This window comes from Plantactinospora sp. ZYX-F-223, assembly GCF_039649625.1.
Lineage (GTDB): Bacteria > Actinomycetota > Actinomycetes > Mycobacteriales > Micromonosporaceae > Plantactinospora.
On record NZ_JBDJAV010000002.1, the window covers coordinates 112037 to 168490 of the forward strand.

Annotated in this window: 53 protein-coding genes (1 of these 53 running past the window's edge); 27 read left to right on the forward strand and 26 right to left on the reverse strand. The window is 72.4% G+C overall.

Annotation, left to right across the window (positions count from 1 at the left end):
• Positions 1-134: 134 nt before the first annotated feature.
• From AAH979_RS02910 to AAH979_RS02965, 12 genes are all read right to left on the reverse strand, one after another.
• Complete coding sequence (locus AAH979_RS02910; RefSeq protein WP_346256408.1) at positions 135-968, reverse strand: hypothetical protein; 834 nt, start codon at positions 966-968, stop codon at positions 135-137.
• Between the two features lie 91 nt (positions 969-1059).
• Positions 1060-1656, reverse strand: coding sequence for a hypothetical protein (locus tag AAH979_RS02915; protein ID WP_346256409.1), 597 nt, complete (start codon positions 1654-1656; stop codon positions 1060-1062).
• Positions 1657-1669: 13 nt separating this feature from the next.
• Positions 1670-2707: a hypothetical protein gene (locus tag AAH979_RS02920; protein ID WP_346256410.1), complete on the reverse strand. Its 1038-nt coding sequence runs from the start codon at positions 2705-2707 to the stop codon at positions 1670-1672.
• A gap of 20 nt (positions 2708-2727) precedes the next feature.
• Entirely contained in the window at positions 2728-4014 is a 1287-nt protein-coding gene (locus AAH979_RS02925) for an MCE family protein (RefSeq protein WP_346256411.1), read from the reverse strand.
• Positions 4011-5507, reverse strand: a complete 1497-nt coding sequence (locus AAH979_RS02930) for an MCE family protein (protein ID WP_346256412.1) — start codon at positions 5505-5507, stop codon at positions 4011-4013. The genes AAH979_RS02925 and AAH979_RS02930 overlap by 4 nt, the downstream gene beginning before the upstream one ends.
• Positions 5504-6763, reverse strand: a complete 1260-nt coding sequence (locus AAH979_RS02935; protein ID WP_346256413.1) for an MCE family protein — start codon at positions 6761-6763, stop codon at positions 5504-5506. Before AAH979_RS02935 ends, AAH979_RS02930 begins: the two co-directional genes overlap by 4 nt.
• Positions 6763-7746, reverse strand: coding sequence for an MCE family protein (locus AAH979_RS02940; RefSeq protein ID WP_346256414.1), 984 nt, complete (start codon positions 7744-7746; stop codon positions 6763-6765). Before AAH979_RS02940 ends, AAH979_RS02935 begins: the two co-directional genes overlap by 1 nt.
• Positions 7743-8777 carry an MCE family protein gene (locus AAH979_RS02945; RefSeq protein WP_346256415.1) on the reverse strand — a complete coding sequence of 345 codons (1035 nt, stop codon included), beginning with the start codon at positions 8775-8777 and terminating at the stop codon, positions 7743-7745. The genes AAH979_RS02940 and AAH979_RS02945 overlap by 4 nt, the downstream gene beginning before the upstream one ends.
• Complete coding sequence (locus AAH979_RS02950; protein ID WP_346256579.1) at positions 8774-10108, reverse strand: MCE family protein; 1335 nt, start codon at positions 10106-10108, stop codon at positions 8774-8776. The genes AAH979_RS02945 and AAH979_RS02950 overlap by 4 nt, the downstream gene beginning before the upstream one ends.
• A gap of 10 nt (positions 10109-10118) precedes the next feature.
• The gene (locus AAH979_RS02955) at positions 10119-10916 is read right to left on the reverse strand and encodes an ABC transporter permease (RefSeq protein WP_346256416.1); all 798 of its coding nucleotides are present in this window, start codon (positions 10914-10916) and stop codon (positions 10119-10121) included.
• Between the two features lie 6 nt (positions 10917-10922).
• The gene (locus AAH979_RS02960; protein ID WP_346256417.1) at positions 10923-11729 is read right to left on the reverse strand and encodes an ABC transporter permease; all 807 of its coding nucleotides are present in this window, start codon (positions 11727-11729) and stop codon (positions 10923-10925) included.
• Complete coding sequence (locus AAH979_RS02965) at positions 11726-12700, reverse strand: ABC transporter ATP-binding protein (protein WP_346256418.1); 975 nt, start codon at positions 12698-12700, stop codon at positions 11726-11728. Before AAH979_RS02965 ends, AAH979_RS02960 begins: the two co-directional genes overlap by 4 nt.
• 275 nt (positions 12701-12975) lie before the next feature.
• Here AAH979_RS02965 and shbA point away from each other — a divergent pair, with 275 nt between their 5' ends.
• The 3 genes from shbA to AAH979_RS02980 all read left to right on the forward strand — a co-directional run bounded on the left by shbA (position 12976) and on the right by AAH979_RS02980 (position 15315).
• Complete coding sequence (gene shbA / locus AAH979_RS02970; protein WP_346256419.1) at positions 12976-13554, forward strand: RNA polymerase sigma factor ShbA; 579 nt, start codon at positions 12976-12978, stop codon at positions 13552-13554.
• Positions 13551-14738 carry a hypothetical protein gene (locus AAH979_RS02975; protein WP_346256420.1) on the forward strand — a complete coding sequence of 396 codons (1188 nt, stop codon included), beginning with the start codon at positions 13551-13553 and terminating at the stop codon, positions 14736-14738. The genes shbA and AAH979_RS02975 overlap by 4 nt, the downstream gene beginning before the upstream one ends.
• Before the next feature lie 148 nt (positions 14739-14886).
• Positions 14887-15315 carry a hypothetical protein gene (locus AAH979_RS02980; RefSeq protein WP_346256421.1) on the forward strand — a complete coding sequence of 143 codons (429 nt, stop codon included), beginning with the start codon at positions 14887-14889 and terminating at the stop codon, positions 15313-15315.
• A gap of 16 nt (positions 15316-15331) precedes the next feature.
• On the opposite strand, the gene AAH979_RS02985 is transcribed toward AAH979_RS02980, so the two are convergent.
• From AAH979_RS02985 to AAH979_RS02995, 3 genes are all read right to left on the reverse strand, one after another.
• Positions 15332-15730 carry a VOC family protein gene (locus AAH979_RS02985; protein WP_346256422.1) on the reverse strand — a complete coding sequence of 133 codons (399 nt, stop codon included), beginning with the start codon at positions 15728-15730 and terminating at the stop codon, positions 15332-15334.
• Positions 15731-15865: 135 nt separating this feature from the next.
• Positions 15866-16891 (reverse strand): glycoside hydrolase family 11 protein, encoded by a 1026-nt coding sequence (locus AAH979_RS02990; protein WP_346256423.1) that lies wholly within the window; start codon positions 16889-16891, stop codon positions 15866-15868.
• A 510-nt stretch (positions 16892-17401) separates the two neighbouring features.
• The gene (locus AAH979_RS02995; RefSeq protein ID WP_346256424.1) at positions 17402-17860 is read right to left on the reverse strand and encodes a carboxymuconolactone decarboxylase family protein; all 459 of its coding nucleotides are present in this window, start codon (positions 17858-17860) and stop codon (positions 17402-17404) included.
• A gap of 154 nt (positions 17861-18014) precedes the next feature.
• Between AAH979_RS02995 and AAH979_RS03000 the strand changes: the two genes are divergently transcribed.
• Positions 18015-18908, forward strand: a complete 894-nt coding sequence (locus AAH979_RS03000; RefSeq protein ID WP_346256425.1) for a sigma-70 family RNA polymerase sigma factor — start codon at positions 18015-18017, stop codon at positions 18906-18908.
• A 122-nt stretch (positions 18909-19030) separates the two neighbouring features.
• Here the strand turns inward: AAH979_RS03000 and AAH979_RS03005 are convergent, their stop codons facing one another.
• Entirely contained in the window at positions 19031-20029 is a 999-nt protein-coding gene (locus AAH979_RS03005) for an aldo/keto reductase (RefSeq protein WP_346256426.1), read from the reverse strand.
• A gap of 127 nt (positions 20030-20156) precedes the next feature.
• Between AAH979_RS03005 and AAH979_RS03010 the strand changes: the two genes are divergently transcribed.
• A complete protein-coding gene (locus tag AAH979_RS03010) occupies positions 20157-21017 on the forward strand; it encodes a helix-turn-helix transcriptional regulator (RefSeq protein WP_346256427.1) in 861 nt (286 codons plus the stop codon).
• 84 nt (positions 21018-21101) lie between these two features.
• On the opposite strand, the gene AAH979_RS03015 is transcribed toward AAH979_RS03010, so the two are convergent.
• Complete coding sequence (locus tag AAH979_RS03015; protein ID WP_346256428.1) at positions 21102-21494, reverse strand: helix-turn-helix domain-containing protein; 393 nt, start codon at positions 21492-21494, stop codon at positions 21102-21104.
• A 75-nt stretch (positions 21495-21569) separates the two neighbouring features.
• Here AAH979_RS03015 and AAH979_RS03020 point away from each other — a divergent pair, with 75 nt between their 5' ends.
• Together AAH979_RS03020 and AAH979_RS03025 are read left to right on the forward strand one after the other, a co-directional pair.
• Entirely contained in the window at positions 21570-21752 is a 183-nt protein-coding gene (locus AAH979_RS03020) for a hypothetical protein (protein ID WP_346256429.1), read from the forward strand.
• 16 nt (positions 21753-21768) lie between these two features.
• Positions 21769-22419: a DsbA family oxidoreductase gene (locus AAH979_RS03025; protein ID WP_346256430.1), complete on the forward strand. Its 651-nt coding sequence runs from the start codon at positions 21769-21771 to the stop codon at positions 22417-22419.
• Between the two features lie 270 nt (positions 22420-22689).
• Here AAH979_RS03025 and AAH979_RS03030 read toward each other — a convergent pair whose 3' ends face one another.
• Positions 22690-23010: a CU044_2847 family protein gene (locus AAH979_RS03030; protein ID WP_346256431.1), complete on the reverse strand. Its 321-nt coding sequence runs from the start codon at positions 23008-23010 to the stop codon at positions 22690-22692.
• Positions 23011-23105: 95 nt separating this feature from the next.
• Here AAH979_RS03030 and AAH979_RS03035 point away from each other — a divergent pair, with 95 nt between their 5' ends.
• The 4 genes from AAH979_RS03035 (at position 23106) to AAH979_RS03050 (ending at position 29688) form a co-directional block, all read left to right on the forward strand.
• Complete coding sequence (locus AAH979_RS03035; RefSeq protein ID WP_346256432.1) at positions 23106-27605, forward strand: trypsin-like peptidase domain-containing protein; 4500 nt, start codon at positions 23106-23108, stop codon at positions 27603-27605.
• Positions 27606-27855: 250 nt separating this feature from the next.
• Positions 27856-28398 carry a dihydrofolate reductase family protein gene (locus AAH979_RS03040; protein ID WP_346256433.1) on the forward strand — a complete coding sequence of 181 codons (543 nt, stop codon included), beginning with the start codon at positions 27856-27858 and terminating at the stop codon, positions 28396-28398.
• Between the two features lie 219 nt (positions 28399-28617).
• Positions 28618-28851 (forward strand): hypothetical protein, encoded by a 234-nt coding sequence (locus AAH979_RS03045; protein ID WP_346256580.1) that lies wholly within the window; start codon positions 28618-28620, stop codon positions 28849-28851.
• A gap of 93 nt (positions 28852-28944) precedes the next feature.
• On the forward strand, positions 28945-29688 hold the full coding sequence (locus AAH979_RS03050) for a GH25 family lysozyme (protein ID WP_346256434.1): 744 nt from the start codon (positions 28945-28947) through the stop codon (positions 29686-29688).
• A 59-nt stretch (positions 29689-29747) separates the two neighbouring features.
• Here AAH979_RS03050 and AAH979_RS03055 read toward each other — a convergent pair whose 3' ends face one another.
• Positions 29748-30401, reverse strand: coding sequence for a TetR/AcrR family transcriptional regulator C-terminal domain-containing protein (locus AAH979_RS03055; protein WP_346256435.1), 654 nt, complete (start codon positions 30399-30401; stop codon positions 29748-29750).
• A 266-nt stretch (positions 30402-30667) separates the two neighbouring features.
• On the opposite strand from AAH979_RS03055, the gene fabG reads away from it, so the two are divergent.
• The 5 genes from fabG (at position 30668) to AAH979_RS03080 (ending at position 34114) form a co-directional block, all read left to right on the forward strand.
• Positions 30668-31426: a 3-oxoacyl-ACP reductase FabG gene (gene fabG / locus AAH979_RS03060; protein ID WP_346256436.1), complete on the forward strand. Its 759-nt coding sequence runs from the start codon at positions 30668-30670 to the stop codon at positions 31424-31426.
• A 20-nt stretch (positions 31427-31446) separates the two neighbouring features.
• The gene (locus AAH979_RS03065; RefSeq protein WP_346256437.1) at positions 31447-32619 is read left to right on the forward strand and encodes an acyl-CoA dehydrogenase family protein; all 1173 of its coding nucleotides are present in this window, start codon (positions 31447-31449) and stop codon (positions 32617-32619) included.
• Positions 32616-33086: a MaoC family dehydratase gene (locus AAH979_RS03070; protein WP_346256438.1), complete on the forward strand. Its 471-nt coding sequence runs from the start codon at positions 32616-32618 to the stop codon at positions 33084-33086. The genes AAH979_RS03065 and AAH979_RS03070 overlap by 4 nt, the downstream gene beginning before the upstream one ends.
• A 69-nt stretch (positions 33087-33155) precedes the next feature.
• A complete protein-coding gene (locus AAH979_RS03075; RefSeq protein WP_346256439.1) occupies positions 33156-33485 on the forward strand; it encodes a multidrug efflux SMR transporter in 330 nt (109 codons plus the stop codon).
• 50 nt (positions 33486-33535) lie between these two features.
• Positions 33536-34114 carry a TetR family transcriptional regulator gene (locus AAH979_RS03080; protein ID WP_346256440.1) on the forward strand — a complete coding sequence of 193 codons (579 nt, stop codon included), beginning with the start codon at positions 33536-33538 and terminating at the stop codon, positions 34112-34114.
• 231 nt (positions 34115-34345) lie between these two features.
• On the opposite strand, the gene AAH979_RS03085 is transcribed toward AAH979_RS03080, so the two are convergent.
• Positions 34346-34936, reverse strand: a complete 591-nt coding sequence (locus AAH979_RS03085) for a helix-turn-helix domain-containing protein (protein WP_346256441.1) — start codon at positions 34934-34936, stop codon at positions 34346-34348.
• A 315-nt stretch (positions 34937-35251) separates the two neighbouring features.
• On the opposite strand from AAH979_RS03085, the gene AAH979_RS03090 reads away from it, so the two are divergent.
• On the forward strand, positions 35252-36739 hold the full coding sequence (locus tag AAH979_RS03090; protein WP_346256442.1) for an MFS transporter: 1488 nt from the start codon (positions 35252-35254) through the stop codon (positions 36737-36739).
• Between the two features lie 195 nt (positions 36740-36934).
• On the opposite strand, the gene AAH979_RS03095 is transcribed toward AAH979_RS03090, so the two are convergent.
• Positions 36935-37285, reverse strand: a complete 351-nt coding sequence (locus AAH979_RS03095; RefSeq protein ID WP_346256443.1) for an MmcQ/YjbR family DNA-binding protein — start codon at positions 37283-37285, stop codon at positions 36935-36937.
• A 58-nt stretch (positions 37286-37343) separates the two neighbouring features.
• Between AAH979_RS03095 and AAH979_RS03100 the strand changes: the two genes are divergently transcribed.
• Positions 37344-38687: a hypothetical protein gene (locus AAH979_RS03100; RefSeq protein WP_346256444.1), complete on the forward strand. Its 1344-nt coding sequence runs from the start codon at positions 37344-37346 to the stop codon at positions 38685-38687.
• On the opposite strand, the gene AAH979_RS03105 is transcribed toward AAH979_RS03100, so the two are convergent.
• The 3 genes from AAH979_RS03105 to AAH979_RS03115 are packed head-to-tail and all read right to left on the reverse strand — an operon-like array spanning position 38655 to position 42303.
• Positions 38655-40871, reverse strand: coding sequence for a xanthine dehydrogenase family protein molybdopterin-binding subunit (locus tag AAH979_RS03105; RefSeq protein ID WP_346256445.1), 2217 nt, complete (start codon positions 40869-40871; stop codon positions 38655-38657). The two genes, AAH979_RS03100 and AAH979_RS03105, sit on opposite strands and share 33 nt — an antisense overlap.
• Positions 40872-40873: 2 nt before the next feature.
• Entirely contained in the window at positions 40874-41845 is a 972-nt protein-coding gene (locus tag AAH979_RS03110) for a xanthine dehydrogenase family protein subunit M (protein ID WP_346256446.1), read from the reverse strand.
• Positions 41842-42303 carry a (2Fe-2S)-binding protein gene (locus AAH979_RS03115; protein ID WP_346256581.1) on the reverse strand — a complete coding sequence of 154 codons (462 nt, stop codon included), beginning with the start codon at positions 42301-42303 and terminating at the stop codon, positions 41842-41844. The genes AAH979_RS03110 and AAH979_RS03115 overlap by 4 nt, the downstream gene beginning before the upstream one ends.
• Before the next feature lie 391 nt (positions 42304-42694).
• On the opposite strand from AAH979_RS03115, the gene AAH979_RS03120 reads away from it, so the two are divergent.
• From AAH979_RS03120 to AAH979_RS03130, 3 genes are all read left to right on the forward strand, one after another.
• A complete protein-coding gene (locus tag AAH979_RS03120) occupies positions 42695-43498 on the forward strand; it encodes a hypothetical protein (RefSeq protein WP_346256447.1) in 804 nt (267 codons plus the stop codon).
• A 94-nt stretch (positions 43499-43592) separates the two neighbouring features.
• Entirely contained in the window at positions 43593-44444 is an 852-nt protein-coding gene (locus tag AAH979_RS03125; RefSeq protein WP_346256448.1) for an SAM-dependent methyltransferase, read from the forward strand.
• Positions 44445-44473: 29 nt separating this feature from the next.
• Complete coding sequence (locus AAH979_RS03130) at positions 44474-46321, forward strand: Hsp70 family protein (RefSeq protein ID WP_346256449.1); 1848 nt, start codon at positions 44474-44476, stop codon at positions 46319-46321.
• A 108-nt stretch (positions 46322-46429) separates the two neighbouring features.
• On the opposite strand, the gene AAH979_RS03135 is transcribed toward AAH979_RS03130, so the two are convergent.
• A complete protein-coding gene (locus tag AAH979_RS03135; RefSeq protein WP_346256450.1) occupies positions 46430-48805 on the reverse strand; it encodes a M64 family metallopeptidase in 2376 nt (791 codons plus the stop codon).
• A 230-nt stretch (positions 48806-49035) separates the two neighbouring features.
• Between AAH979_RS03135 and AAH979_RS03140 the strand changes: the two genes are divergently transcribed.
• Positions 49036-50070: an SAM-dependent methyltransferase gene (locus AAH979_RS03140; protein WP_346256451.1), complete on the forward strand. Its 1035-nt coding sequence runs from the start codon at positions 49036-49038 to the stop codon at positions 50068-50070.
• Between the two features lie 64 nt (positions 50071-50134).
• Here AAH979_RS03140 and AAH979_RS03145 read toward each other — a convergent pair whose 3' ends face one another.
• Positions 50135-51073 carry a peptidoglycan DD-metalloendopeptidase family protein gene (locus tag AAH979_RS03145; RefSeq protein ID WP_346256452.1) on the reverse strand — a complete coding sequence of 313 codons (939 nt, stop codon included), beginning with the start codon at positions 51071-51073 and terminating at the stop codon, positions 50135-50137.
• A 245-nt stretch (positions 51074-51318) separates the two neighbouring features.
• Between AAH979_RS03145 and AAH979_RS03150 the strand changes: the two genes are divergently transcribed.
• From AAH979_RS03150 to AAH979_RS03170, 5 genes are all read left to right on the forward strand, one after another.
• Positions 51319-52425 carry an L-dopachrome tautomerase-related protein gene (locus AAH979_RS03150; RefSeq protein WP_346256453.1) on the forward strand — a complete coding sequence of 369 codons (1107 nt, stop codon included), beginning with the start codon at positions 51319-51321 and terminating at the stop codon, positions 52423-52425.
• Positions 52426-52705: 280 nt separating this feature from the next.
• Positions 52706-52966, forward strand: coding sequence for a phosphopantetheine-binding protein (locus AAH979_RS03155; RefSeq protein WP_346256454.1), 261 nt, complete (start codon positions 52706-52708; stop codon positions 52964-52966).
• Complete coding sequence (locus AAH979_RS03160) at positions 52956-54185, forward strand: beta-ketoacyl synthase N-terminal-like domain-containing protein (RefSeq protein ID WP_346256455.1); 1230 nt, start codon at positions 52956-52958, stop codon at positions 54183-54185. Before AAH979_RS03155 ends, AAH979_RS03160 begins: the two co-directional genes overlap by 11 nt.
• Positions 54172-55392, forward strand: a complete 1221-nt coding sequence (locus AAH979_RS03165) for a beta-ketoacyl synthase N-terminal-like domain-containing protein (protein WP_346256456.1) — start codon at positions 54172-54174, stop codon at positions 55390-55392. Before AAH979_RS03160 ends, AAH979_RS03165 begins: the two co-directional genes overlap by 14 nt.
• Positions 55314-56454: the 5' portion of an AMP-binding protein gene (locus tag AAH979_RS03170; protein ID WP_346256457.1), read on the forward strand. It continues 1055 nt past the right edge of the window; only the first 1141 of its 2196 coding nucleotides appear in the window; it begins with the start codon at positions 55314-55316; the stop codon falls past the right edge of the window. Before AAH979_RS03165 ends, AAH979_RS03170 begins: the two co-directional genes overlap by 79 nt.

Consider the following 56454-nt stretch of genomic DNA (forward strand, 5'->3'; position numbering starts at 1 on the left):
CGCACGTGATCTTCCGTCATCGCGGACAGTCAACCATCCGCTGCCCGGCGGGCGAGTACCGGCACGGCCCCGCCGTCCGCCCGGTCGGGCCGGCGTCGTCCCGACACCCGCGACCGTGGCCGGGACCGGTGGAGTCAGCCGAACGGGTCCCAGTGGCTCGCGTAGCGCAGCATGGATTGGGCGAGGTGGGGATGACTGCCGGCCCACAGGTCGTCGAAGAAGAACCACTGCTGGAAGCCGAACACCTCGTCGGTGTGTATGGCGAGTTGGGCGAGGTGCGCGGAGACGAGCAGCAGCGACCGGTCCGGGTGCCGGTCGGCGCCGCCCGGCGGCAGCGCCGCCCGGCGGGCGGCCACCGGATCCGGGTCGTCGGCGCCGCCGGGCAGGTCGGGCCAGGGCTTCCAGATCGTCCGGTAGAAGCCCGGCCACTCGTTGGCCCGGCGCAACGCGGGCTCGATCGACTCGTCCGCCGGCTCCAGCAGGGCCGCCAGCACCTGCAACTCCGGCGGCCAGTCCGGATCGGGCTCTCCCGGTGCGACCAACCCGTCCCGGAGCCGGGCGGCGAGCCCCGGCAGGCGTACCCCGGGAAACACCTGGGGTGGGGTGGTGGCGATCGACGCGCCGTCGTAGAAGGTCAGCAGCGCCGCGTAGCTGGCGCCGGCACCTGCGGCGGGCGGCATCGCCGGCCGGACCGGCACCGCCGGCACGAACGCGGCGTCCGGCACCGTGACCTCGGCGGGCAGCGGCCACGACTGGAACAGGTAGGCCAGCCGGTCCGGCGCGGCCGCCGGCACCTCGTCGTCGAGGAAGAAGTACGCCAACTCGACCTCGTCGTCGTCGGTGTACGCCCGCACGGAGTGCTCGGTGACCCGGAGGTGGGTCTCCGGGTCACCCCCGAGATAGAGGTGCTCGCGCTGGACATGCTTGCTCAGCGGCCCCTCGTAGTGGGAGCGGTACACGAAATACACGCCCGCGATGTTGCAACACCGGACCGACATTTCCCGGCGGCACGAATGTTCCCGGCGTCGGGCGCCTCCCCGGGTGGCCGGCCGGCGTGGATCAGATGGCGGTGGCCCGGGCCACCTTCCACTCCCCGCCGACCCGGTGCAGTTCGAGGACCACCCGGTTCTGGTCGACCTTCTCGCCGTCGGTGTTGGCGTTGCGCCGGTACTGGTTCAGATAGACCAGCAGCTCCACCTCGGCCGACTCGGCCCGGATCACCCCGCTGGCGGAGACCTCCGCGAGCACCACCGCCTGCTCGGAGACGGCCGTCGACTTCAGCGCCGAGGTCGTCTCGGCGTACTCGTCGGCGAACGGGCCGGTCACGAAGGCGCGCCCGTTCGCCACGCTGGCGTCGAAGCTGCGGTAGTCGTAGGAGAAGATCGCCTTCGCGGCGGGACCGGCGGTGGCCAGCGCCTGGCGTACCGCGGAGTCGCGTTGCTCGGCCCGGTGGTGGGCGTACCAGGCGGTGCCGGCCACGGCGGCGGCGAGCACGGTGGCGACCGCGAGGGCGAGGTGCAGGCGGCTGCCGGCGTACCGGCGACGCCGTGCCGGGGCAGGCTCGGGGCCGCGTTCCGCGCCGTCGGCCGCCGGCTCTTCGCGGGTACGACGCCCGGGGCGCAGCCGTCGGGCGAGCGTGGCGATGGACGATCGCATCGGAGAACTCCTCTCAGCCGACGAACTGGAGCCGGGCGACCAGCCAGGTGTCGGAGTCGTCTTCCCTGGTCAGGTCGACCTGGATCCGGTAGTGCGCGGGCCGCCCGTCCGGGGCGTTCACGTTCTTGACGGTCGCGTCCATCGCCACCAGCACCACGGCGTGGCGGCGGTCGCCGGAGAGCAGGCCGGCGCGCAGCACCGTACCCCTCGACTCGACCTTGTTCTCCAGCACCGCCTCCCGCACCTTGGCCTGGCCCCGGACGAACTCCTCCTTGAACTCGCCGGTGGCGCCGGCCGTGATCCGCTGGAGGTCGCTGTCCACACTGGACGCGCTGACCGAGACGAAGTTGACGGTGGTCTGCCGCGCGGCGGCCAGGGCCTGCGCGTGGGACCGCTCGATTGCCCGGTCCTCCCACCACTGGTAGCCGAAGACACCGGCCAGGGCGAGTGCCGCACAGAGCGCGGCGACGAGCGTGATCGTCGTCCCGAGCCGCCGCCCGGGCCCGTCCCGTCCCGCCGCCGTCTCGCCGGTCGAGCCCGCCGCGCCGGTCCTGGTCGCCTTGCCGATGCGGATCGCCCTGCCGATGCGGGTCGCCCTGCTGGTGCTCGTCGCCGTGCCGGTCGTGTCCGGCTCGTCGGTGGTGGTCGCCCCGTTCGTCGCGGTCGGCTCGTCGGTCGCGGTCGCCCCGTTCGTCGCGGTCGGCTCGTCGGTCAGGTCCGGCTCGTCCGTGGAGGTCGGCTCGTCGGTCGTGGCCGTCCCGCCCGCCGCGGTCGGCTCCCCGCTGCCCGGCCTGTCGACCGGCTCCTGGTCGAGCCGTTCCAGGATCTCCCGCACGGGGTCCTTGGCGGCCGGCACCCGCCGGGTCACCGTACGCCGGGTCGCCGCCCGCCCGCCCCTGGCCGGCTGCCGCGTCCCGTCGCCCGACCGGCGTGCCCCGCCGGCCGGGCCCCGTCCCTCGGCGGGTGCCTGCGCAGGGGCGGCCGGAGTGGCCGGATCGGCCGGTGCTGTGCCCTTTACCAGTTTCAACCTGCGTTCCTCACCGCTGCGCATCGGTCGGCTCCTCGGGTCGGTCACGGCGCGAGGCCGGCGAGTAGGAGTTGTTTCCAGGACTGGTCGCCGGCGAGCTGGTACTGCCCGCCGGTCGAGCCGAAGGAGAGCGGGCCGCCGGCCGGGCCCAGCGCCAACCCGGTCGCGGGGTCGTAGCCGGCGACCGTGGCGGGGGAGACCGGCGGGACGTCCCCGGCCGGCTCGTCCGACTCCGGCAGCGCCGGCCCGCCGGGCCGGGGCGGCGCCGGGTCCGTGCCGCCCGGGCGGGGCGCCGCCGCGCTGCCCCGGACGCTGGAACCGCGGGCCGCCTCCGCCGAGGTGCAGCGGGTGGACCCGTCGTAGACGCAGGCGGGCGGGTCGGCGACGTTCACCACGAGCCCGAAGTGCACGGTGCCGTCGCCGGGGGTGACGGTGAACGCGCCGTCGACCACCAGCGGGTAGACCACCAGCAGTTGCTCGATGCCGGGCAGCCGCCGGGCGGCCACCCCGTTCACCGCGACCAGGTTGCCGAGCAGGGTGCCGATCGACGGGTCCAGGTCGCGCAGCAGGCCGACCAGTTCGCCTGCGGCGCCCGGTCCGTCGGCGAGGATCCGCCGCAGATCCGGGTCGGCCGCCCGGACCGTCTCGGCGAGCCGGGCCAGCCCGTCCGCCCAGCGACGCAGCGCGGCGGCGGACTCCTGCTGGGTACGCAGCACCGTGCGCGCGTCCCGGATCAGCGTCACGGTCTCCGGCAGCCGTACGGTCGCCTCGGCCAGCAGCGCGCCGCTCGCGTCGAGGATCCGGCGCAGTGCCGCCTCGTTGCCCTCGAAGGCGACGCCCAGTTCGTCGATCACCACCGCCAGGTCGTCCGGGTCGATGGAGCGGACCAGCGCGTCCAGATTGGCCAGCAGGGTCTCCGGGGCCAGCGGGGTGCCGGTGCGGTCCCGGGGGATCACCGAACCGTCCCGCAGGTAGGGGCCGGTGTCGCGCTCGGGGCGCAGGTCGACGTACTGCTCACCGACGGCGGAACGGTGCGAGACCACCGCCCGCAGCGCGTCGGGTACCCGGACTCCCTCGTCCAGCCGGAGGGTGACCCGGACCGCCCCGTCGTGCAGGTCGACCGCCTCGACCCGGCCGACCGGGAAACCCCGGTAGCTGACCGACGCGTTCGGGAAGATGCCCCCGGAGTCGGCGAAGTCGGCGTGCACCAGATAACCGTGGCCGAGCAGCCGGTCGCCGAGCCCGACGTAGCGGACCGCGACGTAGCTGATCCCGAGCACGCTGACCAGCAGGAACGCCAGTACCTGGAGTCGGGCGGTACGTCCGATCATCGCAGTAACCCCCCGCCGAGTACGTCGAGCAGCCCGCCGGTCCGCCCGTTCGTCGCCCCGTCCGGCGGCGGCAGCAGGCAGCCGGGGGAGAGGATGGTGCCCAGCGGCAGTTTGGTGCCGGGCGGGAAGATGGTGCCCGGCGGCACCACACCACGGGGTGGCAGCAGCCCGCCCGGCGGCAGCAGCGACCCGGGACGGAGCAGTTCACAGCCGGGCGGCAGCTCGCACTCGGGCAGCAGCGGCGGCAGCCAGTCGATCGGCAGCAGCCCGCCGATCGGCAGGCAGATCGGCGGCAGTACGCCGGGCAGCAGCGGACCGACCCCGCCCGGCCGCTCGTCGCCGCTGCCGCCGGGGCGCTGCCCGCCGCCGGTCGCACCCGGGCGGTTGCCGCTGGCGGTGCCACCGGGCCGGGTCCCGCCCTTCGACGGCGGCTTCGCCACCGGCTTGGCCGAGAAGAGGTTCGACAGGATGGTCGCGGCGTCCAGGTCGGCGGTGAGCGACAGGTTGATGTAGTCGCCGACGATCGCCCCGGTGACGTTCGGTGGGAACGGGTACGACAGCATGAAGTCGAGCGACTTCGGCAGCGCGTCGCCGGCCCGGACGAGTTGTTCGAGCGTCGGTTGCAGGGCCCGTACGCTCGCCACCAGGTCCTCCCGGCTCTCGGTGACCACCCGGGCGCCCACCCGACCCAGTTCGCCGAGGGCGGTCACCGCCTCGCTGAGCTGCTCCCGCTGCTCGGCCAGCACCGTCAGGCCGGGGTCGAGCGCGGAGAGCGCGTCACCGATCACGGCCCGCTGCCGGGCCAGCCGATCCGTCAACCGGTCCAGCGCGTCCACCGCGCGGACCAGATCCGCCTTCTGCCGGTCGAGCCCGGTCACGAAGGTGTCCAACTGGCGCAGCGCGTCCCGGGCGGCCGGCTCCCGACCCTGCAACGCGGCGGCGAGTTCCTGGTTGATCGTCTTGAGCTGGGCGAGCCCGCCGCCGTTGAGTAGCAGCCCGAGCGCGGCAAGCACCTCCTCGACCTCGGCCGACCGCTTTGTCCGGGCCAGCGGGATCACCGCGTCGTCGGCGAGCTGCCCGGCGGGTGGCTCGGTGACCGGGGCGGCCAACGCGACGTACTTCTCGCCGAGCAGACTGGTCTGCCGGACCGCGGCGGTGGCGTTGCCGGGCAGCGTCACGGTGCGGTCGATGTCGAGCCGGACCAGGGCGGTCCAGCCGCGCAGCGATATCTCCCGCACGCTGCCCACGGTGACGTCGTTGACCTTGACGGACGCCTGCGGTACCAGGTCGAGCACGTCGGTGAACTCGGCCGTGACCTGGTACGCCGGCCCGTCCGGTGCCCCGCCGGGCAGCGGCAGGTCGGCCAGGTCCGGGGTGCCGCAGCCGGTCGCCCCGACGGTCGCCGCCATCAGCGCCGCGACCGCCCGCGTCACCGTCCGCCCGCCCCCGGACCGGGTCGCCGGACGGGTCTCGGGGGAAACCGGCCGGCTCATCGGAGACCTCGCAGGATGCCGCCCAGCGTGCGGTCGAGCGACACCTCCGGTCCCGGCGCTCCCGGTGCGGGTGTGGCCGTACCGTCGCCGGTGGCCGGCGGCTGCGGCGTCGCCGGTGCGGGCTTGCCGGACGGCGGCAGGTTGAGCAGCTTGCGCAGCTCCTCCGGCAGCGGGAGTCGCTTCAGGTTCAGCGTCTCGGCCAGCTCGAAGCAGCGCTTGGGTACCTTCGGCGCCGGCAGCGCGTCGGCCAGCGTGGCGCAGACGTACGCCGCCGGGTCGTACGGGCCGAGCAGGTTGTCCCGGGTGTCCAGGGTGCCGGACCGGGCGTTGTAGGCCAGGTTCAGGTTGGAGAGCGTCAGCGGTGCCACGTCCAGGATCTTGATGAGCGCCTTCTGCTGCCGGACCAGTATGTTCGTCACGTCCGCCAGCGCGTCCACGTTGGATTTCAGGATGGCCCGGTTGTCCCGGACGAACCGGGTGACCTCGCCGAGCGCGGTCGCCAGGTTGCGCAGCGCGGCGGCCAGGTCGCCCCGCTCGGCGGCGAGCTGGGTGGCCACGTCGGCGAGCCGGGAGTTGAACGCCCGCACCTGCTGGTCGCTGCGGGCCAGTGCGGTGGTGAACCGTTGCAGGTTCGCCACCGTGCCGAACAGGTCCTGCCGCCCGTCGGCGAGGGTGTCCAGGGCCTGGGAGAGCCCGTCCAGGGTGTCGTGCAGGTTGTCGCCGTTGCCGGCCAGGTTGGCCCGGGCGGTGCCGAGCAGATCGTCCAGCGCCCCGTCGGCGTTGGCGCCGTCCGGCCCGAGCGCCCGGTTGAACTCGTCGAGCGCCCGGTAGATGTCGTCGATCTCCATCGGCGCCATCGTCCGGTCCACCGGCAGCTCGGCGCCGTCGGGCAGCCGGGCACCGCCGGAGAAGGCCGGGGTGAGCTGGACGTACCTGTCGCTGACCAGGCTCGGCGGCACGATCACCGCCGACGCGTCGGCCGGGATGTCGTGCCGGGCGTCGTAGCGCAGCTCCATCCGGATGGTACGCCCGGCCGGGGAGATCGAGACGACCTCACCGATCCGGACCCCGAGCACCCGTACGTCGGAGCCGGGGTGGATGCCGACTGCCCGGGCGAAGTGCGCGACGAGGCGACGCTGCGGGGTGCCCTGGTGCAGCACCACGAACGCGACCGCGGCGGCTACCACCACGGTCACCCCGGCGGCGAGCAGCGCCCGCCGACGGTTCGGCGGAGCGAGGAACACCGGCCGGCCCATCAGCGACCTCCCGTCGGCACGTACGGCTGGAGCAGTCCGCGAAGATAGGAGTCGAACCACCGGCCGTTGCCCAGCACGTTGGTGAACGCGTCGAGGAAGGGCCCCATCGTCTGCAACGTCCGCTCCAGGTCGTCGCGGTTGCGTTGCAGGGTGGCCACCACCCCGCGCAACTGGCGCAGCGTCGGCTCCAGCGTGGCGCGGTTGTCGGCGACCAGCCCGGAGAGCTGGGTCGACAGGTCCCGGGTGCCGACCAGCAGTTCGTGGATCGCGTCCCGCCGCCGGTGCACCTCGTCGAGCAGCAGCGTCCCGTCGGCGACCAGCCGGCGGAACTCCTCGTCCCGGTTCGCCAGCACGTCGGTGACGCTCCGGGCCCGCTCCAGCAGCTCGCGCAGCTCGGCGTCCCGGCTGGCGACCGTGCGGGAGAGCCGGGAGAGCCCGTCCAGCGAGGAACGCACGCTGCCCGGCGTGTCGGCGAAGGTCTCCGCGAGGGTGGTGAACGCGGTCGCCAACTGGGCGGTGTCGATCTCGTCGAGCGTGCCGGCCAGCCCGGTGACCGCCTGCATCACGTCGAACGGCGACGCCGTCCGGGAAAGCGGGATCTCCGCGTCCTCGGCCAGCCGGCCCGGCCCGGCCGGAGCCAGTGCCAGATACTTCTGGCCGAGCACCGTCTTGATCCGGATGGTCGCGCCGGTGTCCCGGCCGAGCCGCAGCTCGCCGTCGTCGATCCGGAACCGCACCCGGACGTACGGGGTGGTGCCGTTGCGGGCCAGGTCCACCTCGGTCACCTCGCCGACGCGTACCCCGGCGACCCGCACCTCGTTCCCCTCGGCCAGCCCGCTGGCGTCCCGGAACGCCGCCGCGTACGCCGGGTTGCCGAGTGCTGAGAGGTCGTCCAGCCGGAACGCCGTCAGCAGCAGGCCGGTCAGCACCACCAGCCCGACCGCGCCGACGGCGACGAGATTGCGCTCCCGGAACGGTTTCACCGGGCACCTCCTGATCCGGCGCAGCGGGCGGCCTGGGAACTGAACGTCGCCGGGTTGACGCCCTGCCCGCCGAGCGCCAGCCGGCCGTCGAAGTCGCAGACGAAGAGGTTGAGCCAGGAGCCGTGCGAGGCGACCCGGGTCAGCGCCTCGTACCGGTCGGGCAGCCGGCCGAGGGTGCCGTCGATCACCGCCGCGTTCCGGTTGAGGGTGCCGGCCAGTTCGCCGAGTTCGGTCACGTCGGCGGCGAGCGCCGGCCGGGCATCGGCGAGCAGCGCGGCGGTGCTGCCGGTGAGCTTGCCGAGGTTGACCAGCGCCGCACCGATCGCCTCCCGGTCGCCGGCCAGTCCCGAGACGAACTGCTGCAACGACCGGATCGTCTGGTCGAGCTCGGCGTCCCGGGAGTCGAGGGTGGCGAGCACCGAGTTGAGGTTGGTCACCACCCGTCCGATCACCGCGTCCCGGTCGGCCAGGGTGTTGGTCAGCGAGGCGGTGTGCGCCAGCAGGCTGGCCACGGTGCCGCCCTCGCCCTGTAGCACCTGGATGATCTCGTACGCCAGCTTGTTGACGTCCTCGGGCGTCAGCGCGGTGAACAGCGGCCGGAACCCGTTGAAGAGCGTGGTCAGGTCGAGGGCCGGGGTGGTCTGGCCGAGCGGGATCAGCCCGTCCGGGCGCAGCGGCGGTCCGCCGCCCGGTCCCTCGGCGAGCGCGACGTAGCGCTGGCCGATCAGGTTGCGGTACCGGATCTTCGCCCGCACGGTGGTGCTCAGCGGCACCTCCTCGGTGAGCGTCAGGGTGACCTCGGCGACGCTGTCCTGCACCACCCGGATCCTGTCGACCTGCCCCACCCGGACCCCGGCGATCCGGACGTCGTCCCCGGGCAGCAGTCCGGTGACGTCGGTGAACCGGGCCCGGTAGCTGGTGCCGCCGAAGGAGAACGAACCGAGCGCCTGCCCGAGCACCCCGGTGAGCAGCAGCGTCACCGCGGCGAACGCGACCAGCTTGACCAGCGGTCCGACCGGTACCCGTCTCATCGCGCGTTCACCACCGCTCCGCGCAGCAGCGGACCCCAGAGCAGGACCGCGATGTCGGGTACCTGCACCGGCAGGGTGTCGGTGGCGGCCCCGATGATCGGCTTGAGCAGGTTCTGTTCCTCCTCGGTGCCGGCGGATCCCATCCCCGGTGGGTTGCCGGCGGCCGGGGCATCACCGGTGCTGGTGGCGGTGCCGGCCGGCGGTTTGCCGACCGGCAGCTTGACCGGGCCGGGGCGGGAACCGCCGTGGTCGTAGCCGTCCTCGATCCGCACCTCGGGCGCCGGTGGCGTCGGGTTCGGCAGTTCCCGGCACTGCGGGCCGGTCGAGGCGCCGTACGCCGGGTCGTCCCGGCCGGGCTGGTACGCGCCGTTGTCCCGGGTGACCTCCAGGGTCACGTGCATCCGGCCGTTCCGGAACACCTCCTCGGCGCGCGGCTGCGCTCCCACCAGCCCCTGCATCAGGCACGGATATTCCGGGGCGTACGCGGCCAGCAGCTCCAGCACCGGCCGGCCCAGCTCGCCGAGCCGGATCACCTGGTCACCGTGCCGGTCCAGGAACAGCCGGCCCACGTCGGCGGCGTCGGTGGACTCGGCGAGGAAGGCCGCGAGCTGGGTCCGCTGGTCGGCGACGGTCCGCGCCGTCGGAGTGACGTCCCGGAGGATGGCCAGCAGGTCCGGCAGGGCCGCGTCGTAGGAGTCCAGCACCGCCGCGAGCCGCCGGACGTCCTCGGTGAGCGCCGGCAGCTCTTGGTTGAGTTCGCTGAGGTAGGTGTCGAGGGTCTCCAGGGTCCGGCCGAGCTGCTCGCCGCGACCGTCCAGCGCGGTGGCCAGCGCGGCGAGCGTGCTGGCCAGCTTGTCGGGGTGGATCGACTGGAGCAGCGGCAGCGCCTCGTCGAGTACCCGTTCCAGCTCGACGCCGTTGCGGCTGCGGTCCTGGCTGATCACCGCACCCGCCCGCAGCGGACCGGCGGTGGAGCCGGCCGGGGGGACCAGCGCCACGTACCGCTCGCCGAAGAGGGTCTTCGGCAGCAGCCGGGCGGTGACGTCGGCTGGTATCTGCCCGATCCGGTCCGGGTCGAGCGCCAGCCGCAACCGGGCCTGTGCCCCGTCGCTGTCGACCTCGCGTACCTCGCCGATCGGCACACCGCGCAGCTTCACCTCGGCACCGGGGTTGAGCTGCATCCCGGTCTGGGCGGTGTGCAGGGTCACCCAGGCGACCGGGGTGAAGACCTTGCGGTACTGCAACACGGCCAGCGACAGCGCCGCGCCGAGCAGCACGACGAAGACGAGACCGAGGACGCGCCGGCCCAGCGGCGACCCGCGATGCTCCATGCTCACCTGTTCACCCCGCGATCCGTACGGTGGTGGTCGCGCCCCAGATGGCCAGCGACAGGAAGAAGTCGACGATGTTGATCGCCACGATGGCGGTACGCACGGCGCGGCCGACCGCCATCCCGACCCCGGCCGGCCCGCCACTGGCGTGGTAGCCGTAGTGGCAGTGCACCAGCACGACGATGACGCTGAACACCAGCACCTTGCCGAACGACCAGAGCACGTCCACCGGGGGCAGGAAGAGGTGGAAGTAGTAGTCGTAGGTGCCCGCCGACTGTCCGAAGTAGAAGACCGCGATGCCTCTGGTGGCCAGATAGCTGGAGAGCAGGCCGATCACGTACAGCGGGATGACCGCGACGAAGCCGGCGATCATCCGGGTGGTGACCAGGAACGGCAGCGAGGAGACGCCCATCACCTCCAGGGCGTCGACCTCCTCGGAGATCCGCATCGCGCCGAGCTGGGCGGTGAAGCCGGAGCCGACCGTCGCCGACAGCGCCAGCCCGGCGACCAGCGGGGCGATCTCCCGGGTGTTGAAGTAGGCCGAGATGAAGCCGGTGAACGCGCTGCTGCCGAGCTGGTCCAGCGCCTGGTAGCCCTGGAGCCCCACCTCGGTGCCGGTGAAGAAGGTCAGGAAGCAGATCACCCCGACGGTGCCACCGGCGACCGCGAGCGCGCCGCGACCGAAGCTGATCTCGGCGAGCAGCCGCACCACCTCCCGGCGGTAGCGGTGCAGGGCCCGGGGGGTCCAGGCGAACGCCCGCAGGTAGAACGCGAGCTGGCCGCCGAGGTTGTCCAGGGTACGCAGCATCGGCCCTCACATCCCCCGCTGCGGCACGAGCTGGAAGTAGACCGCGGTGATCACGAAGTTCAGCGCGAAGAGCAGCATGAAGGTGAGTACGACGCTCTGGTTGACCGCGTCGCCGACCCCCTTCGGCCCGCCCCGCGCCGTCATCCCGTGGTACGACGCCACCAGCGCGGCCACCGCACCGAACAGCACCGCTTTCACCTCGCCGACGGCCAGGTCGGAGAGTTGCCCCAGCGCCTGGAAACTGGCCAAATACGCTCCCGGGGTGCCGCCCTGCATCACCACGTTGAAGAAGTAGCCGCCGGCCACCCCGACGACGCTGACCAGCCCGTTGAGCAGCGCCGCGACGAGTGCGGCGGCGACGATCCGGGGCGCGACGAGCCGGTGCACCGGGTCGATGCCGAGCACCTCCATCGCGTCCAGCTCCTCGCGGATCTTCCGGGCACCGAGGTCGGCGCAGATCGCCGAGCCGCCCGCCCCGGCGATGATCAACGCGGTCACGATGGGGCTCGCCTCGCGTACCACGGCCAGTACCGAGGTGGCGCCGGTGAACGACTGGGCGCCGAGCTGGCGTACCAGGGAACCGAGCTGTAGTGCGATCACCGCACCGAACGGGATCGCCACCAACGCGGCCGGCAGGATCGACACCGAGCTGATGAACCAGGTCTGCTGCACGAACTCGCGGACCTGGAACGGCCGCCGGAACAGCCCGCGCAGCGCGTCGAGGCAGAAGGCGAAGAAGTAGCCGGGGCCGCGCAGCCCGGCCGCCACCCGGGTCGGGCCGCCGGCCTGGCCGGTGCCGGTCGGCGCGCTCATCGCAGCGCCTCGGTCGGCTGCCACACGCTGCCCTGCACGCCCCGGAACGAGCCGGCCGGGGGTGTGACACCGTGCTCCTCGCACCACCGACCCGGCGGCTGCTCGGCGGCGCGGGGCCGCCCGTCGGAGGGGGCGAGTTGCAGCGGGATCGGCGGCAGCGGCGGCAGCTCCGCCCCGGCCTCGGCCTCGGCCCGCAGCTCGTCGGAGTCCTTCTCCTCGGCCATCCCGATCGGGCCGATCCGCTGCGCGTTGAGGAACTGCCGGACCACCGGCTCGGTGCTGCTGAGCAACATCTCGCGCGGCCCGAACATGGCCAGGTGACCGTGGTAGATCAGCCCGATGTTGTCCGGCACCGTGCGGGCGGTGTTGATGTCGTGCGTGACGATCAGGAACGTCGCACCGGTCTGCTGGTTGAGGTCGATGATGAGCTGGTTCAGGTACGCGGTGCGGACCGGGTCGAGCCCGGAGTCCGGCTCGTCGAAGAGGATGATCTGCGGGTCCAGCACCAGCGCCCGGGCCAGCCCGGCCCGCTTGCGCATGCCGCCGGAGATCTCGCCCGGCAGCTTCCGCTCCGCGCCGAGCAGCCCGACCATCTCCAGCTTCTCGTGCACCACCGCCCGGATCTGCGACTCCGACTTGCGGGTGTGCTCGCGCAGCGGAAAGGCGACGTTGTCGTAGATGTTCATCGAGCCGAACAGCGCGCCGTCCTGGAACAGCACGCCGAAGAGCTTGCGGACCTCGCAGAGGGCGCGTTCGGAGAGCCGGGGGAGGTCCTGACCCTCGATCCAGATCGCCCCACGGTCCGGCTTCAGCAGCCCGACCAGCGTCTTGAGGAAGACCGACTTGCCGGTGCCGGAGGGGCCGAGCAGCACCGAGATCTCGCCCGCCGGCAGGGTCAGACTGACGTCGGACCAGACCGGTTGCCCGCCGAAGGACTTCGTCAGCCCCTCGACCCGTACCTCGACGCCCATCCGCACACCCGCCCGCCGCAGCTTCCGGTGGACCGTCCGTCCACCGCCGTCTCTGGTGGACATCGTCCGGGCCGCGCCGCGCGTAACAGCGATGGCCGGTAATTCTTCGACCACTTTCCGTGGGTACGCCGGTGAGCCGCCGGCGCGACGTCCGAGAACCGCACCCCGCCGGTGGTGCTATCCGGCGGCTCCCGCTACGGTGCGGTTAACCCGCCGGTAACTCCAGGCGTGGTGCCGGACGAAGGTGTGGGCCCGACGAAGGTGCGACCGCATACATGACCGCAGCACCCGAGACAGAACTTGTCGCGCGCGCGGCTCGACGCGACCCCGAGGCGACGGCGGCACTGCTCACCGAGGTCCGTCCCGGCCTGGTCCGGTACTGCCGGGCCCGGCTCGGCCGGATCGGCGGCGCGTACGCCACCGCCGACGACGTGGCCCAGGAGGTCTGCCTGGCGGTGCTCCGGGCGCTGCCCCGCTACCGGGACCAGGGCAGGCCGTTCTCCGCGTTCCTCTACACCATCGCCGCGCACAAGGTTGCCGACGCGCAGCGGGCCGCCATCCGCGACTCGGCCGTCACCACCGGCGGTCCGCTGCCGGACGAGCCGGACGCCGAACCCGGCCCCGAACAGCGGGCCGTCGCCACCGACCTCGCCCGCCGGCTCTCCGCGCTGCTGGCCCGGCTGCCCGAGGTGCACCGGGAGATCGTCCTGCTCCGGGTGGCGGTCGGCCTCACCGCCGATGAGGTCGGTCTGATCGTGGGAATGTCGGCCGCCGCCGTCCGGGTGACCCAGTCCCGCGCCCTGGCCCGGCTCCGCGCGCTGGCCGGCACCGCCCTGGACGAGGTCGCCGCATGAGTACGCTACGAAGCGGTGCAGAGCGAGACGACGGTACGGACGAGCGCGGCGGCGCCGTGCCGGGGCGGGATGTGACGTTGACCGGCCGGGACGGCGAGTCTGGATGGAGTGCCGAGCGGGCAGCGGCGCGCCGGTCCTCGGCCCAGCCGCACCAGCTCACCGACCCGGACCTCGACCTCGACCTCCATCCGTCGGCCGGTCCCGATCCGTCGGACGATCCCGATCTGACGGCCGATCCCGATCCGGCGGTGGTCGCGGCGGACGACCTGCTGCTCGACACGTGGGGACGGGGAGCGTCGGCGGTCGGCGACGACCCGCTGGCCGGGCTGCTCACCGCCTGGCGCGCGGAACTCGACGCCGATCTGCCGGCGTTCGACCTCGACACCGCGTTCGCGCTGACCACGCCTCAGCCGGCCGGACAGGGCCCGGACGGCATCCGCCCGCCCCGTACCGCAGTCCCGGTCCGCCGACCCGGTCCCGGTGCTTCGGCGAGCCGGCCGCCGGCCGGACGTCGCCCCGGTGCCGGCCCGGCCGGCTCCGCGCGGGAAGCCGCCGTGCGACCGGGGCCGTCCCGCCCACCGGTGCGCCCCGGCCCGCTCGTCCGCCGGCTCGTGCTGTCCAGCGTGGTCGGTGTCGTCGTGACCGCCCTGCTCGGGCTCGGCGTCAACCACGCGGGGCCGACCAGCCCGCTCTGGCCGGTCGCGTCGGCGGTCTATCCGGACCGGTCCGCGGTCCGCGCCGCCGAGCACACCATCCAACTCGCCCGGGAGGCGGTGGCGGAGCGCCGCTACGCCGAGGCGCGCGCGGAACTGGACCGCGCGGCCGTGCAGGTGACCGAGATCCGCGACTCGGCGGAGGCCGGGCGGCTGCGTACCGAGATCGAGCGGGTCCGGCTCGGACTGCCCGGATCGGCGGACCGGTCCGAGGCGCCCAGCGGCGAGGGTTCGACTCCGGTCCGACCGGTGCCACCGACACCGGGTGCGGGGCGTACCCCGGCTCCGGCGCGTACCCCTGGCGATGCGGCACCGCCGACGGTGCGGTCCGGTCCGGCGCAGCCGCCACCGGCGAGCCCGTCGCGCCGGGAGGTACTGCCGCTGCCGGTACCCCTGCTGCCGTCGCTGCTGCCGTCCGGGCTGCCGCTGCTGCCCAGCGGTGGCTGCGTGCTGCTCTGCCCACCCGACTGACCCGGCCCCCGGGGTGACCACGCCCTGCCCGGACAAGCTCGCCGAGCGGCCACTCGCGGCACAAGGGATCGATGGCCGGCGGTAGTCTGACGGGCAGTGGCGGGATCGCCGCCCGACGCATCCGACCGACCTAGCCCGGAGGATGACGATGGACCAGGCAACGTCGCTGCCCTCGCGGGTCCGGCCCGGCATCCGATGGTTGCTGGCCGCGCTCCTGCTCGCGGTGGCGGCCGGTGCCCTGCTGCTGTTCCTGCCGGTCACAACCGTCCTGGAGGCCACCCGCGACAGCGGGGCCGCTAGCCCGATGATGGTGGTTCGCGAGGTGCGGCAGCCCCTCGTGCAGGCGCAGGGGTGGGGCGTGGCGCTGCTGTTGCTGGTCCCGGTGCTGCTCTGCGCGATGCCGCTGCTCGGCACCGGGGCCGCCCGGCTACCGGTGACGGTCGCCGCCGTGGTGCTGCTCGGGCTGGGCGTCCTGGTGAGCCTCGCCTCGCTCGGGCTCTTCTACCTGCCCAGCCTGGTGTTGCTGGTGGTCGCCGCCGTACGGATGTCCGCCGGGACCGGCAGGCCGACGAGCTGAGGCGGTGCTGCGGGGCTCAGCCGGCGCGCTCTTCGACGCAGAAGACGTTGCCCTCGGTGTCGGCAAGTACGACGTACCGGAGGCGGGTCCCCGGTGGCTCCGGGCCATCGTCAGTGGGGTAGTACGGCCAGTCGACCCGCCGCGCGCCGAGCGTGACGAGTCGGTCGACCTCCTCGTCCAGGTCGCGATCGTCGACCTGGAGGTCGAGGTGGATCCGGGGGAACCGTTCGGCGGGGCTCTCGCTGACGTCCATCGCGATGGCGCTGCCGGAGACGCCGGGCGGAGGCGCGAGGACGATCCAGTCGTCACCCTCGTATCGCGGCGGCCGGCGTACGTAGCCGAGGGCCTGCCGCCAGAACTCCCCGGCGCGCTTGTCGTCGATCACCCCCAGCGAGATCTGGCTGATCCTCGTCATGCCGGGGAGCCTAACCGGAACAGCAGTGTGGCGCGGCGGCCGATGGCCGCCGCGCCACAGGGGCGGTGCTCCGGTGTTCGGGTCAGTCCGCGCCCCCGGACACCGGCGGCACCGTACCCCACCCCACACCCAGGGTCAGCCGGTCGAGCAGCTCGCGGTTGGTGTGGTGTTGTTGCCGTTCTTGTAGAGCGTGATACCGAAGTTGTTGCCGTTGCCGTTCGGGCGCGCCGTGAGGGTGCCGCTGGTGCCGCTGATCGAGGCGTTCCAGCTGTTCTGCAGGCTCTGGCCGCTACTCGTGTTAATGGTGACGACCCAGTTGCTGGCACCGCTGACCGAGAAGGTCGTGTTGAACCGGTCGCTCCAGTCCTCGGCCCGGCTCACGCTGACCGTGCAGCCGCCGCTACCGGGCGGCGGGGTGGTCGGGTTGGGGTTCGGGTTGCCCCCGCCGCCTTCCCGGACGGTGATGTCGGAGCTTCCCTGGCTCTGGTAGCCCTCGGTGGCCATGACCTGGTAGGCCCAGCTGGTGCCGAGGTTCAGGCCGGCGCGGGCCCAGGCGTCCATGTGGTTGCCGAAGGTGATCGTGCCACTGCTGCGCTTCTGCTGCCGGACGCTCCAGAACTGGTAGAACGTGGCGGTGCCGTCGATCGACGGCTGGTTGACCCGCTGGCTGCGGAGGATGTCGTAGGTGCCACCATCGGTGGTTACCGTGCCCATCCGGGTGGCGCCGCTGCTCGGGTTGTAGCTGCCGAAGTTCTCCACGACGTAGTACTCGATGAGCGGGTTCCGCGTCCATCCGTACAGGGCGAGGTAGGTGTTGTTGTTGCCCGGGTTGTAGGTGCCCGAGTAGCTGACCGTCCGCCGGCTACCGCTGGACCAGCCCTTGCCGCCGACCCAGTTGTTGGTGCTCCTGCTCCACGAGCTGGAGTACCGGCCGTTCTCGCGCAGCACCATGCAGGCGTCGCCACTGTCCTTCCAGAACGAGAAGTAGAACCCGTTGTGCGTGCCGGTGCTGTTCGAGCAGACCTGCCGGTCGGCCTCGGCGTGCGCGCTGGGGGCCAGCGCCGTGCCGCTGACCGCCAGCGCCACGGCGCAGGCGGCACCGAAGAGCAGCCGGATGCGGCGCTTTCTCGGTCTGGTGGGGGCGTGGTGCGTGTCGTTCATCTAGCTGCTTCCTCCTCGTGGTGGCTGGCGGGGGCCAGCGGCGCGGTACGACCCGGCAGGGTTGTCAGCCCCCGGCAACGGGCACCGGGCGCCAGCGTCGTACGGCGCGGTGGTGGTGGGCCGGTCGTCGCGCGGTCGACAACCGGAGGAGCGGAACGTGGTGGTAAGCCATCGACAGTGGTGAAGGTCTGCCGATGGCGACAGTATTGGTCGGGTTCCGGTCACATGTCAACGCTTCCCGGAAATATTGCGGAAACCATCGGCTGGTAGCGATTCGCTCCGAGGTTGTTTCAGCAGGTCAGTGTGTCGGCTGACCGGTCGGGACAGCGGCTCGTCGGCCGGAATGACAATCGGGTACCCGAGATCCGGAGGGGCGTGACCGAAAGTTACGGAGAACTTCCGGACCATGTCGCGGTCGGACGGGGGCGGGAGCGGGCTCGGGGAGGAACTCGCGGGTGGCGGCCGGGCCGCCACCCGCGAGTGCTGGTCAGCTCTGGACGACGTGCGCGGTCAGCCCCAGTTCTGCGGGGCCTGCTGCCGGGTGGTGACGTTGATCCGGTTGAAGAAGTTGGTGGTGGCGATCCAGAGCACGAGAGCCGCCAGCTCCCGCTCGTTGAAGTGCTTGGCCGCCTCGTCCCAGATCTCGTCCGGCACGGCGTCGGCCCGGTCGGCCATCCGGGTGGCCGCCTCGGCGAGGGCCAGCGCCGCACGCTCGGCGTCGGTGAAGTACGGCGTCTCCCGCCAGACCGCCACCGCGAAGAGCCGTTCGTCGGTCTCGCCGTTCTTCTTCGCGGCCCGGGCGCCGCTGTCCACGCACGGGCCGCACCCGTTGATCTGGCTGGCCCGCAGGTGTACGAGCTCCAGCGTCGACGCCGGCAGGCCGACCGAGTGGCTCTCCTTGTAGAGCAGGTTGACCGCCTTGACCGCCTCCGGCAGGAGCGCGGCGGGGTTGTTGATCCGTGCCTGCATGACTGTCTCCCTTACGATCTTGATGCTGGCCGGTGCCGCTGTCACACCGGCCCGTTCTGGTCCGTCGCTGTGTTGACGAACCCGGGGAGCGAGCCGTGACAAACGTGGCATGGCTCACAATGCGGGCAAGGAACGGCGAAGTGAGGGCTCTACCGTGACTGACAAGGACCTGCTGGCCGAACGGTTCGAGGCGAACCGGCCGCAGTTGCGCGCCGTGGCGTACCGGATGCTCGGGTCGTCGGCCGAGGCGGACGACGCGGTCCAGGAGGCGTGGCTGCGGCTGAGCCGGACCGACACCACCGGAGTCGACAACCTCGGCGCCTGGCTGACCACCGTGGTCGGCCGGATCTGCCTGGACATGCTCCGGTCCCGTGGCTCCCGCCGCGAGGACCCGCTGGACACCCGTACCGTCGAACCGGTCGCCACCTCCGACCAGGCCGACCCGGAGCGGGAGGCGATGCTGGCCGACTCGGTCGGCCTGGCGCTGCTGGTCGTGCTGGAAACCCTCACCCCCGCCGAACGGCTCGCCTTCGTCCTGCACGACCTGTTCGCGGTCTCCTACGACGAGATCGCCCCGATCGTCGGGCGCAGCCCCGCCGCGTCCCGGCAGCTCGCCAGCCGGGCCCGCCGGCGGGTCCAGGCGGATGCCGCCACCCCGGAGGCGGACCTGCCGCGCCAGCGGGAGATCGTCGACGCCTTCCTCACCGCCGCGCGCGGCGGCGAGGTCAGCACCCTGCTCACCCTGCTCGACCCGGACGTGGTCATGCGGGCCGACAGCGCCGCCGCCCGGCTGGGCGGTCCCGCGGAACTGCGCGGCGCGCAGAACATCGCCGGCTTCTTCGCCGGCCGGGCCGATGCCGCGCGGACGGCCGTCGTCGATGGCGCTCCGGGCGCCGTGGTGGTGCTGCGGGGCAAGATCCGGTTCGCCCTCAGCTTCATCGTCCGCGACGGCCGGATCATCGGCATCGACGTGGTCGCCGACTCGGAGCAGTTGCACGCACTGGACATCACGACGACCGGCGTCGAGTTCGGCGGATCTGACCGGTAACTCACGCCGGTTCAGCACCGGTTGCTCTGCGAGCGTGGCGGGGGGCGCCGGCTGGCGGCCCGGCGGGACCGCACCGGAGCGGGCCCGCCGGAGCCGGACTCAGTTCCCCACGCCAGCCGGACTCAGTTCCCCACGCCGAGGCTGGACATGAACGCGGGCGGGTACCGGTCGCCGCGCGCCGCGCCCAGCGGCACCGCCTTGTCGATCTCGGCGAGGTCGTCCGCGCTGAGGCTCAGCTCCATCGCGGGCAGCGCCTCGGCCAGCCGCTCGCGGGTACGGGCGCCGGCCAGCGGCACGATGTCTCCGCCCTGTGCGGCCACCCAGGCAATGGCCAACTGGGCGACGGTGCAGCCCAACGCCCCGGCGATCCGCCGCAGCGCCTCGACCAGGGCGAGGTTGTGTTCCACGTTTCCGCTGGAGAACCGCGGGCTGAAGCCGCGCAGGTCGCCGGGACCGGCGACGTGGCCGGGACTCCAGTGCCCGGAGATGAGGCCGCGGCCGAGGACGCCGTACGCGGTCAGGCCGATGCCCAGCTCCCGCAGCGTCGGCAGGATCTCCGCCTCCACCGCGCGGGACAGCAGCGAGTACTCGATCTGGAGGTCGGCGATCGGGTGCACGGCGTGCGCCCGGCGGATCGTCGCGGCGTCCACCTCGGAGAGTCCGACGTACCGCACGTAACCGGCGTCGATCATCTCCTTGATCGCGCCGACCGTCTCCTCGATCGGCACCGCCGGGTCCAGCCGGGCCGGGCGGTAGATGTCGACGTGGTCCGTGCCCAGCCGGGTCAGCGAGTAGGCCAGGAAGTTCCTCACCGCCTCGGGCCGGTTGTCCGGCCCGCCGAACGCATGGCCCGGGCCCCGCAACTGGCCGAACTTGACGCTCAGCCGGTAGCTGTCCCGGTCCCGGCCGCGCAGCGCCTCGGCAAGCAGCAACTCGTTGTGGCCCATGGCGTAGAAGTCGCCGGTGTCGATCAACGTGACGCCGGCCTCCAGCGCGGCGTGCACCGTGGCGATGCTCTCCGCGCGGTCTGCCGGACCGTACGCCCCGCCCGACATGCCCATCGCACCCAGGCCCAGCGCGGAAACGGCGGGTCCGGTACTGCCCAGGGTTCGTGTCTGCATCGCGTTCTCCTTCGTCGTCGATGTCCTCACCCACCCTGCGCCCGGAGCCGGCCGCGCGGGAGCGGAGCGTTCATCGTGGGAGCGCGGGTCCCTGGATCGGATCGCCGGCCGCGAGGAGCATGGGGTCATGCAGCGTGACCAACTCGCCGACTTCCTGCGCCGCCGCCGCGAGGCGATCCGCCCGGCCGAGGTCGGCCTCGCCGACGGCCCCCGCCGCCGCACCGCCGGGCTGCGCCGGGAAGAGGTGGCGATGCTCGCCGGCATGTCGGTCGACTACGTCGTACGCCTGGAGCAGGGCCGCAGCAGCCAGCCCTCGACCCAACTGCTCGGCGCGCTGGCCCGGGCCCTGCGCTTCTCCGACGACGAGCGCGACCACCTGTTCCACCTGGCCGGTCACCGGCCCCCGCCCGCCGACGGGGTGGCCCGGCTGGCCCGCGCCGGCCTGCTGCGCATGCTCGACCTGCTCGGCGACACCCCGGCCCTGGTCCTCTCCGACCTGGGGGAGGTGCTGGCCCAGAACCGGGCCGCCGTGCTGCTGACCGGAGACCACACCGCCTTCTCCGGTGACCGTCGCTACGCCGTGTACCGCTGGTTCACCGACCCGGCCACCCGGGCCGTCCACCCACCGGAGGAGCGCGAGTACCACGGCCGTCAGATCGTGGCCGACCTGCGTGCGGCGGCCGGCCGCCGATCCGGCGACCCCACCGTCACCGGGCTGGTCGAGCAGCTCCAGGCCGCGAGCGCCGACTTCCGCCGGCTCTGGGCCGAGCACGAGGTGGCGGTCCGGCGCGTCGACCGCAAGACCATCGTGCATCCCCGGGTGGGTCGGCTGCTGATGGACTGCGAGACCCTGGTCACTCCCGACCAGGGCCAGCAGTTGCTGGTGCTCACCCCGGCCGACGCCGAGGCCCGCGAACGGCTGGAACTGCTACGGGTGGTCGGCATCGAGGAGTTTCCCACCGGGACCACCGGAGCGTCCGTACGGTGAAGCGGTCGACCGGACCAGGTGCCGGCGGCAGCCGGGCGGCTCAGCCCGAACCGCCGGCCGCGTCGGAGTGACCCGTCCGGCCGCTCAGGACGGTCCGGCGGCAGCCTCGTCGTGCCGGCGCCGCGCGGCGCGGATGTCGTCGCGGTGTGCGCTGGCCCACTCGTCGAGCGCGACCAGCGGCACCAGCAGGGTACGGCCGAGTTCGGTCAGCGCGTAGTCGACCCGGGGCGGGACGCTGGCGTGCACCGTACGGCTGACCAGGCCGTCCCGGACCAGCGCGCGCAGCGTCAGTGTCAGCATGCGCTGGCTGATGCCGTCGACGGCCCGGTGCAGCTCGGTGAAGCGGTGGGTACCCCGGCCGAGCAGCACCACGACCAGCACGCTCCACTTGTCGCCCACCCGGTCCAGCACCTCCCGGACCGGACAGTCGCCGTCGGCGTCCGGGGTGAAGGGCACACGGGTGTGCGTAGCCGACATGGAAGTGCCTCCTTACCGCTGGCATGATACTGACGCACAATTAGGTTACTAACAAGGAGTAACTAGGGAGCCCTGATGAGTCTGACCAGGTCGGAGGCGGAATTGGCGGCAGCCGGGCCGGCTGCCCGGCCGGCCGTCGAACCGGACGTACCAGGTGACGAGCCGACAAAGCCGGCACCGCTTCCGGCGGTCCCGGGCCTGGTGATGCTCGCCGCTGGCGAGGACGCCCCGGTGTGCTCGGACGGAACCTGCCGGTAGAACGAGGAGAAGATCAGTGCAACTCGAAGTGTGGTCCGACATCGTCTGCCCGTGGTGCTACCTCGGGAAGCGGCGGCTGGATACGGCACTCGGGCAGTTCGCGCACGCCGACGAGGTCGAGGTCGTCTGGCGCAGCTTCCAGCTCGACCCGTCGTACCCGAAGGGGCAGCCCCGGCCGGTGCCGGAGGCCCTGCGGTCCAAGCTCGGCGCCTCGGCCGCCCAGGTCGCCGCGATGCAGGGGCACGTGACCTCGCTCGCCGCCGAGGAGGGGTTGGACTACCACCTCGACCAGTCGATCATGGCCAACACCTTCGACGCGCACCGGCTGACCCACCTGGCCCGGGAGTACGGGCTCGGCACCGAACTGCACGAGCGGCTGATGCGGGCCAACCTGATCGAGGCGGAGAACGTCGACGACGCCGAAACCCTGGTCCGGCTCGCCACCGAGGTCGGCGTACCGGCCGAGGCGGCCCGCCGGGTACTGGCCGGCGACGAGTACGCGGCGGACGTCGACGCCGACATCGCACAGGCCCGGGCGTTCGGCGCGAACGGCGTGCCGTTCTTCGTGCTGGACCGGAAGTACGGCATCTCCGGCGCGCAGCCGACCGAGGCGTTCCTCTCCGCGCTGCGCACCGCCTACCAGGACTCGGCGACCGGCGCCCGCTGATCCGAGCGTCCACTGTGCATATCGGGTCCGGTCGGCGGTGTCGGCCGGACCCGGCGCGGGGAGTCGACTAGGGTCACCCGGCATGGGCGCTATCAAGCCGTGGCATCTCCTGACCCTCGTCTGCTGCCTCGTGCCGCTGGCCGTCGTGGTGGCCGGCGCGGCCTGGTACGCCATGCGACGCCGTTGACGGCGGGCGACGCGGCGTCGTCGACCGCTTTCCGAGCCTGGCATGGCGGTTGGTGCCGGGGTCCCGGGTCACCGACGCGACCCTCAGGGCGCGGGCTCGGGAGCGTTGTCCTCCCACTCCAGGTGGACCACGAGGTTCGCTTCGGCGGTCGCCTTGGTGAGGACCGCGACCAACGGGCCGGTCTCGGCGGAGAGCTTGATGCCGAACTGGACGCCGTAGCGGCGTGGAGGCTCCGGCAGATTGTCCCGGACGGCGCTGGCCACGAACCGGCTGATGCGGGAGATCTCCGCTCCGATCTCGGTCAGCCTGCCAAAGCGTTCCGCCCCGACGTCGCCGTCGGAGTTGACTGCTACCTCGGCGAAGATCTGTCCTCCATCGAGCTGGCCGATGGGTACGATCGTCACGCGATCGATGTCCTTGGGCATGGTTCGCCTCCGGGGCCTGGCCGGCGACCATAGAGTTCCCGCACTGTCGCCAGCGGAGATTCCGAGGGAGCGCCATGGCTGCACTGGCCTCGTCACCGGCGGAACTGGCGCGCTGGGCGGTGGTCTCGATCTGGTCGGCGGACGACTTTCTGGGCAGTGGATTCTTCCTCGAAGACCGGATCGTTGTCACCTGTGCCCATGTGGTGTCGGGGGTTCAGGGACAGTTGACCGTGCGGTGGCGGGAGCATCACCTGTCGGCTGTCGTCGTGGTGCTCGATCCGCCGGAGCGGGGGAGGGGGCGGTTCTACGCCCATCCGGATCTCGCCTTCATCGTGCTTTCCCGGGCTCCGGACCACCCGGTGGTCCGACTGGGCGACTCGATCTCGACGCCAAACCACCTGACAGCGTACGGCTTCAGCCGGGCAACCCCGCACGAACAGGTCGCCGAGGACACTCTCAAACTGGAACTCGCCGGGCGATCCGGTCAGTTCCTGCGGGTGAAGAACGACGAGATCGTCGACGGGCTCAGCGGCGCTCCGGCGCTCGACGAAACCACCGGGCAGGTCTACGGGGTGGTGAAGGCGTCCCGCGACAAGCGGGACAGCCGAGGAGGCTGGATCGTCCAGGCCACCGATCTGGCGTTGGCCCGGCAGCGGCATGCCGCACTCCTCGGCCGGCCGGCCCGGCCAACCGTCCCGACGTTCCGACCCGCACCGGGGACCGGGCTGTACGCCCTGCTCACGGCCCAGGTGGCAGCCAGCGAGTCGCCGCCGTACCGGGTCGTCACCGGACCGGTGCCTCGGCTCTCTGACGTCTACGTCCGGCAATGGACGCAACCCCGGTTGCACCATGGTGGACTGACCCCGCAGGCCGAGTGGACCGAGCATGGGGCCGAGCGGATCGAAGACGTCGTGCGCCGGCACCGGCACCTGCTCCTCGTGGGCGGTCCTGGCACCGGGAAGTCGGCGCTGCTCCAGCACCTGGTGCACCAGACGAGCGCCTGGTGGTTGAATGCCGACCGTTCCACGGACGCGCCGTTCGGCGCCGTCCTGACCATCCGGCTACCGGCGGCGGCGTTGGGTACCGCCCGCCCCTGGCTGCACACCATCGCCGAGGCAGCGCGCCAGCACCTCGGGCCCTACCTCGACCGGGATCTTCCGGACGCCGTGTTCGATCCCGAATCCGTGCCCGGTGTGCAGTGGCTGCTGCTCGTCGATGGGTTGGACGAGGTCGTCGACGTCGAGAAGCGGCAGCGGCTGATCGCGTTACTGTCACGCCGGGTCGCCGAGTACGGCGACCGCTGGCGCTTCCTGATCACGACCCGTCCACTGATGCGAAGCGACTTCGACGGGCTGCGCCACGACGTCGACCGGATCGGGGATCAGGCCCGGCTCGGTGAATATCAACTACGGCCGTTCGACGCGGACGACGTCCGGCTGTTCGCCCGACGCTGGTTCGGAATCCGTACGCCCGAGGCCGCCGCCGCCAACTCCGCCGCCTTCCTCGCGGAGGTGCACCGTCGCCGTCTGCGTGGACTGGTCCGGGTGCCGCTGTTGGCGACGATCGCGGCAGCGGTCTTCGAGCGTCAGCCGGATGTGGAACTCCCCGCCAGCCGCGCCGCGCTCTATGGACGCTTCGTACACAATCTGATGTTCGCCCGGGAGCGCCGCGCGACGGTGCGGGACGCCTTGCTCGACGAGGCGACGCTGATCGGCGCGGCGGCACGTGAACCCATCGCCCGCTTCTTCGAGGAGACAGAACGCTGCCTGGAGGACGTTGCCGCCGCGGTGGTCGACGGCGACCACGACGAGGTGTTGGGCTACGCGCTGGCGTGGCTGGCGGTGCGTGCGGCGGCCGACGAGACGGACGGGGTGACCGAGGCCGTACGCACGGCGATGCTCAGCACCGGCCTGATCATGCCGGCCGGGACTCGACTGATGTTCACCCACCGGGGCTTCGCCGAATACCTGGCGGCCGGCCAGATCGTCCGTCGTGGCCTGCGTCGTCGTTGGTGGCTCCGCCGGGTCGGTCGAACCGGTGCAGACAACCGCACCAGTTTCTCGCTCGCCCGCTGGGCAGAGCAGGGACACGACGTGTCGGACCTGTTGACGCCACTTCTTGCGCTGCGTTGGCGGATTCACCCGATGGATCCACTACGACCTCGGCTGGTGAGCCCGCGACTGCTGGCCTTCTGCGCGTTGCTGAACGACGGGCTGCGCCTGACGCCAGACGGCACCAGGAAGGTGACCGCGCGGCTCCATCGGACGTTACGCACCATGCATGTCTGGCACGAGGGGGCCGGCGCGGCGTTGCGGTACGTCCTTTCCACGCTGTTGTTCGTATCTGGAGACCCCGAGCAGATCTCCGGACTGGCCCGGGATCGTCGAGCGAACCCGTTGGTGCGGATCGCGGCCGCCGAAGTTCTCGCAGGTATCGGGAGCGTCAGCGCTGTGCGGGAGGCGGTGAACCTTCTGGCGGACCTCGGCCTCGACCGGTCCACCAGCATCGAGCTTCGGCAGTGGGCCGGTTACATACTGGGCACGATCGACGACGAGGAGGCGCTTCCGGCGGGGATACGCACCCTCTCGCTGTCCATTCGCACCACTGTGATGGCGCACGAGATGTACCGGGCCGCTCATCTGCTCGACCTGCTCGCCGCCCCGGAAGAGCCCGACTTCGCGCTCCTGGAGCGGGCCCTCAGTCCGATCGGCCCGGTGGGGGTGCGTCGGTTGGCGCTCGACGTGCTGACCGAGCGAATCAACAGCACCGACGCCGAGCGGGCGTTGGTCGATCGGCACCCCAGCTACGTAGTCGAGCCCGAATTCGATCCTGCCTGGTCCGGTGACCAGGTTGTCCGGTCGATCCTCGGCGCTCCCGGAAACCCCGTTCCGGAGCGTCTTCTCGCCGGCGCGATACTGCTGTGGCGGCGGAACCCGGCACGAGCCGAGGAACTGCTCGATCCCGACCTCATCGACCCCGAGGCAGGTTGGGCCCGCCGGCTGTCCTTCGCCCGCCTTCTGGCGCGGTCGGGCGTCGACGCCTTGGCGGCGCACCTGCTGCGTAGCTTGGCCGATGATCCGACGGTGATACCGGTCAACCGCGTGGCCACCCTCAACCTCCTGCACCGGCAGGCCGTGCCCTGGGCCGCCGACATGGCTCGCAGGTGGGCGCGGACCGGCCCGCTTGAACTGCGGTTGGCCGCGCTCGCGCTACTGCCCCGGATCGGCAACGCCGATGCCGGCCTGGAGATCGCGCGGGCCTGGCTGCACGAGGAGGGGGTTGACGGCTCGACCCGCATCCGGATCGCCCGGACACTGGCTCGCGAGTTCGGTCGCCGACGTGAGGCTCACGCAGTACTCCGTAGGGAGGCCCGCAACCGGGACCGTACTCTCCGGCACCGGATCATCGCGAGCGTCAGCGCGCTCGCGCTCGACCTCGATGGCCGCGGCATCCGGATTCCGCCGTCGCTGCCGCCGGTCGATCGACCAGTGTCCCGGCAAGGGCCCGATGCCACGTCCGCGAAGCCGACTGGCCAGTCGACGCCGGTTGATGCCCAGGATCTGGTCAGGCGCCACGCCCGACGGATCCGTCTCTTCCTTCCTCCGCCGGACAGCCAGGCTGGTGACCTCCACGACTCCACAGGGCTCGCCGGTCTGATCGGCGCTGACGCAGCGAGCCGCGTCCAGGCGGCACTGACCGGCACATCCGATCCTGATCGAGCCCTGCGGCGGCTGCTGCGGAAGCGGATTCCGGCTGCCTGCCGCTGGTGGCATCGGCTGGTGACCGAGGCACAGGAGGGTACGCCGCCGGAACGCCTCGCCGCAGTCGCGCTGGCCCAGGCGCTACTGCCCGAGGCGGCTGCCCAGAGCCGCCAGATCCGCCGGAGTCAGTGGTTGAGACGGCTACGCCGGGCCGCACAGCCGATGGTCCTGGCCGTGGGAAGCGCAACGGACGCGGGCTCGTTGCTGATCCGCGCGTACCTCGCCATCGCGATCGGCGGGCTCATCGGAGCGCGCTTCGCCGGACAGGACCCGTCGGACCAGGTGGCTCGGCTGGTCGACCTGCAAACTCAGCTCGCCGCGCCGGTCGTGGCCGTGGTCGCCTGGCTCGCGATCCTGCCCGGAGACCACGGTCGGAGTCTCCGCCGGGGCCGAACGCTCTCCTGGCACGCGGGCCTACTGATCGCAGGTGCCGTCTGGAGCGGATGGCACCTGGATCTTCCGGCTGTGATCGAAGACCTTCCGGTGGCGATCGACATGCCGACGTGGCTTCTGCGCGAAGGGAACCTGGCTCTCGCGGCGCTCGTCGAAGTCTCGTTCCCGCCGCGCACCGCCATGATCGGCTTGACCGTACTCGTCCTCGGTGTGTGGCTGGCCCGGCGCGGGCTGGGCGACAGTTGGCGATACCTGCCGGGGCGGCGTATGCGGCGGCTGCTCTTCGTCGGGAAGTTGGGGCTGCTGGTCGCCGCTGCGGTGTGGCTTTCCGGCGTGCCGCCGGCAACAGTCGTCGCGCGGGTGCTCGACGCGGCAGGCACGGCGGCCGAACTGATCCGGACCTTCGCCGTACTTCTTTGACCGGTGACAGCCAGGCACCCTAGTGCGGTGACCACAGACGATCACCGGGTTGGTCACGCAGCCCGGGACTGGGACGCCCCCACGTGTCGTTCACTCCGTACCCGGGCACGTTCCCGACGCTGCGCGACCAGCACATCCGGATGCCAGTTGTTCGCGTTGGGCCACCGCAGATACGCGTGCAACTCCCGCCGTCGCCCTCCCCACCGGCCTATGATTCGGCCCCGGGCCCCAAAATCCTTGGAGAAGACGCATGAGCGATGTGAGCATCGGCACCGGCAGAGTGGTCGTGAACAGGGCGATGTCGCTGGACGGGTTCATCGCCGGTCCTGGCCACGCGATGGACTGGATCTTCGAGTACCTGACTGCGGATACGGTCCCGGAGGTTATGGCGGCCACGGGTGCCATGCTCATCGGCCGGGGCACGTACGAGGTCGCCAAGCGTATGGCCGACCAGGACACCCCCTACGACGGGGGAGCACAGTTCGTCCTCACCCACGAGCCTCCCGCCGAGCCGGACCCTACCGTCACGTTCCTCACCTGTGACATCGAGGAAGCCGTTGCCACGGCACGCAGCGCCGCGGGCGGCAAGAACCTGGAGATCCTCGGTGCTGACGTGGCCGCCCAGTGCCTGCAGCGCGGGCTCGTCGACGAGATCCTGGTGTATGTCCTACCGGTGCTGCTCGGCGACGGTGTCCGCTTCTCGCCCCCAAGCCTCGACAGGATCGACCTGGAACCTTTCAGCAACACCCAGTCGGGCGCCGTCACAATGCTCCGCTTCCGCGTGCGAAAGTAGGCGCAGCCCTCCAGCAGTTGACACCAGCACGCAGCGGACACCTGACGTCTAGCGCTCTGACCAGGAACGTTGACGGTGTTGGTCAGGCCGCCGCCCGTGCCGGGGTCTGACCCCATCGGTGTTGGCGTTCGGAGCGGATCCGGGCGCGTTCGCGTCGTTGGGCGGCCAGGACGTCGGGGTGGCGGGCGTTGGCGTTGCGCCCCGGCACCCCGGTACGTCATCCACCTTCCCGCGACCAGCGCCGACCTGGCCGGGGCGGTCGACCTGGCGTACGCGCTCGCCCGGTCGCTCGGCTTCCTGCCGCAGATCGAGGCGGGAGAGGGGGAGGCCACGGTCCGTGCGGAGGACGCGCCGCACGTACGCCATCGGGTCTGCTGCGACCTGCCCGGTGGCCGGCGCTGCGCGCTGCGGGCCGGCCACGACGGACGCTGTGCCGAAGAGTCGCCGGACTGATGGCGAAAATTAACTTCGTAACCACTTGTGATCATAGACAGATATCTCCAAACATGGGCGTCGATACCCTCCACACCCCCATCGGGAGGATCGATGAGCACCTCCGGAAGCCGGGCCACCCGCCCGAGACACCTGCTCAGCTCCGTGCTCACCGTGGCCGCGCTGGTCGCCGCCACGCTCGCGGTCACCGCCACCCCCGCACAGGCGGCGACGACCCCCGGCATCGACGTGTCGCACTACCAGGGTGCGATCAACTGGACCAGCGTGCGCAACGCCGGCATCCAGTGGGCCTACATCAAGGCCACCGAGGGCACGACCTTCAAGGACTCGCGGTTCAACACCAACTATCCGGCCGCGCACGGTGCCGGAGTGATCCGGGGCGCCTACCACTTCGCCCGCCCGGCCGCGTCCAGCGGCGCTGCCCAGGCGAACTACTTCGCCAGCAACGGCGGCGCCTGGTCGCGGGACAACCTCACCCTGCCCGGGGCACTCGACCTGGAGGCGGGCTGCCACGGCCTGTCCCAGAGCGGCATGGTCGCCTGGATCCGGGACTTCCTGAACACCTACCGGGCGCGTACCGGCCGGCACGCCGTCATCTACACCACGACGAGCTGGTGGAGCAGTTGCACCGGCAACTACTCCGGCTTCGCCAGCACCAGTCCGCTGTGGATCGCCCGCTGGGCGAGCGCGCCGGGCGCCCTGCCCGCCGGCTGGGGTTTCTACACCATGTGGCAGTACACCTCGACCGGCAGCGTGCCGGGCATCTCCGGCGCGGTGGACCGGGACTGGTTCAACGGCGCCCGGGACCGGCTGCTGGCCCTGGCCAACAACACCTGAGAGACACCTGGCGCGGTGTCACCGGCGCGGCAAACCCCCGGCCGCTACGGTGACACCGGTCAGCTTGCCGGCAACGGTGGCAGCGGGCCGACGATCCGCTCGTAGGTCCGGGCCAGCCCGTCGATCAGCGCGTCCAGACCGAGCGCGAAGGCGCCCTCGTCCACGCTCTGCTGGTGCTCCGCGAGCCGGTGCGCCTGGCCGAGATGCGGATAGTGCGCGGCGTAGAGCTGCGGGTCCTCGACGAAGCCCCGGGCGAACGACCCGAGCGCCGAACCGGCGACGAAGTAGCGCATCAGCGCGCCGATGTGGGTGGCCCGGGCCGGCGGCCAGCCCGCCCTGACCAGCCCGCCGTAGACGGCGTCCGCCATGGCCAGCGCCGCCGGCCGCCGCCCCGGCCCCTGGGCCAGGTACGGGACGATGTTGCTGTGCGCGGCCAGCGCCTGCCGGTAGGAGTGCCCCCACAGCCGCAGTGCGTCCCGCCAGTCGTGAGTGGCGAAGTAGGAGACGTCCACCTTCGCCGTGATGGCGTCGGCCACCGCGTCGAGGATCTCGTCCTTGGTGGCGAAGTGGTTGTAGAGGGACGGGCCGCGTACGCCGAGTTCGGTGGCCAGGCGGCGGGTGGAGAGCGCCTCCAGCCCTTCGGCGTCGATGAGTGCGGCGGCGGCGTCGACGATCCGCTGCCGGCTCAACAGGGCCTGGCGGGGTCGCGGCATCCTCGGTTCGCCCTCCTTCTCGATGGCCCGGATCCGCTCGCGGGCCGGACGCGTCCGGTTGTCTCTGATCTGCCGGCGGTCCGGACCCGTCCGGCGTCCGGGCCGGTTGGGGACTGGCGCGGACGGTCGGGGACTGGCGCGGAAAAACTTCCAGCGCTAGTTTAACGGGCAACGGCCGGGACACCGCCGGCCCGGGTGCCGGAAGGCGGCGCTTCGCGCGGAGACGCCCCTCCAGGTCACCCGAATCCACCAGCGAGGAGTGCAACGTGGGTAGATTCGCCGATCGGATCGCCGTCGTCACCGGTGCGGCCCAGGGGATCGGGGCGGCCACCGCGCGGCGGTTGGCCGCCGAGGGGGCTACCGTGGCCGTCGTCGACCTGGCCGCCGAGCGGGCGCGGCAGACCGCCGACGAGATCGTCCAGGCCGGCGGAAAGGCCACCGGGTACGGCTGCGACGTCACCGACGGCGCGGCGGTGTCGGCCACCTTCGACGAGATCGTCGCGGCGTACGGCCGGCTCGACGTGCTGGTGAACAACGCCGGGATCACCCGGGACAACCTGCTGTTCAAGATGCCGGCCGCCGAGTGGGATGCGGTGATCACCACCAACCTGACCAGCATGTTCCACTGCTGTCAGGCGGCGCAGCGGCACATGGTACCGGCCAAGTACGGCAGGATCGTCAACCTGAGCAGCCGCTCCGCCCTCGGCAACCGGGGCCAGGTCAACTACGCGGCGGCCAAGGCCGGGGTGCAGGGGCTGACCGCCACCCTCGCGATCGAACTTGGTCCCTTCAACATCACCGTCAACGCCGTCGCGCCCGGCTACATCGCCACCGCGATGACCGCAGCCACCGCCGAGCGGGTCGGTGCCACCCCCGCCGAGCACCAGAAGTACGCGGCCGAGCAGACCCCGCTGCGCCGGGTCGGCCAGCCGGAGGAGGTCGCCGCGGTGATCGCGTTCCTGGCCAGCGACGACGCCTCCTACGTCAGCGGCCAGACGCTCTATGTCAACGGTGGTGCGCGCTAACCCGAGGGGAGGACGACACCATGGACTTCTCGCTCGGTGACGAGGAGCGGGCGATCCGGGACACCGCCCGGGCCTTCATCCGCAACGAGGTGATGCCGCTGGAGTCGGAGGTGCTGCGCCGGGAGCGGGCCCACCAGCCCGGGCTGCGCCGTGACGAGCTGCGGGAACTCCAGCGCAAGGCGAAGGCGTTCGGTTTCTGGGGGCTGGACACCCCGGAGGACTACGGCGGGATGGCCCTGCCCGCCGTCACCCAGTCGCTGATCTGGACCGAGATCGGGCGCAGCTTCGTACCGTTCCGGTTCGGCGGCGAGGCGGACAGCATCCTCTTCGAGGCCGACGCGGCGCAGCGCGAGGAGTTCCTGATCCCGACCATCGAGGGTGACCGGATCTCCTGCTTCGCCATCACCGAACCGGGCGCCGGCTCGGACGTGGCCAACATCCGGCTACGGGCCCGGCGCGACGGCGACGACTGGGTGCTGAACGGGGAGAAGACCTTCATCACCAACGGCAACGACGCCGACTTCGCCATCGTCGTCGCGGTGACCGACCCGGACCGCAGGGTGCACGACGGCGGCGCGACCGCGTTCCTGGTGGACCGGGCGATGGGCTGGAAGTCCGAACCCATCCAGACGATGGGGGAGGGCGGGCCGGCGTCGCTGGTCTTCGACGACGTACGCGTGCCGCACCGCAACATCCTCGGCGAGCTGGGCCAGGGCTTCACCCTCGGCATGCGCTGGATCGGCAAGGGGCGTTACATCATCCCGTCGCACGCGCTGGGCATCGCCGAACGCGCCCTGGGGATGGCGATCGAGTACGCCAACACCCGGCAGACCTTCGGCAAGCCGATCGGCGCCAACCAGGCGATCCAGTGGATGATCGCGGACTCGGAGACCGAGCTGGAGGCGGCCCGCTGGCTGGTGCTCCGGGCTGCCTGGACGGTCGACACCGGCCGCGATCCCCGGCACGCCAGCTCGATGGCGAAGCTCTACGGCGCGGGCATGGTCAACCGGGTGGTCGACCGGGTGATGCAGATCCACGGCGGCATGGGCTACACCCGGGAGCTGCCGATCGAGCGCTGGTATCGGCAGGTCCGGCTGCTGCGCATCTTCGAGGGCACGGACGAGATGCAACGACTGATCATCTCGCGGGACCTGCTCCGCGGTTACACCAAGCTCGGAGGGCACCTGGAATGAGGACTTTCGCCTCGCTGACGGAACTCGCCGGAGCGGTCGGCGAGCAGCTCGGCCCCGGCCCGTGGCACCGGATCGAGCAGGACCGGGTGAACGCGTTCGCCGACGCGACCGGCGACCACCAGTGGATCCACGTCGACCCGGAGCGCGCGGCCGCCGGCCCGTACGGGACGACGGTCGCGCACGGCTTCCTCACCCTCTCCCTGCTGCCGGTGCTGGTACACGACCTCTACCGGGTCGAGGGGATCCGGCTTGCGATCAACTACGGGCTGAACCGGGTGCGGTTCCCCGCGCCGCTGCGTACCGGTGAGGCGGTCCGGGTCAGCGCCGAGCTGCTCCAGGTCGATCCGGTGCCCGGCGGCGGGGTGCAGGTGGTCACCCGGGTCACCGTCGAGCCGGAGCGGGGCGGCAAGCCGTGCTGCGTCGCCGAGACTGTCACCCGGCTCTACGCCGAGGAGGAGCCGGGCTGATCCGTCTGCCTCCGAACGGTCTTGTACAGTCGTACTAGTACTTCTGTACAAGACCGGTCGGAGGGTGTCGTGGTGGCGTACCTGTTCCTGTTCGCGGCGATCGGTGCCGAGGTCTTCGCCACCAGTACCCTCAAGGCGACACACGGGTTCACCCGGCTCTGGCCGACGGTGGCCTGCCTCGCCGGCTATCTGGTCTCCTTCGCGGCGCTCTCCCAGGCGGTCCGGCAGGTGCCGGTCGGCGTCGCCTACGCCATCTGGTCCGGCCTCGGTACGGCGGCGATCGTCGCGATCGGCGCCACCTTCCTCGGCGAGCCGGTCACCCTGACCAAGATCGCCGGGATCGGCCTGATCGTCGCCGGGGTCGTGGTGCTCAACCTGGGTGGGGGAGTGGCACATTGACCGGCCGGCGGTCGAGGTCGCCGGACCCGAAGGCCACTTCCGGGTCCGGCATGGGTGGGAGTGGCACATCGACCGGACGGCGCCCTCAGCGCGGCCGCGACCCGGAGGCGCGCCGGGCGGCGCTGGCCGCCGCCGCGATCGAGGTGATCGCCGAGCTGGGCATCGCCCGGACCACCCATCGGGCCGTCGCGGCCCGGGCCGGCCTGCCGCTGGGCGCCACCACCTACTATTTCCCGACCCTGGACGACCTGGTCGCGGCCGGTCTGGCCCTGGCCACCGAGGCGCTCCGCGCGGACCTGCGCTCCTGGGCCGGCCGACTCGACGCCGCCGAGGACCTTCCGGACGCCCTGCTCGGGCTGGTCGAGGAGTACCTGACCGACCGGCAGCGGGTCCGGCTGGAGTACGACCTCTACCTTGCGGCGGCCCGTGATCCCGCGCTGCGCCCGCTCGCCGAGGCCTGGCTGCACGGCTTTCGCGACCTGCTGGAACCGAGGCTCGGCCGGGATGTGACCCGGGCCGTGGTCGCGCTGCTGGACGGAGCGATGCTCCAGGCTCTGGTCACCGACACCGACCTCGACGGCCCGGCCCTGACCGCCGCGATCCGCCGCCTCGCCACCCCTCGATCCTGACCTGTTGTCCAGAGCCGGTCGGCCGGCCGTCGGCCGGACCACCTTCGCCCGGCGGTCCTCGGCCGCCTCCGATCGGTTCACACCCGCCCGGCTGTGCGGACGCCGTCCCCCGCCCCGCCCCCGTGCCCGGCGTGTCAAGATTCTCGGCGAACTGTGGTTCGCTGCGCACCTCAACTTGCCGAGGATCTTGGGCGGCCCGCGCACGCAGTCCGGGACGGGCCCGGCAGTCCGCTATTGGCCCGGGGTACTGGATCCGGGGGCGCGCAGGCCGTCGAGGGCGATCCCGAGTACCCGGTCCAACTGCCCCGGGTCGGCGTACTGGACCTTGGTGATGCCGCTGAGCAGCCGCACCGTGTCGTCGAAGCTCACGTCCGCCCGGGCGACCCCGGCGGCCTGGGCCCGGGCCAGCAGCGGCTCGCCGGCCGTGTAGATCTCGACCCGGCAGCTCTGGAAGAACTCCGAGTCGTGGGACAGTTCCTCGGCGAGCGCCCGTTTCGTCACCGTGTATCCGACAAACCGGCGCAGCCAGCCGGCGAGCGCCTCCCAGGGCGGCTGGTCGGCCAGTTCGGCGGCGGTGCGGCCGAGTGCTTCGACCTCGTCCAGGTAGAGGCTCTCGAAGAGGTCGCGCCGGGTGGGGAAGTGCCGGTAGAGGGTGCCGATGCCGACTCCCGCCCGCCGGGCCACCTCCTCCAGCGAGCCGGCCGCGCCGTGCTCGGCGAACACCTCCTGGGCGGCCGAGACCAGAGCCTCGTAGTTCCGCCGCGCATCCGCCCGCTTGGGACGGCGGGTGAGGTTGGCGGACGCCGAACCGGAGCTGGTCATGGCAGGCGTCACCCCGTTCCGGTTGCAAGCGGAGGCATCCCTCCGCTACGTTTATGCGGAGGCACCCCTCCGGAACTCTGAATACCGGAGCCGTGCCTCCGCATACCGTACCTCGGGTGGGCCCGGCAGCGCGATCGACCGGAACGACGCGCGTAGCCGGGGCGAACCGGACCGTCCGCCCGACGCGGACGGCCGGGACCGGACCGCCCAGGCGACCGGAATCGTCGAGTACCGGCCGGAGTGCGCCCGATCGGCCAAGTCCGGCCAGCGAGGCCCGACCGGACCCCGCAGCACCAACACTTTGGAGATCCATCCGTGACCCGGTTCATCCGTCCCGCCTCCCGGCGGGCGACCTTCGCCGTCCTCGCCGCCGGTGCCGGCTTCTTCGCGATGTTGCAGTCGCTGATCAGTCCGGTACTGCCGACGATCCAGCACGACCTGCACACCTCGCCCAACACCGTCACCTGGGTGCTGACCGCGTACCTGCTGTCGGCGTCGATCTTCACGCCGATCCTGGGCCGGATCGGCGACATGGTCGGCAAGGAACGCATGCTGGTCGCCTCGCTGGTCGCCATCGCCGCCGGCTCGCTGGTGGCCGCGCTCGCCCCGAACATCGGCGTACTGCTGCTGGCCCGGGTGGTGCAGGGTGTCGGCGGCGCCGTCTTTCCGCTCTCGTTCGGGATCATCCGGGACGAGTTCCCGGCCAGCCGGATGTCCTCGGCGATCGGCGCGATGTCGGCGATCATCGCCGTCGGCGGCGGACTCGGCGTGGTGGCGGCCGGACCGATCGTCAGCGCGCTCGACTACCGCTGGCTGTTCTGGATTCCGCTGATCGTCGTCTCGGCGACCGCGCTGGCGGCGTACCTGTTCGTGCCCCGGTCGCCGGTCCGGACCGCCGGCCGGATCAACTGGCCCGGCACCGTACTCCTGGCGGGCTGGCTGGTCGCGCTCCTGCTCGGGGTCAGCAAGGCGCCCGCCTGGGGCTGGGGCTCCGGCCGGGTACTCGGCCTGCTGGCCCTGGGCGTCGCCGGCGTGGTCGGCTGGATCGTGGTGGAGAGCCGCTCGGCCAACCCGCTGATCGACATGCGGATGATGCGCCACCCCGGCGTCTGGACGACCAACCTGGTGGCGCTGCTCTACGGCGCGGCCATGTTCGCCATCTACGCCTTCCTGCCGCAGTTCGTGCAGGCGCCGACGAGCGCCGGCTACGGCTTCGGCGCCAGCATCACCACCGCCGGCCTGCTGATGCTGCCGATGCTGGTCACCATGTTCGTGGCCGGGCTGGTCAGCGGGCGGCTGGAGCCGAGGTTCAGCGCCAGGGCCCAGCTCGCCACCGGCACCGCGCTCAGTACGCTCTCCGGCGCCTGCCTGGTGTTCGCCCACGACGCGCGCTGGCAGATCGGGTTCGCCGCCGGGCTCTTCGGCCTCGGCATCGGCCTGGCCTTCTCCTCGATGACCAACCTGGTGGTCCGGAACGTCCCGGCCAGCCAGACCGGGGCCGCGACCGGGATGAACGCCAACATCCGCACCATCGGCGGCGCGATCGGTGCGGCGGTGATGAGCAGCGTCGTCACCGCCAACCCGCAGCCGAGCGGGCTGCCCCGGGAGGCCGGCTTCACGCACGGCTTCGCGATGCTGACCGTGCTCTCCCTGGCCGCGATGGTGGCGGCGCTGCTGGTGCCCTCCGGTCGCCGGGCCGTGCGCGAACTCCGCCGGTCCGAACCCGACCAGCCGGTCCGGGCCGACAGCCCGGTCCCCGCTGGGGTAGTCGGGCCGGCGCTGCCGGCGCCCGCGAACGGCTGACCCGGTGCCCGCCGGGCCGGCACTGCCCGCGCCAACCAACGGCTGACCCGGATCGGCCCGCCCGACGGCCTCCCGCTGCGGCGGTCGGGCCGTCGGGCGGTCGTCAGGTCGTGGGACGGTCGTCAGGTCGTGGGACGGTCGTCAGGTCGTCAGGTCGTCAGGTCGTCGGGCGGTCGTCAGGTCGTCGGGCGGTCGTCAGGTCGTCGGGCGGTCGCGTTTCGGCAGCTTGGCGACGACCGCGGAATAGGAGGCGTCGACCGCCTCCCGCAACTCGTCGTCGGGGATTCCGGCGCCGAGCCGCAGGGTGTTCCAGCCGGAACGGCCGATGTAGGCCATCACCGAGGCGTCCTCCGGAAACCGGTGCAGCCACTCGTCGGCCACGTCCCGGTTCGGTCCGCACTTCACGCCGACGATGGACCGCGACTCCTGGCCGAGGAAGGCGAAGATCTTCGGCCCCACCTTGATCACCACGTCGCCCTCCCACGGTTCGTCCTGCCAGGCGCCCGGCTTGGCCAGGCAGTAGGCGAGCATCTCGGCCCAGGTCACCAGCGTCCTCCCTGCGGATCGGTCGTCCTATCTTGACAGACGACCTAGCCTCGGCGGGGTGTTCGGAAGATCGACGACGGCGCGCCGGGTGCTGCGCTGGTCGTACCTGTTGCTCGCCGTCGTGATCACGGCCGGCGCGGTGAGCGGGGCGGTCCGGCTGGTCGTGCCGGCCACCGCCGGTCCCGCCGCCGACCCGCCCGGAGTACGCCGCCAGCTCGCCTTCCTCCGCGCCGAGCTGACCGGCGGCGCGGGGGAGGCGGCACAGCAGCTCTTCCCCGAGGGCTACTTCTTCCTGCACACCCTCTACGGGCTGAGCTGGGTCGAACTCGGCCTGCGCCAGCCCGAGGCGGAGCGGGGCACCGCCCTGCGGGAGGCCCGCTGGGCACTGGACCGGCTCGACTCACCGGCCGGCCGCGCGCCGTTCAGCCCCGACCTCACCCCGTCGTACGGCGTCTTCTACCGGGGCTGGACCAACTGGCTGCGCGGCGGCGTGCTGAGCCTGCAACCGGGGGCGGCACGGGATCCGGCCGAGCTGGCCAGGATCACCGACGACTCCGTCGCGCTCGGGGCGGCCTTCGACGCGTCGGCGTCGCCCTACCTGCCGGCGTACCCGGACCAGGCCTGGCCGGTCGACTCCACCGTGGCGGTCGCCTCGCTGCGGCTGCACGACACCCTGCTGCCCGCCCGGTTCGGCGGCACCGTCGACCGGTGGCTGGCCGGGGTACGCCAACGGCTCGACCCGGCCACCGGGCTGCTGCCGCACCGGGTCGACCCGGCGACCGGGGCACCCGCCGAGGGTGCCCGGGCCACCTCGCAGAGCATGATCCTGCGGTTCCTGGTCGACGTGGACCCGGGCTTCGCCCGCGAGCAGTACCTCGGCTTCCGGGACCGGTTCGTGGCCACGCCGCTCGGGCTCGGCCCGGCCGTCCGGGAGTATCCGGCCGGCACCTCCGGCCCGGGTGACGTCGACTCCGGCCCGCTGCTGCTCGGGGTCAGCCTCTCGGCGACCGTGGTGACGCTGGGCGCGGCACAGGTCCAGGGCGACGCCGCGCTGGCCGGCGCGCTGGCGAACTATGGTGAGCTGGCCGGGGTACCCCTGGAGACCCCGTGGTCCAAGCGGTACGCCTTCGGCGCGGTGCCGATCGGCGACGCCTTCCTGGCCTGGTCGAAGACGGCCCGGCCGTGGGTGGCGGAGCCGCCCGCCGGGATGCCGGCGCAGACCTCCGGTTGGTGGCGGCTGCCGCTGCTCACCCTGCTGGTGCTGCTCGGCACCGCCCCCTGGCTGCCGGTGCTGCTCGTCCGGCGGCGCCGACCGGCACCGTCCCCGGTCGGCGGGCACGCGCGGCCGCCCTCGGTCGAGGCGCCGTCCTCAGTCGAGCAGCTTGTCCAGGGTGATCGGTAGCTCGCGGATCCGCCGCCCGGTGGCGTTGTGGACGGCGTTGCCGATCGCGGCGGCGACCCCGACCGTGCCGAGTTCGCCGATGCCGCGCGCGCCCAGCGGGTTGAACAGCAGATCCGGGTGGTCGAGAAAGTGCACGTCGATCGGGGGGATGTCGGCGTTCACCGGCAGCAGGTAGTCGGCGAAGTTGCCGTTGGCGATCCGGCCGGTCTCCGGCTCGACGGCGGCGCCCTCCAGCAGCGCCTGGCCGATGCCGAAGATGACGCCACCGATGATCTGGCTGCGGGCGGTCTTGGCGTTGATGATCGCCCCGCCGTCGATCACCGTGGTCATCCGGCTCAGCCGGGGCTCGCCGGTCCACCGGTTGACCCGGACCTCACAGAAGTGCGCGCCGAACGAGGTGAAGGCGTGCTGCCGGTGCTCCGGGCCGGGTGCCGCGGTGCCGGTCGCCTCGACGCCGGCCGAGGAGACCGCGCGCAGCAGCTCCGGAAAGCCGATCCGCCGGTCCGGGGTCACGAGTTCGCCCCGGTCGTACCGGACGTCGGCGGCCGGCACCCCGGCAAGCGGCGACCGCTCGTCGGTCACCGCGAGTGTGATCAGCGCGGTCTTCGCGGCCTCGGCGGCGGCGGCCACCGCCGGGCCGGTACTCGCGGTGGCACCCGAGCCGAACGCGCCGATGTTGGCGGCCAGCGTGGAGTCGCCGAGGTCGCTGCGGATCCGGGTGACCGGCAGGCCGAGCGCCTCCGCGCCGAGCACGGCCAGCACGGTCCACATCCCGGTGCCGAGGTCGGCGGTGGCGCTGGAGACCGAGACGTCGCCGTCGGGCAGGAACCGTACCTTCACCGAGGCCGGAAACCGCTCGCCGGGATAGTTGGCGGTGGCCATCCCCATCCCGACCAGCCACTCGCCCTGCACGACGGCGCCTGGGGTCGGGTTGCGGCGGGCCCAGCCGAACCGCTGGGCGCCGACCCGGTAGCACTCGTCCAGGTGCTTGCTGGACCACGGCACGTTCCGCCCCGGATAGACCGTGGCGTAGTTGCGCAGCCGCAGCTCGACCGGGTCCAACCGCAGTTCGGCGGCGAGTTCGTCGAGCGCGCTCTCCAGGGCGAACGAGCCGGACTCCTGGCCGGGCGCCCGCATCCAGGTCGGCGGCGGCACGTCCAGCGTGACGATCTTCTGCTCCAGGTGCAGGTTCTCGGTCTGGTAGAGATAGCGCGAGGTGGTGTGCGCCGAACTCTCGAAGATGCCGCCCGAGGCGGACTGGCTGGCCCAGACCTGGTGCTTGACCGCGACCAGGGTGCCGTCCCGGCGGGCGCCCAGGCGCACCGTCTGGCGTACGGCGGAACGGTTTCCGCTGATCGTGAAGGTCTGCTCCCGGGTCAGCACCACCTTGACCGGCCGGCCCAGCGTACGCGCGGCAGCGGCGGCGAGCAGCGGATGCGCCCAGGTGGCGATCTTGTTGCCGAAGCCGCCCCCGACGTGCGGGCTGACCACCCGCACCTTCGCCGCCTCGACGCCGAGCGCCGCGGCCATCGCGCCGACGGTCAGCGACGCGCTCTGCGTGCCGGTGTAGAGGGTGAGCGCCCCGTCCTGCCAGGCGGCGACGCAGGCGTGCGGCTCCATCGCGCTGTGGTGCTTGCCCGGCTGCTGGTAGGTGCCGGAGACGGTCACCTCGCTGGCTGCCAGCGCGTCGTCGATCGAGCCGACCCCGTCGGCCAGGAACTCCAACCGGGCGGGCTCGCCCATCATCGGGCCGGGATCGGTGGCCCCCGGGATGCCGTCGGTGAAGGAGACCGCCGCCGGCCGGAGCTCGTAGTCGGCCCGGACCAGCGCGGCGGCGTCCCGGGCCTGCTCGAACGTCTCCGCCACCACCAGCCCGATCGCCTGGCCGTGATAGCGCACCTCGGTGTCCTGCAACGGCAGCCAACTGTGTCCGACGCTGAACGGCGTGCCGCTGCCGAGCAGCGCCAGCGAGCGGAACGGCGTGTAGACCGCCAGTACGCCGGGGGAGGCTTCGGCGGCGGCGACGTCCATCGCCCGGATGGTGCCCCGGGCGACCGTACTGAGCAGCAGGTAGCCGTGCGCGACCCGCTCGACGGGCTGGTCGGCGGCGTACCGGGCCGCACCGGTGACCTTGAGCCGGCCGTCGACCCGGTTGACCGAGACCGTCCGTGCAGCGCCGCTCATCGTCAACCCACCAGATTCGTCAGGGCGCGCACGATGGTGCGCCGGACCAGCGTCGTCTTGAACCGGTTGTGCGCCAGTGGGCGGGCCGCCTCGACCGCCAGCGCGGCGGCCGCGTCGAACACCTCCGGCCGGGGAGCCTTGCCACGCAGCGCGTCCTCCACCGCCGGCAGCCGCCAGGGCCGGGTGCCGACCCCGCCGACCGCCACCCGTACGTCCCGGACCAGGCCACCGCGCAGGTCCAGCGCCACCGCCGCCGAGGCGAGGGCGAACTCGTACGACTGCCGGTCCCGGATCTTCAGGTACGCCGACCGGGTGGCCCAGGGCAGCGGCGGCACGGTGATCCGGGTGACCAGTTCGCCCGGGCGCAGGTCGTGCTCCCGGTCCGGGGTGTCCCCGGGCAGCAGGTAGAAGTCGGCGAGCCGGACGTCCCGGGTACCGCCCCGGCCGACCAGCCGGACCCGCGCGTCCAGCGCGACCAGGGCGACGGCCAGGTCGCTGGGGTGGGTGGCGACGCAGGAGTCGCTGGTGCCGAGGATGGCGTGGCCGCGGTTCTCGCCGTCGACCGCGGGGCAGCCGGAGCCGGGCCGGCGCTTGTTGCAGCCGGTGCTGGTGTCCCGGAAGTAGCCGCAGCGGACCCGTTGCAGCAGGTTGCCGCCGATGCTCGCCATGTTGCGCAACTGCGGCGAGGCGCTGCGCAGCAGGGCTTGGGCGATCACCGGATATCCGCCGGCCACCAGCGGATGTCCGGCGACGTCGCTCATCCGTTCCAGCGCACCGACGTGCAGCCCTTCCCGGTCGGCCGAGACGCCGCGCAGCGGCAGCCGGTTGATGTCCACCACCTGGCGCGGGGTCATCACCTCCAGCTTCATCAGGTCCACCAGCGTGGTCCCGCCGGCCAGGTAGGCCGTGCCGGCCCCGCCGCCCGCGACGGCCTGCGACACGCTCTGCGCGGTGCGGTAGTCGAAGGGCCTCATCGGTCCGCCCCGCTCCGCCGGGCCGTCCGGACGGCGGCCACGATGTTCTCGTACGCCCCGCAGCGGCAGATGTTGCCGGACATGTGCTCGCGGATCTCGTCGTCCGAGCCGGTGTGCCCCTCGTCGAGCAGGGCCACCGCCGACATGATCTGCCCGGAGGTGCAGAACCCGCACTGGAAGGCGTCGCAGTCGATGAACGCCTGCTGCACCGGGTGCAGCCGGTCGCCGTCGGCCAGTCCTTCCACGGTGGTGATCCGGTGCCCGGCGGTGGCCGCCGCCAGGGTCAGGCAGGAGAGCACCCGCCGGCCGTCGACGTGCACCGTGCAGGCGCCGCACTGGCCCCGGTCGCAGCCCTTCTTGGAACCGGTCAGCCCGAGCCGCTCGCGCAGCGCGTCCAGCAGGGTGACCCGGGAGTCGATCCGCAGCCGCTCGGTGCGGCCGTTGACCGCCAGCGTGATCTCGACGGTCGCCGCGCCGGCCGCCTCCGGTGCCGGTGCCGCCCCGGCCGGCTCCGCCAGCCCGCTGTCGACCGCCGGCCCGGCCGCCGCGCCGACGGCCAGCCCGGCCGACGTGACCGCCGTCCGGTGCAGCACATCGCGCCGGGACACCCCTGAGGGTAGGACGTCGACGGGGGGCGAGTCCGATCCGGACCCACTGTTCATCACACACCTCCGGACGTGCCACCGGCCGGTGCGGGGCGCGTACGCGTACGCGGGGTGCGGTGGGGCACCGGACCACGGCCGGGGCCCTCCAGTAAACCAAAGATGATCGTCAATGTCGATGGACCCGGTGGGGTGTCGGATGCCCCCGGGTGGCGCCACCCATCGATATCTGTCATGCTCTTGCGCCATGGTCGGGCTGACGAAACGGTTCCCCCTCATCCTCCTCACCGCCGCTGCGGTACTCGCCAGCGGCGGCGCCGCGCAGGCCGGCGCCGGCCAGGCCGGGCCCGATGGCCGGCCCGGCGGCTGCGGTCCCCGCACGCTGCTGTTCTGCGAGGATTTCGAACGGCTGCCCACCGGCGGTGCCGCCTCGCTGGCCTGGGGCATCGACACCAAGGACGGGATCCTGACGGTCGAGCGGCAGCGGCATGACAAGGTGCTGCGGGTGCACACCGAGGGCAACGGCCGGGCCTTCCTCAAGGTGGACGACTTCGCCGCGCCGGGCAACAGCTTCTACGGCCGGATCCGGTTGAAGGTGGACGCCTTCCCGACCGCGCCCGACTGGGCCCACTTCACCCTGGTCGAGGCGACCGGCCCGGGCAGCGCCGAGGTGGTCCGGCCGATCGGCGGCCAGTGGGCGCCATCGCTGGGCGGGTCGTACTGGGGCGTCGGCGCCGACGGTGGCCCGACCGGCGACTGGACCAACTGGCGGGAGTCCGCGCCCACCGTCGAGGACCGGTGGCAGTGCTTCGAGTGGCAGTGGGATGCCACCGACAACCGGGTCGCGGTCTGGATCGACGGCGTCGCCCAGCCCGAGATGACGGTCAGCACCACCGAACACGGCGGCAACCCCGTCGACTTCGTCCTGCCCCGCGCCGACACGGTGAAGATCGGCTGGCAGCTCTACCAGGGCGGCCCCACCCCGGACCACTTCGACCTCTGGATCGACGACATCGCCCTCGCCCCGCACCGGGTGGGCTGTGGCCGCTGAGCGACCCGCGTTCGGGTCAACGCTCGCAAAGGGAGGGTCGACGGAGCCGCTACGCTGGTAATCCGTCCCCCTCGATCCGTACGGAGCTGATCTCGTGACCGCGCCAAACGACGGAGGCTACCCCGCCTTTCCGATCGACGTCCCGACCTCGGCCCGGATGTACGACTATTCCCTCGGCGGCAAGGACAACTTCCCGGTGGACCGGGCGGCCGTGCAGTTCGTCAACTCGCAGTACCCGGCCAGCCTGGACGTGACCCGGGAGAACCGGCTCTTCCTCTACCGGGCGGTCCGGTTCCTCGCCCGCGACCTGGGCATCAGGCAGTTCCTCGACCTGGGCAGCGGGTTGCCGACCCAGGCGAACGTGCACCAGGTGGCGCAGCAGTTCCAGCCCGGGGCCCGGGTGGTCTACGTCGACGTCGACCCGATCGTGCTGGCGCACGGGCGCGCGCTGCTGGCCGACGACGAGACGACCCGGGTGATCGCCGCCGACGTCACCGAGCCGGAGCGGATTCTCGCCGACTCCGACGTCCGCAAGATGATCGACTTCTCCCGGCCGGTCGCGGTGCTGCTGCTCTCGGTCACCCACTCCATCGTCGACGACGACAAGGTCCGCCACCTGCTCGCGGTGATGCGTGAGGCGATGGCCCCGGAGAGCTACCTGGGCTACTCGCAGCTCGCCGGCACCGACCGGGCCGGAGTGGACGCCGGCAACGCGATGGTGAAGAAGATGGGCATCCCCTGGAAGAACCGCATGGTCGACGAGGTGGCGGAGTTCGTCCGCGACTTCGAGCCGGTCGAGCCGGGGCTGGTCGACGTCAAGACCTGGCGCCCCGACCCGACCCAGCCGCCGCTCGCACCGGTCGACGAGGCGCTCCGGCCGTACCTGGGCAGGGGAGCGGAGGAGACCCGGTTCTACGAGTACGGTGGCGTGCTGCGCCGGCCCTGAGCCTGCCGGGTCTCGTAGACTCCGGTGCCGTGACGGGCCTCAGCTTCGCGCTTTCTGTCGACTACGGGACCTCACACACGGTCGGGATGCTGCGGTGGCCGGACGGCCGGGTCCGGCCGTTGGTGTTCGACGGCTCCCCGCTGCTCTCCTCCGCCGTCTTCGCCACATCCGACGGCCGGATACTCGTCGGGCGGGACGCCGAGCGCAGTGCGCGGGTCGACCCGGCCCGCTACGAACCGAATCCGAAGCGGATGGTCGACGCGGGTGAACTGCTGCTCGGCGAGCGGGCGTACCCGATCGCCGAGCTGGTCGCGGCCGGGTTGCGGCGGGTCTACGCCGAGGCGGTCCGCGCGGCCGGGCAGGCGCCGGCAACGGTGACGATCACCCACCCCGCGACCTGGGGACCGGCCCGACGACAGGTGCTGCACTCGGCCGCCGCCCTCGCCGGGCTGCCCCGGGTCGGGCTGGTGGACGAGCCGTCCGCCGCCGCCGCGTACTTCGTCCGGGTGCTCGGGCGGCAACTCGCGCCGGGGCAGGCCATCATGGTCTTCGACCTGGGCGCCGGCACCTTCGACGTGAGCGTCGTACGCCGGACGCCCGGCTCCTTCGAGACGGTGGCGACCGACGGCATGGACGCGTTCGGCGGAGTGGACCTCGACGCGATCGTGGTGGAGCGGATCGGCGCGGCCGTGGCGGCGAGCGATCCGGAACGATGGCGCCGGCTGACCGTTCCGGCCGGACCGGAGGACCTCCGCGACTTCCGGCTCTTCTGGGACGACGCCAAGGCGGCCAAGGAGATGCTCTCCCGCCAGCCGACGGCCTCGGTGCACCTCCCCATCCTCAACCGGGACGTGCACGTTACCCGGGAGGAGTTCGAGCAGGCGGCCCGACCGGTGCTGACCCGGGCGGTCCGGTTGGCCGTGCAGACCCTGGACAACTACCACCGGGATCACCGGGAGCGGGTCTGCGCCGTCTTCCTGGTCGGTGGGTCGACCCGGATCCCACTGGTGGCGACGCTGCTGCACCAGCACTCGGAGATGGCGCCGGTCGCGATCGAGCAGCCCGAGTTCGTGGTGGCCGAGGGCGGGCTGCACCTGCCGGCGACGGCGATCAGGGAGCCGGTCGGCGTCGCCGGTCACGCCGAGGCGCCGAATCCGCACGCCGGCTCCGCGGCCCCGCCCGGCGCGCCCGCCCCGCTCGCCGGCGTGCCCCCGACTCCGCCCTGGGCGTCCGCGCCGGTGCCGGGCCCGCGGTCCGGCGCGTCCGCGCCGCCGTGGGGTGCCGCCGGCCGTACCGGACCCCGGCGGCGCCGTCGTGCCGTGGTGGCCGGGGCGGTGGCCGTGCTGGCGCTGGCCGCCGTCGGCGGTGTGATCTGGTGGCGGACCGATTCCCCCGCCCGGGCCTTCGGCGACGACAGCGACCTGCGCGAGTTCGCGGGGAGATTCATCGCCGCGGCCGACAGGTGCGAGCGGTCGGGCGACGCGACGCGGCACCGGGACGAGACCGGGCTGGAGATGCCGGACGACAACTTCAGAGCCGTCGTACGGTGTCAGGGCAACGACTGGATCGGATACTTCTACAACTCCGGCGCCCCCCGTGAGCTGCCGAACCACTCGCCGGACGACCACCGGACCCAGATCTCCGACGGCGTCATCGACCGGTACAGCGGAGTGATCGAACTCTCCGGCGAGGTGAGCCACCAGGCCAGAAGCGGGCCGCTGCAGGCGTACGTGGAGTTCAGGGCCGCCGGCGACCGGCCCGGCATCTACTGGGAGCCCACCGACCGCTACACCTACCGGCTCGGCGCCGCGGTGCTCAACCTGGACCCGGCGGCCGGGATCGAGCCGCTGCGGGAAATCTGGCGCGACCACGCCTGACGGCGTCTCCCCGCCGGACGGCCGGACGGCGTGCCCGCCGGACGGCCGGGCCGATGGTGGTACCCCGAGGCACCCACCACCGGCCCGGGGCCGGTCAGCCGGTCACCGTCACCACCCGGTGCACTCGCCCGAGGCGTGGCCACGGACCTCGTTGCGTACCCCGAAGTCGGCCACCCGCCCGTTGCCGGTGCAGGAGAGCAGGCCGCTGATCCGGTTGCCGGCCATGGCCAGCCCGTGCTCACCACCGGCGTTGCCGGCGAGCCGGACCGCGCCGCCGAACGTGCTGCCCACGCTCGCCACGGTGCCGGTGCTGCCGCTGATCTGGACCGCGCCGCTGACCGTCGCGCCGAAGATCTGCACCGCGACCGCCCGGTCGGTGCTGATCCCGCCGGAGATCTCACCGCCCGAGACGATCAGCGAGGCACCGGGGCGTACGGTGATCCGGCCGGCCACCCGAGCGTTTTTGAGGCAGGTCACCCCGGAGGCGACGGTCAGGTCGCCGGCCCGGGCACCGGAGATCGTCCGGGTGCAGGCCGGCGAGGAACCCGGCAGCACGGTGGCCCGGAACTCGTCCGCCGAGCCGATGTTGCCGGCCGCGTCGATCGCCCGGTGCTCGACGGTGTGCGTGCCGTAGCCCGGTTCGGTCTCCTCGAAGACCGCCTTGGAGAGCCCGCCCGAGCCGAGGTTGCCGTAGACCAGCGACTTCACCACCGTGCCGGTGGGGGTGAACAGGAACGGCGTACCGGCCGGGGCGTCCGGCCAGCCGAAGTAGTTGAACCAGCCGTCCCGGTCGAGCCGGAACTCCCCGACGGTGAACCCCGGCCGGTCGTCGGTCGGCTCCAGCCCCATGGTGAACCGCTCGAAGTAGACGTGGTGCGGGGTGCCGCCCGGCAGCGTGGTGACCGGCGTCGAGAGGGTCGCCGTGGTACCCGCCTCGAGGTTGTCGACCGTCCAGGTGCGGGTCTCCGAGTCCCCGCCGGGAGCGGCCGGATCGGTCACCGTCGCGGTGAGCCGGTAGCTGCCCGGAGCCAGTCGCAGCGCACCCAGGTCGAGGTTGCGGCTGTTGTGCGGGTTCGGCAACACCGTGCCGTCCAGCCGCCAGGTCACGTCCAGTACCCGGTCGACCGGGTGGGTCGTCTCGACGTACACCACGTCCTGGCCGCCGACCGCGCGCTCGTCGGTCTGGGTCGAGGCGGTGAACGCCACGTCCACCTCCGACGGCGGGCTCGGCTCGGCGCCGACCGTCCACTGCCGGCTCTGGGTCAGCGCCGGCCCGTTGCGGATCGCCGGGTCCCGGACGAACTCGGTGGGATCCGACACCGTCACCCGTACGACGTCGCCGGGCCGGACGTCCAGGTCGGCGAGTTCCAGGTTGCGGCTGTTGTGGGTGTCCGGCACCGCGACCCCGTTGACCGCCCAGCGCACGTCCAGTTCGTGGTAGACCGGATGCTGGGTCTCCACCCAGAGCACGTCGGTGCGCCCGACCGGTTGGTCGGTGGGGGTGGCGGAGAGCGCCATCGCGTTGGTGTTGCGGCGGCCGGAGATCCGCTGCGTCATGATCTCCCGGCTGACCTGGTCGTAGTAGAAGCCGATCCAGCGCATGATGGAGTGCTCGCTGGGCCGCCAGACGCCCGAGGTGGCGTACATGCCGCTCTCGTACCGGCCGATCGTGCCGCCGGACTCGCTCTCCTCGCCGAGCCAGCGCCACCACTTCGCCTGCTGCTCGATCATCTGCTGCTCGGTCAGCCGGGTGTGGTGCCGCGAGTTCGGCTCGGCGCAGTCGTCGGTGCAGTACGGCCCGCCCGGGTCGGGGCGGTTGGAGTACGGGTACTCGTCCTGGAGCTGTCCCAGCGAGTGGCCCAGCTCGTGCGGGCTGATCAGTGGCCCCTGCGGGGCGCCGCCGGAGGTGGTCGCGTTGGTGCCGCCGATCCCGCCGTACGTGTCGGTGTTGGCGATCGCCAGGATCTGCCGGTTGCTGGCGGTCACCCCGAGCGGCGCGACGAGCTGCTGGAGATAGCGGTTGAGCGCCTGGGTGCCGTACGGCTGGAAGGTGATGCCCCGGGCGAGCGGGTTGGTGCAGCCGTCCGCGTAGTGCAGGCCGAGCGGGGTGACCCGGTCCGGGTCCGGCGGATCGTCGTCCGGGTCGCAGCGGATGCCGGACTCACCGGAGACGATCTCGATCACGTAGACGTTGAAGTAGTTCCGGTAGCTGCGGTACGGCTCGATGCTCCACTGCACGTTCATGTGCCGGTCCACGTCGGCGTGGAACTTCGGCAGCTCGGCCGCGGTGTAGCCGTCGCCGAGCAGGATCAGGTTGAGCCGCTCGCTGGCCGGGCCGGTGACCTGGAGCGGGACGAGCCGGGCGCTGCCCACCTCGGGCTCGGCGGCGGCCCGGCTGGGCTGGGCCAGCCCCACCAGCCCGGCCACCAGGCAGAGCGAGGCGAGGGTGGCGAGTTTCCGTCTTCTCGACGCGGTCAATCTCATCGACGTCACCTGCCGGACTCGGGGGTGGTCGGCTCCGGGAACGGGCCCGGAACGGAACAGTCGGCATAGATCATCGGGGAAGGCTAACCCGGTGCGCGGGGGCCGGTCATCCATCAACTGCCGCAAGTATCCGCCGCCGTACCGACACCCCGGCTGACCTCGACGGAGGCGGCTGCGGAGCGCCGACTAGCATCTACCGGTCGCAAGCGCGCGAATTGCCGGAAGGACAGATGAGCCAGTACGCGTTGTTGATTTCTCCGTCGTCGAACCGCGTCTACGCGGACGCCTCGGTGACGCTGACCCGGGCCGAGCTGGCGGTGTTCGACCGGGCCGTGCTCGGCGGCCGGCTGCACGACATCGCCGAGACCGTGCTCGGTGGCGTCCGCTACGTCACCTTCACCGCCGACCAGCTCGACGGACGCGACGTCGCGTACCTGGCCAACCTGTCGTCGATCTACGTGTTGTTCGAGGTCACCGGCGGACTGCTCCGGCCGGTCGAGCTGCGCCCGCTGGACCGGTTCGACGACGACCTGCTGACGATCCCGAAGTATCCGGGCAAGACCAACGAGCAGTTCACCAAGCTGCTGCTCAACGTGACGCTGCTCGCCTCGGACTTCGCCCCGCAGATGCTGGACCGGAAGTTCCGGGTGCTCGACCCGCTCTGCGGCCGGGGCACCACCCTCAACCAGGCGCTGATGTACGGGTACGACGCCGCCGGGGTGGATCGCGACCAGAAGGACTTCGAGGCGTACTCGACGTACATCCAGACCTGGTTGAAGCGCAAGCGGGTGAAGCACCGGGCCGAGTCCGGGCCGGTGCGCCGGAACCGGCAGGTGGTGGCCCGACGGTTGCAGGTCGACCTTGCCGCCGACAAGGAGTCCTACCGGGCGGGCCAGACCCAGCGGCTGGACGTGGTGCAGGTGGACACCGTCCGGAGTGCGGAGTTCTTCCGGCCCGGCACCCAGGACCTACTGGTGGCGGACGCCCCGTACGGCGTACAGCACGGCAGCCGCAGCGCCGGGCACGGGCTGGCGCGCAGCCCGCTCGCCCTGCTCGCCGAGGCGGTGCCGGTCTGGGTCGACCTGCTCCGGCCCGGTGGGGCGCTCGGCATCGCCTGGAACACCCAGGTGGCCCGCCGGGACGAGGCAGCCCGGGTCCTCGCCGACGCCGGCCTGGAGGTGCTGGCGGACGGCCCGTACCTGGAGTTCGCCCACCGGGTCGACCAGGCGATCGTCCGCGACATCCTGGTCGCCCGCAAACGCTGAGGGGTGTGCTGGTCAGGAAGGGCCCCCGCCACGAAGACGACGAGCGGGGGCCGTTCCGGGCAGCTCAGTAGCTGCAACCGCTGGTGGGCAGGCTGCTGGCGGCGGGCGGGGTGACGCCGTCGTAGAGGGCGAGCAGGAAGTTCTGCGGGCAGCGGCGGGTGCTGCCGGTCCGGATGCCGAAGTGCAGGTGCGGGCCGGTCGAGTTGCCGGTGTTGCCGGTCGAGCCGATCCGCTGCCCGGCCGTGACGGTGGCACCGGACGCCACCGACCAGGCGGAGAAGTGGCAGTACGTGTAGATCGCCCCGTCGGTGCCGGTCAGGTTGATGCCCTGGCCGCAACTGCTGTCGTTGATCCGGACCACGGTGCCGGCCCGGACGGCGTACGCGGCCGTGCCGGTCGGCACCGGCAGGTCGATCGCCGGATAGTCGTGGTGCGGGTCGTCGTACTCGGTGCGCGGCAGCGCGGTGCGGGGCAGCGGCAGGGAGAAGCTGGTGCCGCCACCGGTGGCGGTGGTGATCCGGACCGCGTCGGCGACCACGTAACCGGTGCCGCTGGTCCACCGGCTGACCCCGACCGCGTTGTAGTCGCCGGCGGCGAGCGAGAAGGTGCCGAGGCTGACCCACTGGCCACCGTTGGTCCGCTGGTTGACCGGGACGCTCTGGTTGCCGCTGGTGGTGGCGACGACGAACGGGGTGGCGTTGTTGTAGCCGGGGTCGGCCGGGTAGAAGACCTCCACCAGGTAACTGCCGGCGCTGGGCACGTTGACCTTGAACCAGGCCACGTCGCTGGCGGTGGTGTCCGGGGTGGCGTACCGGTAGTCGGGGCCCTGCCGGTCGGCGGACCAGGTGGACGTACCCCAGTTGGCGCTGGCGGTGAAGCGGTCGGCGGTGGCGTTGTCGACCGTCACCGTCGCGGCGCTGGCGGGAGTGGCCGTCAGCAGGATCGGGGCGGCGAGTGCGACCGCGGTGAGGATGGCCAGGCTACGTGCGTATCCGGTCTTCATCGAAGGGCCCTTCGGCGCAGGCGAGGCGGAAAGTTGAAGGTATTTAACCAATCGCGAGCGCTGTTGGAAAGAGTTCTACATCGATGTGCGACTGTGCCTTCACGTGCGGGTCAGGGTGAGGCGGGATATCGGCGGCAAATCCGGCTATTCAGGTATTCTGCGCCGTTGTTCGGCTTACAGTGGCGTGGTGGCCGAGCCGGTCGCGGACTCGGCCGCTCTTATGTGGGCGGGCCACGGGGGGCCGGATGAGCGACGAACTGACCAGCGAAGAGCCGCTCGGCCGGCTGGAGACCGTGCACACCTTCTCCGGCGCCATGCCCACCGGGGTCACCGTCTCCCGGCAGGGAAGGATCTTCGTCAACTTCCCGCGCTGGGGAGACCAGGTCGACGCCACCGTCGCCGAGCTGCGGGACGGGGCCTGCGTGCCCTATCCGGACCAGGACTGGAACAACCCGGCCGGCGACGACGACGCCGGCGCCTTCGTCTCGGTGCAGAGCGTCGTCGTCGATCCGACCGACCGGCTCTGGGTGCTCGACACCGGCAGCCCCCAGTTCCAGCCGACCCGCACCGGCGGTCCCAAACTGGTCTGCGTCGACCTCGACACCGATCTGGTCACCCAGACCATCGTGTTCCCCGCCGACGTGGCGCTGCCCACCTCGTACCTCAACGACGTCCGGTTCGACCTGCGCCGCCGCTCGGCCGGGGTCGCCTTCCTCACCGACTCGTCCAACTCCGGTCCGAACGGGATCGTCGTGGTGGACCTGGCCAGCGGGACGGCCTGGCGGCGGCTGAACGACCATCCCTCCACCAAGGCCGAACCGCTGGCCACGTTCCGGCCGCTGGTCGAGGGGCGGCCGTTCCTGGTCTGCCCGCCCGACGGACCGCCGAGCCCGGTCTCGATGGGCTCCGACGGGATCGCGATCTCGGCCGACGGCAGCCGCCTCTACTACTGCCCGCTCGCCTCCCGCCGGCTCTACAGCGTCTCGACCGACGCGCTGGTCGACCGCTCCCTGGACGACGCCGAGGTGGCGGCGACGGTCCGGGACGAGGGCGACAAGGGGTCCGGCTCCGACGGGCTGGAGAGCGACGACGCGGGCCGGGTCTACCTCACCGCGTACGAGCAGAACGCCGTCCTGCGCCGGCACCCGGACGGCCGGTTCGAGACGTTGCTACGCGATCCGCGCCTGCTCTGGCCGGACACCATGTCCGTCGGCGCCGACGGATATCTCTACGTCACCGCCAACCAACTCCACCGGCAGGCCGACTACTCCGGCGGGGTGGACCGCCGACGCCGCCCGTACGCCCTGTTCCGGGTCGGTATCGACGCCGGCCCGGTGGCGCTGCTGCCCTGATCGGCAGGGTATTCGATCACCTACCAGTGATCAACGACAATGTCGGCACCGGAACCGACCATCGTCCGACAAGGAAAGATCGTCCGGTGGGGATACGGGGTCTTTCGTTCCGGAGCAACCTGATCGGGCTATGGTAACGAGCTATTCGGTCGGCGCGAACAAGCTCTTTGGTCGCATCTCAAGCGATTCCCGCGTCGTTTCCTTCCTGGAAAACTTCACTGTGAGCCCACCCGCAAGTTCCACGAAACGTGGCGAGCGGTGATCGGGAAGGGAGCCGGACTTGGCACAGCGAGACAGCGTGTCGGCCGCCGTCCTGCGGGACCTGGCGGCGGAGATCTTCGAGGTCAGCCCGGACGAGGTCACCGAGGGAGCGGCCTTCTACGAAGACCTCGGGATCGACTCCGTGCAGAAGGTCGAATTCGTCGTCCGGATCGAGCGGCAGCTCGGCGTACGGCTGACCGACGAGGAGGCGGCCGGACTCCAGGACTTCGGCGACACCCTCGCCGTACTCCGGGATCGGGGCATCTCCGTTGGGCCGTGACCGGACCCGGGACGGCCGCCCGGCCGTGGTGGTCTCCGGAGTCGGCGCGGTCTCGGCCGCCGGCCTCGGCGCGGACGCGCTCTGGACGGCGGTGACCGGACGGCGGGTGCTGACCGGCCCGGTGACCCGGTTCGACATGTCCCGCTATCCGGCCCGCTGCGGTGCGGAGGTGCCGGCCGGCGCGGTCGCGGACCTCGACGCGATGGTGCCCGGCCACGAGTCCCTGGCCGCCCGGTTCCTCGCGGTCGCCGCGCTGGAGGCGCTCCGGCACGGCGGAGTGCCGGAACGGAGCCGGGCGCACCGGTTGGGCGTCTTCGCCGGCACCGTGATGGCCACCCGGCCGATCCTGGACCGGGGGATCGGGAGCGGCCGGCTGGACGTGCCGGGTCGGGCCTGGGCCCGGCCGGACGCGCTGCTGGACACGCTTCGCCAGGTGGTCACCGTCACCGGCCCGACGGTGCTGTTCGCGCCCGGCTGCGCGGCCGGGAACAGTGCGATCGCCGCCGGCGCCCGGGCGGTCGCGACCGGCGAGGTCGACGTCGCGGTCTGCGGCGGCGTCTCCGAACTGTCGCTGGAGATCCTCGCCATGTTCACCTCGCTGCGCGCTCTCGCGGTCGACACCGTGCGGCCGTTCGACGTCAACCGGCGGGGCACCATCCCCGGCGAGGGCGCCGGGGTGCTGATCCTGGAACGCGCCGACCGGGTCGCGGCCCGGGGCGGGCGGCCGCTGGCCCGGCTACTCGGCTGCGCCGCCGCGGCCGACGCGCACAACCCGACCCAACCGCACCCGGACGGCAACGGCCTGGTGTCGACCATCCACGGCTGCCTCGACCGCGCCCGGCTGACCAGCGACGACGTCGACTGGGTCTGCGCGCACGGCACGGGCACCCAGGCCAGTGACGGCATCGAGGCGCGGGCGGTGGCCAAGGCGCTGGCCGGGCGCCGCCGGCCGGTGGTCTCCTCGGTGAAGGGGCAGTTCGGGCACGCCGAGGGTGCCGCCGCCGCCCTGGAGGCGATCATCGCGGTGCAGGCGCTCGCCGCCGACCTGGTGCCGGGCAACGTCACGCTGGTCGAACCCGACCCGGCCTGCGGCGGCATCGACCTGGTCGAGCCGGCCGGCCGGCGTGCCCCGGTCGGGACGGTGCTGAGCCAGGCGTTCGGTTTCGGCGGCGGGGTCTCGACCGTACTGCTCGGAAAGGACGATCGTGCCGCCGGTTGAGGAACGTCTGGCCGTACGCGGCCTGGGGCTGCGGCTGCCCGGCGTGGCCGACGTGGCGGAGCTGGCCCGACTGGTCGACGGGGCACCCGTGCCGCCCGCGCCGGTACGCCGCTTCGCGGCCCCGGACACCGACCTCGGCCCGCTCGACCGGCGTACGCACGCCCCGGTCGCGCCCCGGATCCCGGCCGCCGTCGCCGGCCGGGGACTGCGGGCCCTGCCCCCCGAGTCCCTGCTCGCGTTGGCCGCGGCGGCCGACGCCGGTACGGCCCCGCCCGACGAGCCGCCCGACCCGTGGCTCGCGACGTCACTGGTCGACCCCGTCCAGGCCGGTCCGGCCGCGGTGCTCTGGGCCAGTTCGAGTGCGGGGCTGGCCGAGTACGCCACCATCTGCGTCGAGGCCGCCACCCTGGACCCGGGGCTGACCAGCCCGATCATCGGTCCCGCCTCGGCGTTCAACGGCCCGGCCGCGACCGTCTCCATCCGGCTCGGGCTCGACGGCCCGAACGAGACGATCACCGGCGGTACGGTGGCCGGGCTGAGCGCACTGGTCGAGGCGGCCCGGCTGCTCGCCGCCGGCGAGGCGGCCCGTGCCCTGGTCGGCGGCTCGGCGACGGTTAGCCGGTGGAGCCTGGGTGGACTCGCCGACGGGTTCGACGCGGCCGAGGGCGCGGCCTGCCTCGCGGTGTCGCCGGGCCGGGACGGTGAGCCGGGCATCCGGCTCGGACGGTTCCGCCGGACCAGCCTCGACCGGTCCGACCTGGCGGCCCAGTGCCGCGCCCTGGTCCGCGCCGCCCGCCCCGCGGGATCGGGCAGTGCGGCCGGAGCGCCCGCCGGTGCACTGCCCGGCCGCCGCGGGCCCGAGCGTGACGCGCCGGGCGGCGGTCCACCGGCCGGACCGGTCGGCACGATCGTCTCCACCGTCGACACCGAGCTGGTCGAGGCACTCGCCGACGGTGCCGCCCGGCCGGTCTGGCACCTGGAAGCGTCGCTCGGCGACTTCGGGGCGGCCGGTGGCCTGCTGGCGGCGGCCTGTGCCGTCGCGTACTGCGCCAGCGCCCCGGCGCCGACGAGCCTGCTCGCGCTGGCGATCGAACCGTCCGGCAACGCAGCCATCCTGGAGGTCTCATCATGGGGAGCGCCAACCTCGTCGAGCGGCTGGTGGGGCGAGCGCTCGCGTCCGGTCGGGGCGAGCGGCTCGCGTACCTGACCGGCGCGGGCGAGCGGCTCGGCTACGCGGAGCTGTACCGCGCCGTGCGCGGCTACGCGGCGCGGCTGGCCGAGGCCGGGATCGGCCCCGGCACCCGGGGCCTGGTGGTGGCCGACGACGACCTGCCGACCGCGGTGGCGATCCTGGCACTGTGGTGGCGGGGTGCCGTCGCGGTGCCGGTGAGCCCGATGCTGACCGGGGCGGAACTCGGCTTCATCGCCGAGGACTGCCGGGCCGGGTTCCTGCACGCCGACGAGGCAGGCGGCGCGCGGGCGGACCAGGCCGGCCTCGGGCTGCCCCGGGGCGGCCCGGAGTGGCTGGACCCCGGCGCACCACCGTCACCGCCGCCGGTCAGCCAGTCGCCGTCCGAGCTGCTGCTGATCCAGTACACCTCGGGCAGCACCGGCAAGCCGAAAGGGGTACTGCACAACGGGGTCGGGGTGACCGGGGTGCTGGACGGCTTCGGCCGCATCCTCGACCTGCGCCCCGACGACCTGGTGCTCTCCACCGCCAAGCTCTCCTTCGGGTACGGCTTCGGCAATTCGCTGCTCTTTCCGCTCGCCGCCGGTGCCGGGGTACTGCTCAACCAGGGACCGCCGGACGTCTACCGGCTGGCCGCGACGATCGCCCGGTACCGCCCGACCGTGCTCTGCGCGGTGCCCCGGGTCTACGCCGCGCTGCTCGACCGGGCCGGGCAGGGCGACCCGACGGACCCGACCGGCGTACCCGACCTCGGCTGCCTGCGCCTCGCCGTGTCGGCGGGGGAGCACCTGCCGGCATCGCTCTGCGCCGACTTCACCGGCACCTTCGGGGTGCCGTTGGTCAACGGGCTGGGCGCGACCGAGGTACTGCACATCGTGCTGGCCACCCGGGGCAGCCAGCCCGGCTCGACCGGCACGCCGGTGCCGGGCACGACGGTGACCGTCCGGGACGACGCCGGCCGGGTCGTGCCGGACGGGACGGAGGGGCGGCTGCACGTGGCGGGCCCCTCGGTGGCCGCCGGATATCTGGACCGTCCCGAGTCGGCGGCGCGCACCTTCGCCGACGGCGGGGCCTACACCG

Excerpts from the sequence above, each read along its gene's own strand:
- AAH979_RS02915 (WP_346256409.1), bottom strand. The coding sequence starts at position 1,656 with ATGCGATCGTCCATCGCCACGCTCGCCCGACGGCTGCGCCCCGGGCGT.
- AAH979_RS02920 (WP_346256410.1), bottom strand. The coding sequence starts at position 2,707 with ATGCGCAGCGGTGAGGAACGCAGGTTGAAACTGGTAAAGGGCACAGCA.
- AAH979_RS02925 (WP_346256411.1), bottom strand. The coding sequence starts at position 4,014 with ATGATCGGACGTACCGCCCGACTCCAGGTACTGGCGTTCCTGCTGGTC.
- AAH979_RS02930 (WP_346256412.1), bottom strand. The coding sequence starts at position 5,507 with ATGAGCCGGCCGGTTTCCCCCGAGACCCGTCCGGCGACCCGGTCCGGG.
- AAH979_RS02935 (WP_346256413.1), bottom strand. The coding sequence starts at position 6,763 with ATGGGCCGGCCGGTGTTCCTCGCTCCGCCGAACCGTCGGCGGGCGCTG.
- AAH979_RS02945 (WP_346256415.1), bottom strand. The coding sequence starts at position 8,777 with ATGAGACGGGTACCGGTCGGACCGCTGGTCAAGCTGGTCGCGTTCGCC.
- AAH979_RS02950 (WP_346256579.1), bottom strand. The coding sequence starts at position 10,108 with ATGGAGCATCGCGGGTCGCCGCTGGGCCGGCGCGTCCTCGGTCTCGTC.
- AAH979_RS02955 (WP_346256416.1), bottom strand. The coding sequence starts at position 10,916 with ATGCTGCGTACCCTGGACAACCTCGGCGGCCAGCTCGCGTTCTACCTG.
- AAH979_RS02960 (WP_346256417.1), bottom strand. The coding sequence starts at position 11,729 with ATGAGCGCGCCGACCGGCACCGGCCAGGCCGGCGGCCCGACCCGGGTG.
- AAH979_RS02965 (WP_346256418.1), bottom strand. The coding sequence starts at position 12,700 with ATGGGCGTCGAGGTACGGGTCGAGGGGCTGACGAAGTCCTTCGGCGGG.
- shbA (WP_346256419.1), top strand. The coding sequence starts at position 12,976 with ATGACCGCAGCACCCGAGACAGAACTTGTCGCGCGCGCGGCTCGACGC.
- AAH979_RS02975 (WP_346256420.1), top strand. The coding sequence starts at position 13,551 with ATGAGTACGCTACGAAGCGGTGCAGAGCGAGACGACGGTACGGACGAG.
- AAH979_RS02980 (WP_346256421.1), top strand. The coding sequence starts at position 14,887 with ATGGACCAGGCAACGTCGCTGCCCTCGCGGGTCCGGCCCGGCATCCGA.
- AAH979_RS02985 (WP_346256422.1), bottom strand. The coding sequence starts at position 15,730 with ATGACGAGGATCAGCCAGATCTCGCTGGGGGTGATCGACGACAAGCGC.
- AAH979_RS02990 (WP_346256423.1), bottom strand. The coding sequence starts at position 16,891 with ATGAACGACACGCACCACGCCCCCACCAGACCGAGAAAGCGCCGCATC.
- AAH979_RS02995 (WP_346256424.1), bottom strand. The coding sequence starts at position 17,860 with ATGCAGGCACGGATCAACAACCCCGCCGCGCTCCTGCCGGAGGCGGTC.
- AAH979_RS03005 (WP_346256426.1), bottom strand. The coding sequence starts at position 20,029 with ATGCAGACACGAACCCTGGGCAGTACCGGACCCGCCGTTTCCGCGCTG.
- AAH979_RS03010 (WP_346256427.1), top strand. The coding sequence starts at position 20,157 with ATGCAGCGTGACCAACTCGCCGACTTCCTGCGCCGCCGCCGCGAGGCG.
- AAH979_RS03015 (WP_346256428.1), bottom strand. The coding sequence starts at position 21,494 with ATGTCGGCTACGCACACCCGTGTGCCCTTCACCCCGGACGCCGACGGC.
- AAH979_RS03020 (WP_346256429.1), top strand. The coding sequence starts at position 21,570 with ATGAGTCTGACCAGGTCGGAGGCGGAATTGGCGGCAGCCGGGCCGGCT.
- AAH979_RS03035 (WP_346256432.1), top strand. The coding sequence starts at position 23,106 with ATGGCTGCACTGGCCTCGTCACCGGCGGAACTGGCGCGCTGGGCGGTG.
- AAH979_RS03040 (WP_346256433.1), top strand. The coding sequence starts at position 27,856 with ATGAGCGATGTGAGCATCGGCACCGGCAGAGTGGTCGTGAACAGGGCG.
- AAH979_RS03050 (WP_346256434.1), top strand. The coding sequence starts at position 28,945 with ATGAGCACCTCCGGAAGCCGGGCCACCCGCCCGAGACACCTGCTCAGC.
- AAH979_RS03055 (WP_346256435.1), bottom strand. The coding sequence starts at position 30,401 with ATGCCGCGACCCCGCCAGGCCCTGTTGAGCCGGCAGCGGATCGTCGAC.
- AAH979_RS03065 (WP_346256437.1), top strand. The coding sequence starts at position 31,447 with ATGGACTTCTCGCTCGGTGACGAGGAGCGGGCGATCCGGGACACCGCC.
- AAH979_RS03070 (WP_346256438.1), top strand. The coding sequence starts at position 32,616 with ATGAGGACTTTCGCCTCGCTGACGGAACTCGCCGGAGCGGTCGGCGAG.
- AAH979_RS03080 (WP_346256440.1), top strand. The coding sequence starts at position 33,536 with ATGGGTGGGAGTGGCACATCGACCGGACGGCGCCCTCAGCGCGGCCGC.
- AAH979_RS03085 (WP_346256441.1), bottom strand. The coding sequence starts at position 34,936 with ATGACCAGCTCCGGTTCGGCGTCCGCCAACCTCACCCGCCGTCCCAAG.
- AAH979_RS03105 (WP_346256445.1), bottom strand. The coding sequence starts at position 40,871 with ATGAGCGGCGCTGCACGGACGGTCTCGGTCAACCGGGTCGACGGCCGG.
- AAH979_RS03110 (WP_346256446.1), bottom strand. The coding sequence starts at position 41,845 with ATGAGGCCCTTCGACTACCGCACCGCGCAGAGCGTGTCGCAGGCCGTC.
- AAH979_RS03120 (WP_346256447.1), top strand. The coding sequence starts at position 42,695 with ATGGTCGGGCTGACGAAACGGTTCCCCCTCATCCTCCTCACCGCCGCT.
- AAH979_RS03135 (WP_346256450.1), bottom strand. The coding sequence starts at position 48,805 with ATGAGATTGACCGCGTCGAGAAGACGGAAACTCGCCACCCTCGCCTCG.
- AAH979_RS03140 (WP_346256451.1), top strand. The coding sequence starts at position 49,036 with ATGAGCCAGTACGCGTTGTTGATTTCTCCGTCGTCGAACCGCGTCTAC.
- AAH979_RS03145 (WP_346256452.1), bottom strand. The coding sequence starts at position 51,073 with ATGAAGACCGGATACGCACGTAGCCTGGCCATCCTCACCGCGGTCGCA.
- AAH979_RS03150 (WP_346256453.1), top strand. The coding sequence starts at position 51,319 with ATGAGCGACGAACTGACCAGCGAAGAGCCGCTCGGCCGGCTGGAGACC.